General features: G+C 58.2%; 61 protein-coding genes (1 of these 61 only partly in view). 19 read left to right on the top strand and 42 right to left on the bottom strand.

Annotated features, from left to right (window positions below):
- From PSJ8397_RS15125 to PSJ8397_RS15015, 23 genes are all read right to left on the bottom strand, one after another.
- Positions 1-86 carry the beginning of a biotin--[acetyl-CoA-carboxylase] ligase gene (locus tag PSJ8397_RS15125; protein WP_268794672.1) on the bottom strand. Its footprint begins 700 nt before the window's first position, so the window shows 86 of its 786 coding nt (coding positions 1-86); it begins with the start codon at positions 84-86; its stop codon lies off the left edge, out of view.
- Complete coding sequence (nuoN, locus tag PSJ8397_RS15120) at positions 76-1,515, bottom strand: NADH-quinone oxidoreductase subunit NuoN (protein ID WP_085865475.1); 1,440 nt, start codon at positions 1,513-1,515, stop codon at positions 76-78. Before nuoN ends, PSJ8397_RS15125 begins: the two co-directional genes overlap by 11 nt.
- Positions 1,516-1,527: 12 nt before the next feature.
- Positions 1,528-3,069 (bottom strand): NADH-quinone oxidoreductase subunit M, encoded by a 1,542-nt coding sequence (locus tag PSJ8397_RS15115; protein WP_085865474.1) that lies wholly within the window; start codon positions 3,067-3,069, stop codon positions 1,528-1,530.
- Positions 3,070-3,071: 2 nt separating this feature from the next.
- Positions 3,072-5,159 carry an NADH-quinone oxidoreductase subunit L gene (nuoL, locus tag PSJ8397_RS15110; protein WP_085865473.1) on the bottom strand — a complete coding sequence of 696 codons (2,088 nt, stop codon included), beginning with the start codon at positions 5,157-5,159 and terminating at the stop codon, positions 3,072-3,074.
- A gap of 5 nt (positions 5,160-5,164) precedes the next feature.
- Entirely contained in the window at positions 5,165-5,473 is a 309-nt protein-coding gene (gene nuoK, locus PSJ8397_RS15105; RefSeq protein WP_085865472.1) for an NADH-quinone oxidoreductase subunit NuoK, read from the bottom strand.
- A 73-nt stretch (positions 5,474-5,546) separates the two neighbouring features.
- Positions 5,547-6,152, bottom strand: coding sequence for an NADH-quinone oxidoreductase subunit J (locus PSJ8397_RS15100; protein WP_085865471.1), 606 nt, complete (start codon positions 6,150-6,152; stop codon positions 5,547-5,549).
- Complete coding sequence (locus tag PSJ8397_RS15095) at positions 6,149-6,559, bottom strand: carboxymuconolactone decarboxylase family protein (protein ID WP_085865470.1); 411 nt, start codon at positions 6,557-6,559, stop codon at positions 6,149-6,151. Before PSJ8397_RS15095 ends, PSJ8397_RS15100 begins: the two co-directional genes overlap by 4 nt.
- Positions 6,556-7,050, bottom strand: coding sequence for an NADH-quinone oxidoreductase subunit NuoI (gene nuoI / locus PSJ8397_RS15090; protein ID WP_085865469.1), 495 nt, complete (start codon positions 7,048-7,050; stop codon positions 6,556-6,558). The genes PSJ8397_RS15095 and nuoI overlap by 4 nt, the downstream gene beginning before the upstream one ends.
- A 1-nt stretch (position 7,051) precedes the next feature.
- Complete coding sequence (nuoH, locus tag PSJ8397_RS15085; RefSeq protein ID WP_085865468.1) at positions 7,052-8,092, bottom strand: NADH-quinone oxidoreductase subunit NuoH; 1,041 nt, start codon at positions 8,090-8,092, stop codon at positions 7,052-7,054.
- Positions 8,093-8,115: 23 nt separating this feature from the next.
- Positions 8,116-8,490, bottom strand: a complete 375-nt coding sequence (locus tag PSJ8397_RS15080) for a hypothetical protein (RefSeq protein WP_085865467.1) — start codon at positions 8,488-8,490, stop codon at positions 8,116-8,118.
- Positions 8,491-8,496: 6 nt separating this feature from the next.
- Complete coding sequence (gene nuoG / locus PSJ8397_RS15075; protein ID WP_085865466.1) at positions 8,497-10,524, bottom strand: NADH-quinone oxidoreductase subunit NuoG; 2,028 nt, start codon at positions 10,522-10,524, stop codon at positions 8,497-8,499.
- A gap of 190 nt (positions 10,525-10,714) precedes the next feature.
- Positions 10,715-11,137 (bottom strand): DUF5333 domain-containing protein, encoded by a 423-nt coding sequence (locus tag PSJ8397_RS15070; protein ID WP_085865465.1) that lies wholly within the window; start codon positions 11,135-11,137, stop codon positions 10,715-10,717.
- A 113-nt stretch (positions 11,138-11,250) separates the two neighbouring features.
- Complete coding sequence (locus PSJ8397_RS15065; protein WP_085865464.1) at positions 11,251-11,715, bottom strand: DUF3291 domain-containing protein; 465 nt, start codon at positions 11,713-11,715, stop codon at positions 11,251-11,253.
- The gene (locus PSJ8397_RS15060) at positions 11,715-11,987 is read right to left on the bottom strand and encodes a hypothetical protein (protein WP_085865463.1); all 273 of its coding nucleotides are present in this window, start codon (positions 11,985-11,987) and stop codon (positions 11,715-11,717) included. The genes PSJ8397_RS15065 and PSJ8397_RS15060 overlap by 1 nt, the downstream gene beginning before the upstream one ends.
- Positions 11,988-12,067: 80 nt before the next feature.
- Positions 12,068-12,298, bottom strand: coding sequence for a hypothetical protein (locus tag PSJ8397_RS15055; protein WP_085865462.1), 231 nt, complete (start codon positions 12,296-12,298; stop codon positions 12,068-12,070).
- Positions 12,299-12,359: 61 nt separating this feature from the next.
- On the bottom strand, positions 12,360-13,637 hold the full coding sequence (gene nuoF, locus PSJ8397_RS15050; protein ID WP_085865461.1) for an NADH-quinone oxidoreductase subunit NuoF: 1,278 nt from the start codon (positions 13,635-13,637) through the stop codon (positions 12,360-12,362).
- A 54-nt stretch (positions 13,638-13,691) separates the two neighbouring features.
- Positions 13,692-13,910: a DUF5337 family protein gene (locus PSJ8397_RS15045; RefSeq protein ID WP_085865460.1), complete on the bottom strand. Its 219-nt coding sequence runs from the start codon at positions 13,908-13,910 to the stop codon at positions 13,692-13,694.
- 85 nt (positions 13,911-13,995) lie between these two features.
- The gene (locus PSJ8397_RS15040; RefSeq protein ID WP_085865459.1) at positions 13,996-14,844 is read right to left on the bottom strand and encodes a hypothetical protein; all 849 of its coding nucleotides are present in this window, start codon (positions 14,842-14,844) and stop codon (positions 13,996-13,998) included.
- A 171-nt stretch (positions 14,845-15,015) separates the two neighbouring features.
- Positions 15,016-16,200 carry an NADH-quinone oxidoreductase subunit E gene (locus PSJ8397_RS15035; protein WP_085865458.1) on the bottom strand — a complete coding sequence of 395 codons (1,185 nt, stop codon included), beginning with the start codon at positions 16,198-16,200 and terminating at the stop codon, positions 15,016-15,018.
- Between the two features lie 171 nt (positions 16,201-16,371).
- Positions 16,372-16,629, bottom strand: a complete 258-nt coding sequence (locus PSJ8397_RS15030) for a hypothetical protein (protein WP_085865457.1) — start codon at positions 16,627-16,629, stop codon at positions 16,372-16,374.
- Between the two features lie 119 nt (positions 16,630-16,748).
- Complete coding sequence (locus PSJ8397_RS15025) at positions 16,749-17,963, bottom strand: NADH-quinone oxidoreductase subunit D (RefSeq protein WP_085865629.1); 1,215 nt, start codon at positions 17,961-17,963, stop codon at positions 16,749-16,751.
- Positions 17,963-18,574 carry an NADH-quinone oxidoreductase subunit C gene (locus tag PSJ8397_RS15020; RefSeq protein WP_085865456.1) on the bottom strand — a complete coding sequence of 204 codons (612 nt, stop codon included), beginning with the start codon at positions 18,572-18,574 and terminating at the stop codon, positions 17,963-17,965. Before PSJ8397_RS15020 ends, PSJ8397_RS15025 begins: the two co-directional genes overlap by 1 nt.
- A 5-nt stretch (positions 18,575-18,579) precedes the next feature.
- Positions 18,580-19,113 (bottom strand): NuoB/complex I 20 kDa subunit family protein, encoded by a 534-nt coding sequence (locus PSJ8397_RS15015; RefSeq protein WP_085865455.1) that lies wholly within the window; start codon positions 19,111-19,113, stop codon positions 18,580-18,582.
- A 207-nt stretch (positions 19,114-19,320) separates the two neighbouring features.
- Here PSJ8397_RS15015 and PSJ8397_RS15010 point away from each other — a divergent pair, with 207 nt between their 5' ends.
- Positions 19,321-20,673, top strand: coding sequence for a GGDEF domain-containing protein (locus PSJ8397_RS15010; RefSeq protein ID WP_085865454.1), 1,353 nt, complete (start codon positions 19,321-19,323; stop codon positions 20,671-20,673).
- A 230-nt stretch (positions 20,674-20,903) separates the two neighbouring features.
- Here PSJ8397_RS15010 and PSJ8397_RS15005 read toward each other — a convergent pair whose 3' ends face one another.
- From PSJ8397_RS15005 to PSJ8397_RS14975, 7 genes are all read right to left on the bottom strand, one after another.
- Positions 20,904-21,269 (bottom strand): NADH-quinone oxidoreductase subunit A, encoded by a 366-nt coding sequence (locus tag PSJ8397_RS15005; RefSeq protein WP_085865453.1) that lies wholly within the window; start codon positions 21,267-21,269, stop codon positions 20,904-20,906.
- Positions 21,270-21,375: 106 nt separating this feature from the next.
- On the bottom strand, positions 21,376-21,780 hold the full coding sequence (locus PSJ8397_RS15000; RefSeq protein WP_085865452.1) for an ASCH domain-containing protein: 405 nt from the start codon (positions 21,778-21,780) through the stop codon (positions 21,376-21,378).
- Positions 21,770-22,318 (bottom strand): hypothetical protein, encoded by a 549-nt coding sequence (locus PSJ8397_RS14995; protein WP_085865451.1) that lies wholly within the window; start codon positions 22,316-22,318, stop codon positions 21,770-21,772. The genes PSJ8397_RS15000 and PSJ8397_RS14995 overlap by 11 nt, the downstream gene beginning before the upstream one ends.
- A gap of 84 nt (positions 22,319-22,402) precedes the next feature.
- The gene (locus PSJ8397_RS14990) at positions 22,403-22,924 is read right to left on the bottom strand and encodes a lysozyme inhibitor LprI family protein (protein WP_235000794.1); all 522 of its coding nucleotides are present in this window, start codon (positions 22,922-22,924) and stop codon (positions 22,403-22,405) included.
- Entirely contained in the window at positions 22,921-23,172 is a 252-nt protein-coding gene (locus PSJ8397_RS14985) for a hypothetical protein (RefSeq protein WP_085865450.1), read from the bottom strand. Before PSJ8397_RS14985 ends, PSJ8397_RS14990 begins: the two co-directional genes overlap by 4 nt.
- Positions 23,173-23,351: 179 nt before the next feature.
- On the bottom strand, positions 23,352-24,542 hold the full coding sequence (locus PSJ8397_RS14980) for a DegT/DnrJ/EryC1/StrS family aminotransferase (protein WP_085865449.1): 1,191 nt from the start codon (positions 24,540-24,542) through the stop codon (positions 23,352-23,354).
- A 47-nt stretch (positions 24,543-24,589) separates the two neighbouring features.
- The gene (locus tag PSJ8397_RS14975) at positions 24,590-25,252 is read right to left on the bottom strand and encodes an HAD-IA family hydrolase (RefSeq protein WP_085865448.1); all 663 of its coding nucleotides are present in this window, start codon (positions 25,250-25,252) and stop codon (positions 24,590-24,592) included.
- A gap of 118 nt (positions 25,253-25,370) precedes the next feature.
- On the opposite strand from PSJ8397_RS14975, the gene glmU reads away from it, so the two are divergent.
- From glmU to PSJ8397_RS14950, 5 genes are all read left to right on the top strand, one after another.
- Positions 25,371-26,732, top strand: a complete 1,362-nt coding sequence (gene glmU, locus PSJ8397_RS14970; RefSeq protein WP_085865447.1) for a bifunctional UDP-N-acetylglucosamine diphosphorylase/glucosamine-1-phosphate N-acetyltransferase GlmU — start codon at positions 25,371-25,373, stop codon at positions 26,730-26,732.
- On the top strand, positions 26,732-28,549 hold the full coding sequence (glmS, locus tag PSJ8397_RS14965) for a glutamine--fructose-6-phosphate transaminase (isomerizing) (RefSeq protein WP_085865446.1): 1,818 nt from the start codon (positions 26,732-26,734) through the stop codon (positions 28,547-28,549). The genes glmU and glmS overlap by 1 nt, the downstream gene beginning before the upstream one ends.
- Entirely contained in the window at positions 28,546-29,232 is a 687-nt protein-coding gene (locus PSJ8397_RS14960) for a DNA alkylation repair protein (protein WP_085865445.1), read from the top strand. The genes glmS and PSJ8397_RS14960 overlap by 4 nt, the downstream gene beginning before the upstream one ends.
- A gap of 55 nt (positions 29,233-29,287) precedes the next feature.
- Positions 29,288-29,932 (top strand): nucleoside/nucleotide kinase family protein, encoded by a 645-nt coding sequence (locus PSJ8397_RS14955; protein ID WP_085865444.1) that lies wholly within the window; start codon positions 29,288-29,290, stop codon positions 29,930-29,932.
- A gap of 81 nt (positions 29,933-30,013) precedes the next feature.
- Positions 30,014-30,889, top strand: a complete 876-nt coding sequence (locus PSJ8397_RS14950) for an MBL fold metallo-hydrolase (RefSeq protein WP_085865443.1) — start codon at positions 30,014-30,016, stop codon at positions 30,887-30,889.
- Between the two features lie 100 nt (positions 30,890-30,989).
- Here PSJ8397_RS14950 and ade read toward each other — a convergent pair whose 3' ends face one another.
- Complete coding sequence (ade, locus tag PSJ8397_RS14945) at positions 30,990-32,684, bottom strand: adenine deaminase (protein ID WP_085865442.1); 1,695 nt, start codon at positions 32,682-32,684, stop codon at positions 30,990-30,992.
- Positions 32,685-32,749: 65 nt separating this feature from the next.
- Positions 32,750-33,427: a hypothetical protein gene (locus tag PSJ8397_RS14940; RefSeq protein WP_085865441.1), complete on the bottom strand. Its 678-nt coding sequence runs from the start codon at positions 33,425-33,427 to the stop codon at positions 32,750-32,752.
- Between the two features lie 294 nt (positions 33,428-33,721).
- On the opposite strand from PSJ8397_RS14940, the gene PSJ8397_RS14935 reads away from it, so the two are divergent.
- Positions 33,722-36,961 (top strand): chemotaxis protein CheB, encoded by a 3,240-nt coding sequence (locus PSJ8397_RS14935; protein WP_085865440.1) that lies wholly within the window; start codon positions 33,722-33,724, stop codon positions 36,959-36,961.
- Positions 36,962-37,080: 119 nt separating this feature from the next.
- Here PSJ8397_RS14935 and PSJ8397_RS14930 read toward each other — a convergent pair whose 3' ends face one another.
- Positions 37,081-38,910 carry a putative bifunctional diguanylate cyclase/phosphodiesterase gene (locus tag PSJ8397_RS14930; protein ID WP_235000792.1) on the bottom strand — a complete coding sequence of 610 codons (1,830 nt, stop codon included), beginning with the start codon at positions 38,908-38,910 and terminating at the stop codon, positions 37,081-37,083.
- Positions 38,911-39,469: 559 nt separating this feature from the next.
- Here PSJ8397_RS14930 and PSJ8397_RS14925 point away from each other — a divergent pair.
- Positions 39,470-41,194, top strand: coding sequence for an adenosylcobalamin-dependent ribonucleoside-diphosphate reductase (locus PSJ8397_RS14925; RefSeq protein ID WP_085865438.1), 1,725 nt, complete (start codon positions 39,470-39,472; stop codon positions 41,192-41,194).
- Positions 41,191-41,487 carry a hypothetical protein gene (locus tag PSJ8397_RS14920; protein WP_085865437.1) on the top strand — a complete coding sequence of 99 codons (297 nt, stop codon included), beginning with the start codon at positions 41,191-41,193 and terminating at the stop codon, positions 41,485-41,487. Before PSJ8397_RS14925 ends, PSJ8397_RS14920 begins: the two co-directional genes overlap by 4 nt.
- A gap of 64 nt (positions 41,488-41,551) precedes the next feature.
- Here PSJ8397_RS14920 and PSJ8397_RS14915 read toward each other — a convergent pair whose 3' ends face one another.
- Positions 41,552-42,469: a mechanosensitive ion channel family protein gene (locus tag PSJ8397_RS14915; protein WP_085865436.1), complete on the bottom strand. Its 918-nt coding sequence runs from the start codon at positions 42,467-42,469 to the stop codon at positions 41,552-41,554.
- A 124-nt stretch (positions 42,470-42,593) separates the two neighbouring features.
- Between PSJ8397_RS14915 and PSJ8397_RS14910 the strand changes: the two genes are divergently transcribed.
- Both PSJ8397_RS14910 and PSJ8397_RS14905 read left to right on the top strand, forming a co-directional pair.
- On the top strand, positions 42,594-43,454 hold the full coding sequence (locus PSJ8397_RS14910) for a formate/nitrite transporter family protein (RefSeq protein WP_085865435.1): 861 nt from the start codon (positions 42,594-42,596) through the stop codon (positions 43,452-43,454).
- A 54-nt stretch (positions 43,455-43,508) separates the two neighbouring features.
- Complete coding sequence (locus PSJ8397_RS14905; protein WP_085865627.1) at positions 43,509-43,724, top strand: hypervirulence associated TUDOR domain-containing protein; 216 nt, start codon at positions 43,509-43,511, stop codon at positions 43,722-43,724.
- 51 nt (positions 43,725-43,775) lie between these two features.
- Here the strand turns inward: PSJ8397_RS14905 and PSJ8397_RS14900 are convergent, their stop codons facing one another.
- Positions 43,776-44,495, bottom strand: coding sequence for a Crp/Fnr family transcriptional regulator (locus PSJ8397_RS14900; RefSeq protein ID WP_085865434.1), 720 nt, complete (start codon positions 44,493-44,495; stop codon positions 43,776-43,778).
- Positions 44,496-44,600: 105 nt separating this feature from the next.
- Here PSJ8397_RS14900 and PSJ8397_RS14895 point away from each other — a divergent pair, with 105 nt between their 5' ends.
- Positions 44,601-44,936, top strand: a complete 336-nt coding sequence (locus tag PSJ8397_RS14895; RefSeq protein WP_085865433.1) for a DNA-binding transcriptional response regulator — start codon at positions 44,601-44,603, stop codon at positions 44,934-44,936.
- 56 nt (positions 44,937-44,992) lie between these two features.
- Positions 44,993-45,490, top strand: coding sequence for a Dps family protein (locus PSJ8397_RS14890; RefSeq protein WP_085865432.1), 498 nt, complete (start codon positions 44,993-44,995; stop codon positions 45,488-45,490).
- Between the two features lie 77 nt (positions 45,491-45,567).
- On the opposite strand, the gene PSJ8397_RS14885 is transcribed toward PSJ8397_RS14890, so the two are convergent.
- Complete coding sequence (locus PSJ8397_RS14885; protein WP_085865431.1) at positions 45,568-46,371, bottom strand: response regulator; 804 nt, start codon at positions 46,369-46,371, stop codon at positions 45,568-45,570.
- 105 nt (positions 46,372-46,476) lie between these two features.
- On the opposite strand from PSJ8397_RS14885, the gene PSJ8397_RS17065 reads away from it, so the two are divergent.
- The 6 genes from PSJ8397_RS17065 (at position 46,477) to PSJ8397_RS14860 (ending at position 50,315) form a co-directional block, all read left to right on the top strand.
- Positions 46,477-46,650 (top strand): NepR family anti-sigma factor, encoded by a 174-nt coding sequence (locus PSJ8397_RS17065; RefSeq protein ID WP_159453158.1) that lies wholly within the window; start codon positions 46,477-46,479, stop codon positions 46,648-46,650.
- Positions 46,647-47,207, top strand: a complete 561-nt coding sequence (locus tag PSJ8397_RS14880; RefSeq protein WP_085865430.1) for an RNA polymerase sigma factor — start codon at positions 46,647-46,649, stop codon at positions 47,205-47,207. The genes PSJ8397_RS17065 and PSJ8397_RS14880 overlap by 4 nt, the downstream gene beginning before the upstream one ends.
- Positions 47,204-48,919, top strand: a complete 1,716-nt coding sequence (locus tag PSJ8397_RS14875; RefSeq protein ID WP_085865429.1) for a sensor histidine kinase — start codon at positions 47,204-47,206, stop codon at positions 48,917-48,919. The genes PSJ8397_RS14880 and PSJ8397_RS14875 overlap by 4 nt, the downstream gene beginning before the upstream one ends.
- Positions 48,920-48,922: 3 nt before the next feature.
- On the top strand, positions 48,923-49,549 hold the full coding sequence (locus tag PSJ8397_RS14870; RefSeq protein ID WP_085865428.1) for an exopolysaccharide biosynthesis protein: 627 nt from the start codon (positions 48,923-48,925) through the stop codon (positions 49,547-49,549).
- 95 nt (positions 49,550-49,644) lie between these two features.
- Positions 49,645-49,977, top strand: a complete 333-nt coding sequence (locus PSJ8397_RS14865) for a DUF883 family protein (RefSeq protein WP_159453157.1) — start codon at positions 49,645-49,647, stop codon at positions 49,975-49,977.
- Entirely contained in the window at positions 49,977-50,315 is a 339-nt protein-coding gene (locus PSJ8397_RS14860) for a phage holin family protein (protein ID WP_085865426.1), read from the top strand. Before PSJ8397_RS14865 ends, PSJ8397_RS14860 begins: the two co-directional genes overlap by 1 nt.
- 299 nt (positions 50,316-50,614) lie before the next feature.
- Here the strand turns inward: PSJ8397_RS14860 and PSJ8397_RS14855 are convergent, their stop codons facing one another.
- The 6 genes from PSJ8397_RS14855 to PSJ8397_RS14830 all read right to left on the bottom strand — a co-directional run.
- Entirely contained in the window at positions 50,615-51,712 is a 1,098-nt protein-coding gene (locus PSJ8397_RS14855; RefSeq protein ID WP_085865425.1) for an alpha-hydroxy acid oxidase, read from the bottom strand.
- The gene (comE, locus tag PSJ8397_RS14850; protein WP_085865424.1) at positions 51,713-52,267 is read right to left on the bottom strand and encodes a sulfopyruvate decarboxylase subunit beta; all 555 of its coding nucleotides are present in this window, start codon (positions 52,265-52,267) and stop codon (positions 51,713-51,715) included. It abuts the gene before it with no gap.
- Complete coding sequence (locus PSJ8397_RS14845) at positions 52,264-52,770, bottom strand: decarboxylase (RefSeq protein ID WP_085865423.1); 507 nt, start codon at positions 52,768-52,770, stop codon at positions 52,264-52,266. The genes comE and PSJ8397_RS14845 overlap by 4 nt, the downstream gene beginning before the upstream one ends.
- A gap of 57 nt (positions 52,771-52,827) precedes the next feature.
- Positions 52,828-53,808, bottom strand: a complete 981-nt coding sequence (locus tag PSJ8397_RS14840; protein WP_085865422.1) for an alcohol dehydrogenase catalytic domain-containing protein — start codon at positions 53,806-53,808, stop codon at positions 52,828-52,830.
- Complete coding sequence (locus tag PSJ8397_RS14835; RefSeq protein ID WP_085865421.1) at positions 53,805-54,566, bottom strand: SDR family NAD(P)-dependent oxidoreductase; 762 nt, start codon at positions 54,564-54,566, stop codon at positions 53,805-53,807. The genes PSJ8397_RS14840 and PSJ8397_RS14835 overlap by 4 nt, the downstream gene beginning before the upstream one ends.
- A gap of 8 nt (positions 54,567-54,574) precedes the next feature.
- The coding region (locus PSJ8397_RS14830) for a histidinol dehydrogenase (RefSeq protein WP_200811328.1) at positions 54,575-54,774 on the bottom strand (200 nt) is incomplete at its 5' end.

Here is a 54,774-nt window from a genome sequence, read left to right as displayed (position 1 = left end):
TGCGCAAGCAGTGTCCGCTGGTAGTCCTGCGGCCAGAATTCTGCCGTGGCAGGCGCGTCCCAAAGCGGGGTCAGATCAGTTGACAAGGGCGAGGGACGCTGCTTCGGCCAAGGGTTCAATCCCGAAAAGGTTGACCACGCCCACGACCATCACGGCAGCAGAGCCGACCAAGAACGCCCAGAGCACCGGCGAGCTGCCCGTATCCAGCGCCTCATCCCGTTCCTCTCCGAAGTACATGAAGTAGACGATGCGCAGGTAGTAGAACGCACCGATCACGGAGGCGATCACACCGGCCACGGCCAACCACGCCAGACCCGCGCCATAAGCGGCCTGCAACACGTAAAGCTTGCCGAAAAAGCCCAGCATGGGCGGCACACCGGCCAGGCTGAACAGCAGGACCAGCATCGCGACAGCCTTCAGCGGTTCACGTTTGGAATACATCTGCAGGGCGTGGATATCAGTGACGGGCATGCCGTCCTTTTCCATCGACAGGATGAACGCAAATGTGCCGATGTTCATGGCCACATAGATGCCCAGGTAGACCAACATCGCCTGCACACCAAACGCCGTGCCCGCCGCCAGACCCATCAGGGCAAAGCCCATGTGGGCGATGGACGAATAAGCCATCAGACGTTTGATGTCGCGCTGGCCGATGGCGGCAATCGCGCCAAGGAACATGGACACAACCGACAAGAAGGCCACGATCTGTTGCCAATCGCTGATGGAATTTCCGAAGGCGTCATGCACAACACGTGCGAACAAGGCCATCGCGGCAATTTTGGGCGCGGTGGCAAAGAAGGCGGTGACCGGAGTGGGCGAGCCTTCGTAAACGTCAGGCGTCCACATGTGGAACGGTGCGGCAGAGACCTTGAACGCGAAGCCCGCACTCAGGAACACCAGACCGAACAGCAGGCCAAGGGACACGCCGTCCTCGGTGGCCTCAATAATACCGGCGAAGGTTGTGGTGCCCGCGAAGCCGTATGTCAGGGACGCACCATAAAGCAGCAGACCCGAAGACAGCGCGCCCAAGACGAAGTATTTCAGGCCCGCCTCGGTGGATTTCACGCTGTCACGGCGCAGGGAGGCGACAACATAAAGCGCCAGCGACTGCAATTCGAGGCCCATATAAAGCGCCATCAGATCCCCGGCGGAGACCATCATCATCATGCCGACCACGGCCAATGCAATCAGCAGGGGGTATTCAAACCGCAGCAAATCCCGCTTTTGCATGTACTCCTGGCTCATCAACAGCACGGCTGCGGCGGACAGCAGGATGGCGACCTTGGCAAAGCGGCTGAAGGCGTCGTCCTGGAACATGCCGGAGAACGCCTCTGTCGCGCCCTCTCCCGTAGTGCCGATCCAGAAGGCCACGGCCACAAACAGGCCAGAGGTGAGCCAGACCAGCAGCGGGCCTGCCTTGTCTTTCACGGTGTAGACCGCCGCCAAAAGCGCGCCCATCGCATAAAGCGAGATGACGATTTCGGGCAGGATGGTGTTCAGGTCTTGGGACAACATCGCAAGAATTCCTTAGTTTTGGGCCAGCATGGAGGACGCTTCATAAGCGGCCTGCGCTGTTTCGACCTGGCCGACCAAAGCGGCGACCGATGGCCCGATAATATCGGTGACAAGGCTGGGGTAGACGCCCAGCAGAAGGGTCATGACAACAAGCGGGGCAAAGATCACCCGTTCGCGGGTCGTCATATCGGTTATGGATTTCAGGCTTTCCTTGATCAAATCGCCCATGACCACGCGGCGATAAAGCCACAGCGCATAAGCGGCGGAGAAGATCACGCCAGTTGTGGCGACGACGGCCACCCAAGTGTTGACTTTGAACACCGCCATCAATGTCAGGAATTCACCAACGAAGCCCGACGTGCCCGGCAGGCCGACGTTTGCCATGGTGAAGAACATGAAAATCAGCGCATAGGCGGGCATCCGGTTCACAAGACCGCCATAGGCGTCAATCTCTCGGGTGTGCATACGGTCATAGATCACGCCGACACACAGGAACAACGCCCCCGAGATGAAGCCGTGCGACAACATCTGGAAAATCGCGCCGTCCAAACCCTGTTGGTTCATCGCAAAGATCCCCATGGTCACAAAGCCCATGTGTGCGACCGAGGAGTAGGCGATGAGCTTTTTCATGTCCTTTTGCACCAACGCCACAAGCGATGTGTAGACGATGGCGATGGCGGACATCCACAACACCAGTGGGGCCATGACCTCGGACCCGACAGGGAACATCGGCAGCGAAAAGCGCAAGAAGCCATAACCGCCCATCTTCAGCAGGATCGCGGCCAGCACGACGGAGCCTGCCGTCGGCGCCTGAACGTGCGCATCAGGCAGCCACGTGTGGACCGGCCACATGGGCATTTTCACCGCGAAGGAGGCAAAGAAGGCCAGCCACAGGAGGGTCTGCATGCCGCCGATGATCTGGACGCCGAGGATGCTGAAGGTGTCCGTCCCAAACGAGAACGTCATCAACGTCGGAATGTCCGTGGTGCCCGCCGCGCTATACATCGCGACCATGGCGACCAACATCAAGACTGAGCCGAGGAAGGTATATAGGAAGAACTTGAACGACGCGTAGATGCGTTCCTTTCCGCCCCAAATGCCGATGATCAGGAACATCGGGATCAGACCGGCCTCAAAGAACAGATAGAAGAGCACCAGATCAAGGGCGAGGAACACACCCAACATCAGCGTTTCCAACAGCAGGAACGCGATCATGTATTCCTTCACGCGAGTCGTGACCGACCAGCAGGACGCAATCACCAGCGGCATCAGGAACGTGGTGAGCATCACAAACAGGATCGAAATGCCATCGACACCCATCTTGTAGGTCAGGCCCATGATCCATTCGCGCTCTTCCACGAATTGGAAGTCCGTGTTGTTGGCATCAAAACCTGCGAGGATGAACAGCGACACAACAAAGGTCATCACCGTGGCGGCCATGGCCAGCCACTTGGCGTTGCGCTGTGCGGCCTCGTCCTCTCCACGAAGGAACAGGGCAAGGATCGCTGCAGCAATCGCAGGAATGAACGTGGTGATCGAAAGGAGGTTGTCCATTCTTAGTAGTCCCCGAAGATCGTGAAGAAGGTCAGGATCACGGCGATCCCGATGACCATGGCAAAGGCGTAGGTAAAGACGTAGCCGGACTGCGCGCGCCCTGCGAGACGGGTCAACATCGGAATGATCCCCATCGCCAACCCGTTGATGCCACCGTCGATGACCGCGCCATCGCCGCGCTTCCAAAAGAACTTACCGATCTGCTTGGCAGGCTTGACGAAGACCGCGTCATACAGCTCATCGAAGTACCATTTGTTCAGCAAGAAGTTGTACAGTGGCGCCTGTTGGGTGGCCAGCTGCTTGGGCAACTCAGGCTTACGGATGTAGAAGATCCACGCGGTGACAAAGCCCAGAAGCATGGCAAAGAACGGTGCCAGTTTCACCCAGACGGGCACGGAATGCGCATCATCCAAGGTGGTGTTTTCTGGGGCCACATAAATGGCACCCTGCCCTGGTTCACCGGCGAAGGCGTAGTGGGTCTTAGCCTTGTCGTCGCCGCCATGATCGTCGCCATGATCCTCACCGTGTTCTTGCGCGGCGTAGGGCACACCGAAATACTGGCCAACGTATTTTGCCGACCCGAAAAACGGCTTGTAAAAGACCATGCCCGCAAAAATTGCACCAACCGCCAGAATGGCCAGCGGGGCCAACATGACCTTGGGGGATTCGTGGGCGTGCTCGTGTGTGTGTTTGTCGCCGCGCGGCTCCCCGTAGAAGGTCAGGAAGATCAGACGCCAGCTGTAGAAACTGGTGAACAGGGCGGAGATGACAAGCATCCAGAAGGCGTACCCCTGCCCCGCGGCAAAGGCGCTTTCGATGATCGCGTCCTTGGACACAAAGCCCGCAAAGCCCACAGGAAACCCGATATACAGCAGCGGGATACCCACGCCGGTGATCGCCAGCGTGCCGATCATCATCGCCCAGAAGGTATAGGGCAGTTTGTGCCGCAACCCGCCGTAGTTCCGCATGTCCTGTTCGTGGTGCATCCCGTGAATGACAGACCCCGCCCCAAGGAACAACATCGCCTTAAAGAACGCGTGAGTCAGCAGGTGGAACATCGCGACGGAGTACACACCGATACCCGCGGCCACGAACATATATCCCAGCTGCGAACAGGTCGAATAGGCGATCACACGTTTGATGTCGTTTTGAACCAAACCAACCGTCGCCGCGAAGAAGGCCGTGGTCGCTCCGAGGAACACAACAAAGGCAGTCGCAGTGGGCGCAAATTCCATAATGGGCGACATGCGGCACACCAGGAACACGCCCGCCGTCACCATGGTTGCGGCGTGGATCAGTGCGGACACTGGCGTCGGCCCTTCCATGGCATCAGGCAGCCATGTGTGCAGCAACAGCTGTGCGGATTTGCCCATGGCGCCGATGAACAGCAGGAACGCCACCACTTCCAATGCCGGCCAATCGCGCCACAGGAAGGTGATTGTCTGTGTGCTCAGGTCGCCGGCTTCCGAAAATATCACATCGAAGTTGATGGAGCCCGTCAGATAGAACAGCGCAAAGATGCCAAGCGCGAAGCCAAAGTCGCCCACGCGGTTGACCACAAAGGCCTTGATCGCCGCGGCATTGGCCGACGGTTTCTTATAGTAGAACCCGATCAACAGGTAAGACGCGACACCCACGCCTTCCCAGCCAAAGAACATCTGCACAAGGTTGTCCGCTGTCACCAGCATCAACATCGCAAAGGTGAAAAAGCTCAGATACGCGAAGAACCGAGCCTTATAGGCCGTGTCGGGGAAGTTGTCGTCGTGGGCCATGTAGCCGAACGAATAGAGGTGGACGAGGGCCGAAACCGTCGTGATCACGATCAACATCGTGGCGGTCAGACGGTCCATTCGGATGGCCCAAGATGTGTCCAACGTGCCCGACTGGATGAACGTCAGGATGTCGATGGTGTACGTCCCGTTGTCATAGGCGCTGGCATCGAATGTCAGGAACACAACCCAAGACAAGATCGCGGCCAGAAACAGAAGCGACGTCGTCAGCCATTGCGCGCCTGTTTCTCCGATGATTTTCCAGCCAAAGCCGCCCAGAATGGCGCCGACCAATGGGGCAAAAAGGATGATTTGTTCCATGGGTCTTAGCCTTTCATGACGTTGACATCTTCAACGTCGATCGTACCGCGGTTGCGGAAGAAGCAAACAAGGATCGCAAGGCCAATCGCGGCCTCGGCGGCGGCGACTGTCAGCACAAACAGGGTGAAAACCTGCCCGACGAGATCGCCAAGGAAGCTGGAAAACGCGACCAGATTGATGTTCACCGCCAAAAGCATCAATTCGATGCTCATCAGCAGAATGATGACGTTCTTGCGGTTCAGGAACAGCCCGAAGATGCCGATCACAAACAGGGCCGCGGCCACTGTGAGATAATGTTCAAGTCCGATTGTCATAGCTTCGTTCCTTCTTGCCGGGTCCAAACTCTCAACGAGAGTTTGTCAGCAAATTTTCCTTGAAAATTTGGCATCACAGCCCCTGCCCCGGTTTCACGTCTTTCAATTCCATCGCCGCCGCAGGATCGCGCATCATCTGGGCCACCACGTTCTGGCGTTTCACGTCTGAGCGGTGGCGCAGGGTCAGTACAATCGCGCCAATCATTGCCACCAACAGGATCAGGCCAGCCAGTTGGAACAGCAGGAAGTACTGATCATACAGAACCAGCCCCAGCGCCTTCGTGTTCTCCACGTCGCCAATGGGCTGCGCGATGCGCGTGTCGACCCCTTCAGAGAAGCCCCAAACCCCAAAGGCCAACGCCAGCTGCATCAACAAAACAACGCCGATCAACAACGCCAACGGCATGTATTTCGCCATTTCGGCCTTCAACTCGGCAAAGTCGACGTCAAGCATCATCACAACAAACAGGAACAACACCGCAACGGCGCCGACGTAGACGATCATCAGCAACATCGCCAAAAGTTCCGCACCCAGCATCACAAACAGACCTGCCGAGGACAGGAACGCAAGGATCAGCCACAAGACCGAATGCACGGGGTTGCGGCTGATGACGGTCATCAGCCCGCCGCTGATGGTTGTCACGGCAAAGGCATAAAATGCGATGACTGTTGGTGTCATGTGTCGGTGTCCTTCTTGAAGACTTCGCCCGCCAGCTCTAGCGCCTTAGGCATTCCCGCCGCCCCGCCGAACATGCCGGCCAGTGCGATGGTTTCTGTTATTTCAATCTGCGTGGCGCCCGCTTCTATGGCGTGGCGCACTGTCAACTTGATCTGCGGCTCCGCCACGGCGCCCTGAATTACCAGCCCTTGCAACGTCAGCAACAGCCTTGTTTTCGCGTCCAGACCTTCGGCGTTGATCCCCTTGCCCATGAATGTGTCCATCACGTCCTTGGGCATCGTTGGCATCAAATCCTCAACCCCCTTCATGGATTTCGCCATGACGTCAGCAAACTCTGGGCTGAGGCTTTTCGCCCAGTCCTGACCGGCCTTCATCCAGGCGTCAAATGGGGTGCCTTGGTCGCTCATCGGTAGGGTGCGTCAATCTCAAGGTTGCGGGCGATTTCGGCTTCCCAACGGTCGCCGTTGTCGAGGAGTTTTTCCTTGTCGTAGAACAGCTCTTCCCGCGTCTCGGTGGAGAATTCAAAGTTGGGGCCTTCGACGATGGCATCCACGGGGCAGGCCTCTTGGCAGAACCCGCAGTAAATGCATTTCGTCATGTCGATGTCATAGCGCGTGGTGCGGCGGGAGCCGTCATCGCGCGGTTCGGCGTCGATGGTGATCGCTTGGGCGGGGCACACAGCCTCACACAATTTGCATGCGATGCAGCGTTCTTCACCATTTGGATAACGGCGCAGAGCATGTTCGCCGCGGAATCGCGGGCTAAGCGGCCCCTTTTCATGGGGGTAGTTCACCGTGGCCTTGGGGCTGAAGAAGTATTTGAATCCCAGCTTGAAGCCTTTGAAGATGTCTTGCAGCAGGAAATACTTCGCCGCGCGGGTGTAGTCGATCTGCGTCATATCAGCCTCCAATCGCCCAGCGGGCCCAGAAGCCGCCAGCGACTTCGAATTTTGCAAGGAATGCCACCAGCACGACCCAGAACAAGGACAGTGGCAGGAACACTTTCCAACCGATGCGCATCAGCTGGTCGTAGCGGAAACGGGGTACGATGGCTTTGACCATGGCGAAGATGAAGAAACAGAGCACCATCTTCAGAATGAACCAGCCGATCCCGTCAGGCAGGAAGCCCACCGGCGACAGCCAGCCGCCCAGGAACAACAGCGACACCAGCGCACACATCAGCACCACGGCCATCAACTCGCCAATCATGAACAACAGGAACGGCGTGGACGAATATTCAACCTGATAGCCGGCAACCAGTTCGGATTCAGCCTCCGGCAAGTCAAACGGCGGACGGTTGGTTTCCGCCAATGCGCTGATGAAGAACAAGAACAACATCGGAAAGTGCGGGATGAAGTACCAGTGCAGCATACCGTAATCGCCATCTTGCGCGGCCACGATATCGCCAAAGTTCATCGACCCTGTAGAGATGATCACACCGATGATGATGAGGCCCAGCGAGACTTCATAAGAAATCATCTGCGCGGCAGACCGCAGCGAGCCCAGAAAGGGGTATTTGGAGTTCGACGCCCAGCCGCCCATGATCACGCCATAGACCTCAAGGGAGGAAACCGCGAAGACATAGAGGATGGCCACGTTGATGTCGGACATCACCCAGCCTTCGTTGAACGGGATCACCGCCCAGGCGATGACCGCCAAAACAAAGGAAATAAGTGGGGCGAGGAAGAAAACGCCCTTGTCGGCACCCGCAGGCACAACGACTTCCTTGACGATGTATTTGATGAAATCCGCAAAGGATTGCAGCAGGCCAAAGGCGCCGACCACGTTGGGGCCCTTGCGCATCTGCACCGCCGCCCAGACCTTCCGGTCGGCATACATCAAGAATGCCAAGGCGACCAAGAGCGGGATCAAGATCAGCAGGCATTGCCCAAGGATCGTCAGCACAATCCCAAGATTGGTGTTGGTGAAAAATTCAACCATATCTGTTCCCTCAGCCCTTCGGCTTAGACGGTTGGAATGTCACGGGCGGCACAATCCGCCACCGTCACTTCCGCGTCTATCGTTCTTAGCCCACGTGGCAAGGCAGGCGAGATGGTGTAAACAGCATCCCCCGTCCAAATGCCACCCTCTTCGTTCACAATCGTCCGCACATTGCGCGCAAATCCGTATCCACGGATCAACGCATATTGTGCAGCCGCACAGGCCGCGTAGTCCGCGACCTCCTCTTCGTCGGCAACATTGGCCATCTTCACACGGAAGTTGACCAGATCCCCGTCCAGCAGACGGGTTTCAATGCCGTCGTATCGCGCCGCGCCCTCCGCCACGGGGGCGGCCTCACAGGCGGCAAGTGCCGTGAGTGCTATGAGGGGCAGGCGCATTCTCCGTTACTCCGCCGCGATGGGCGCTTCCGCGCGCTTTTTGGCGTTGGCGCTCAGTTCGGCCATCAGCTGGCTGGCACGTGCAATCGGGTTGGACAGATAGAAATCCTTGATCGCCGTGCGGAAGCTGGCCTTGCCCAGAGTGCCCGTCGACACAGGCTGCCAGGCGTTTTCGGCAACCTCATCAATCTTGGCCAGATGCGGATGGGCGGCGACCATGGCTTGACGCAACCCAGCCAGGCTGTCCCAGGGCTGTTGCGCGTCAAGTTCAGCAGACAATGCCCGTAGGATCGCCCAGTTTTCCTTGGCCTCACCGGGTGCGAAGCTTGCGCGCATGGCCAGCTGTGGGCGGCCTTCGGTGTTCACGAACAGGCCGTTTTCTTCGGTATACGCGGCAGAGGGCAGGATGATGTCGGCGCGGTGCGCCCCACGATCCCCGTGGCTGCCTTGGTAAATCACGAATGGCCCCTCGGCGATTTCGATCTCATCCGCGCCAAGGTTGTAGACAACCTCCGCCGTCTCGACCGCTTTCATGCCAGCCGCGTTGGTGGCATCCACGTCCATCGCACCCACGCGGCCCGCCGCAGTGTGCAGAACCATGAACTTGGACGACCCAGCCTCAGCCGTCTGCATCGCCAGCCCCAGAACCGCATCGCCATCTGCCTCGGTCAGGGCGCCTTGGCCCACAATCATGACACCGCGCACGCCGTCTTTGTCGGAATGGTCCATTTTCGACAGCGCCTCAAGGGCTGCGCGGTCATCACCAAGATGCGTATAGTCGTAAGAGACGTCGATCGCCTGCCCAACGACAGCAACTTTCGCCCCGGCCAGCCAGGCCTTGCGGATTCGGGCGTTCAGAACCGGCGCTTCCAATTCGGGGTTGGTGCCGATCAGCAGGATCATCTGGGCATCATCGATGTCTTCGACCGTCGCCGTGCCCACATAGCCAGAGCGGTTACCGCTCGGCAGTTTGGCATTGTCCACACGACATTCGACGACACCGCCCGTGCCTTCGATCAGGTTTTTGAGGGAAAACGCCGCCTCGGTTGACGCCAGATCACCGACCAAACCAACGGTTTTCTTACCCTTCATGGCAGCAGCAGCGGCGGTCAGGGCTTCGTCCCAACCCGCTTTGCGTAGCTTGCCGTTTTCACGGATATAGGGCGTGTCCAGACGCTGACGGCGCAGGCCATCCCAGACAAAGCGCGTCTTGTCGGAGATCCATTCCTCATTCACGCCGTCGTGGTTGCGCGGCAAAAAGCGCATGACTTCGCGGCCCTTGGTGTCCACGCGAATGTTGGACCCCAGCGCATCCATCACGTCGATGGATTCAGTCTTCGTCAGCTCCCACGGACGGGCGGTGAAGGCGTAGGGTTTGGACACCAGCGCGCCGACGGGGCACAGATCAATGATGTTGCCCTGCATATTCGAATCGAGGGTTTCGCCCAGATAGCTGGTGATCTCGCTGTCTTCCCCACGGCCCGTCTGACCCATCTGGGAAATGCCCGCGACTTCGGTCGTGAACCGGACACACCGGGTGCAGGAAATGCAGCGCGTCATATGGGTTTCAACCAGCGGGCCAAGATCCAGATCCGTCGCCGCGCGCTTTGGTTCGCGGTAACGCGAGAAATCGACGCCGTAGGCCATCGCCTGATCCTGCAAGTCACATTCGCCGCCCTGATCGCAGATCGGGCAATCCAGCGGGTGGTTGATCAGCAGGAATTCCATGACGCCCTCGCGGGCTTTTTTGACCATGGGGGAATTGGTTTTCACCACAGGGGGCTGGCCTTCGGGGCCAGGGCGCAAGTCACGCACCTGCATCGCACAAGAGGCCGCAGGCTTGGGCGGGCCGCCCACAACCTCAACCAGACACATGCGGCAATTGCCTGCGATGGACAGCCGTTCATGGTAACAGAACCGAGGAATTTCGATCCCGGCCTCTTCGCAGGCCTGGATGAGCGTCATCGCGCCCGGAACTTCAACTTCATTGTCGTCGATGATGATCTTGCGCAGATCCGCCGGTGCGTCTGACATGGGCGCTATCCCTGTTCCCGTGTGGCTCTTTCTGGGCGGTCCCGTGGCGCGGGCCGCAGATGGGCGCCTTCTAACGTGGGATGGTGGGCAATGCCAGCACGAAAGCCATTTTTTGGCCGTGGAAAATCGACGCGGGCGGCGCAGGGGTGTTCCCCTTGCGCCGCCCTAAATTCTGATTGTTTTTGTCAGATTAGCGGAGCAATCGGCCCACTTGGGTGTCTTGTGCGATTTGCGCATTGGCGACCGTGCAATGGCTGGCCTCATTGCCCTCGATCACGCCAAGATCTGCCAGACGGCCTCGGGCTATCGCCTCCAGGCGGTCTTTTTCCTCATCATTGTCGATATAGGCGTCGATTTCGGCATTGCTGAAGCCTTCGTCCTGCAACGCGCGCTTCAGGCTTTGCAGGAAATTGATGCCACGCAGATAGCGCACGCTGACGTCATCACATTTGTCGCCCAACTCAATCGCCATACCGGCGGCGATCAGACCTTCGGTGACACGTTCCACATCACCAGGAAAGGATTGCGCCTGGACGGGGCTGGCCAAAACAACCAGCCCAAGGGCGACGCCGCGCAGGGTCTGTGCCGCATGGGCGGGGACGGAAAAAATCATCTGCTCACTCCAATAGTAACGCGCACCTTTTGCCGCGCTGTTGGGACAGATGTGCGCAAAGGGCGCCTGCTATTCAATAGCAGGCCTGCGAAGCCATGTTATGTCGGCAGATTTCAGGCGGTGGGATCTGGGGCGTGGCCTGCACGCATAAAGTCCCAATCGAAGGCGTCGGGTGTGGGCCCCAAGGTGCGCAGCTGATCCAGTTTCGCCAAAGCCTCATCCCGCGACGGACGGTGGCCCTCGGGGATCCACCACATGACGAAATGCCGTTGATCCAACGCTTCAAACCACTCTGCTTTGCGGTCCATGAACTTGGCGTGCAACGTCTTGTAAACGAATGATTCCAACGACTTCAGGTCTTCCCAAACCGTCAGATTGAACACCAACTGAGGGTCGTCGCCGATGTTGTTTTCTGTGTTGCCTGTCCCCGGCTCTCCCGAACCTTCGGACATCCAGACAAAGCCGGGCATCCGTTTGCCCATGCCATTGATCCGATCAAGGTTGTCCATAAAGTCTGCGACCTTGGGATCATCCGTGGGGGCCAAAAGCCGACCAATGTTGAGTTCTGCCAGATGCATCACGTGCCCCCGAAATAGACGGTCCATCCAACATAAAGCCCCGCGACCAACACCGCCAACAGCCCCAAAAGGACCCAAAAAGAAAACACGGCACCAAAAAAACCGCCCACAAGGGCGCCCATCACGCCCCACGTGAGGGCGGTTTCCTGCAGGACCGATGCAGCAAACACACCCAATCCCCCGCCCAGCACCGCAGACACCGCGCCGGTCAGGATACGGGTCCATCGTGTGCCCTCTGTCCCCGTGGGACCGAATAAATCATCAAAGTCCATGCCCGCGCCTCTCCCGATTTTTTTCAACCGTACCGAGGGGGGCACACCCTGTCCACACCGCCCAATTTTCCATGTGCCGTCTAGCGGCGGCGGCGGTCCCGCGATGGGGCGATGCCTTTGACGGCTTTGCCAAGGAAAGCGACCGTCATCAACAGCCCGACCCCGGCAAGGGCCGCAATGGCGCCCCATGCCCATGTGGGGGCGGCACCTGCCTCAATAGCGCGGTAGGTGAAATAACAGGGCAGACCGCAGATCAGGGCTGTGGCGAGGGCCGCAAAAAAGGATGCAACCCCGTCTAAAACCTGTCTCATCTGCGCCTCCCTGCTCTAAAATTCTAGAATTTTAGACACGCAACAAAATTCCGGAATTTTGTTACTCCGCAGCGATACGCGCGGTTTTGATTCGATCTTCGATCTCGTCGCGGAAATTCTTGATCAAACCCTGGATCGGCCAGGCTGCGGCATCCCCCAACGCACAAATCGTGTGGCCTTCGACTTGTTTGGTCACATCTAGCAACATGTCGATTTCCTCAACGGTCGCGTTGCCTTTGACCAGACGGTCCATGACGCGCATCATCCAGCCTGTGCCTTCGCGGCAGGGCGTACACTGGCCACAGCTTTCGTGTTTGTAGAACTTCGACAGACGCCAGATGGCTTTGATGATGTCAGTGGACTGGTCCATGACGATGACAGCAGCCGTGCCCAAGGACGATCCCTTTTCCTTCAACGCATCAAAATCCATGATCGCATCGCGCATGTTTTCACCGCGCACACAAGGAACGGACGACCCGCCAGGGATCACGGCCTTCAGGTTGTCCCATCCGCCGCGGATCCCGCCGCAATGTTTGTCGATCAACTCCTCAAAGGAAATCGACATCGCCTCTTCGACGACACACGGGTTGTTCACATGGCCCGAGATCGCAAACAGCTTTGTGCCCGCATTGTTCGGCCGCCCAAAGCTCGAGAACCATTCCGGTCCACGACGCAGAATGGTCGGGACAACGGCGATGGATTCGACGTTGTTCACCGTCGTCGGGCAGCCATAGAGGCCCGCGCCCGCCGGAAAGGGCGGCTTCATGCGCGGCATACCCTTTTTGCCCTCAAGGGACTCGATCAATGCGGTTTCTTCACCGCAGATGTAGGCCCCTGCCCCGTGGTGCAGGTAGATGTCGAAATCCCATCCGGATTTGGCCGCGTTTTTGCCCACCAGACCGGCGTCATAAGCCTCATCAATGGCCGCCTGCAGCGCCTCTTTTTCGCGGATGTATTCACCACGAATGTAGATGTAGCAGGCGTTCGCGTTCATCGCGAAGCTGGCGATCAGGCAGCCTTCGATCAACGTGTGGGGATCGTGGCGCATGATTTCGCGGTCTTTGCAGGTCCCGGGCTCAGATTCGTCGGCATTCACCACCAGATAGGCAGGACGTCCATCCGATTCCTTGGGCATAAACGACCATTTCAAACCGGTCGGAAAGCCCGCCCCCCCGCGCCCACGCAGGCCGGAGGCTTTCATCTGGTCCACGATCCAATCGCGTCCATTCTTGATAATCTTGGCTGTACCGTCCCAGTGGCCGCGCTTTTTGGCGCCCGCCAGCGTTCGGTCATGCATCCCGTAAAGGTTCGTAAAAATGCGGTCCTGATCAGCAAGCATCGCGTGTTCCCTTAATCTTTGGCCCCGTGGTTGGCACACACAAGGCACGGCAGGTCATTTGTCTCGGCCCTTTTGCCACAGGTTCCAAGTCACGACCAGTGACCAAATGAACGCAGCCAAGGATATCAGATAGAAGAGCATTTCAAGGCGCACCCCGCCCCCGAACATCCGTGACAGTTGCGGCGCAAAAATGGCCAGTAGACCGCCAGCAGCAATCACCAGTGCGGCCATACGCCCCTGACGGGCTGTCGTCTCATCGGATTTGTTGCTCATGTTCGATCTTTTGCCTGCCCTTGCTCCAAAAGAAAAGGCCCGCGCGCTGTGCGGCGGGCCTTTTCGTTCCCCTGACGGGGGGGGGTTATTTCTTGCTGCGCTTCGAGAACTCTGTCTCGCCGCCCTTCGCCAAGATCTTGGCCTGCTTAATCCATTCGTCGCGTTCGATGCGGCCTTTGAATTTCAGACGGCTGTCGACCCAGGCCACTTCCTTTTTGCGCCAGGCGGCGATCTGGTCGAAATGGTAAAAGCCCAAATCGTTCAGTGTCTTTTCGAGGCCAGGCCCCACACCCTTGAGCAATTTCAGATCATCCGCCGTCGATCCAGCGCGCGGGCCGGTCAGCGTTTCTGGCTTGCCGTCGGCGGCCACGGGCGCGCGCGCAGGTTTTGCAGCCGCAGCGGCCTTCGGAGCGCTTGCCGATTTTGACGACGCTTTCGATGCGGCTGGTTTTGCTTTTGCGCTGGCAGCCGGCTTTGCCTTTGGTTTCGCGGCAGGTTTAGCCGCCGCAGGAGCGGGAGCAGCAGCAGCCGGAGCTGCAGCCGCAGATCCCGACGCCGCCGAAGCAGCAGCCGGTGCCGCTGTGGCTGACGACGTTGATGCCGCGGCAGGCGCAGCTGTCGCTGCAGTGGCAGCCGAAGCCGGTGCAGCCGACGCAGCGGCGGTGGGTGCTGAGGCGGATGCGGACGCACCACCCGATGCTGCAGCATTCGCGTCCGCATTTGGTGACAAATCACGCGGCCCCGTCGGGCCAGCGGCCGGTTCACGCCATCCCAACCACAGCACAATCGCTGTGATGATGGCCACGATCGCGCCAATCAACAAGGACGCAAAGGCTGCAAAATCCAAAACCAAGTAGGACACGGCTGCGGCAATCAAACCGAACAACGCGGCAACCACCAAAACGCCAAGGCCCTTGGGTGCTGTATCTTTCATAATCTTTTCCCTTTTTCGTTTCCCCCCAACGCAAGGCTTTCGCCTGCGGCAGAATTACGCAGACCTTAACAGCCGCTTTGAGTTTGATAAGGGGGAGAAATGCAAAACGGCGCCCAATTTTAGCATTTGGACACCGTTTGACGCCGAAATAGCGCAGTTTTGGGCAGAAACTTAGCCTTCTGCGGCAAGTTTCGCCGCTTGATCAATCCAGTTGTCGCGTTCGATCCGGCCTTTGAACTTCAACCGGCTGTCGACCCAAGCGACCTCTGCATCGGTCCATTTGGCGATTTGATCGAAATGCCAGAAGCCCAATTCGTTCAGCACACCCTCAAGTTTCGGGCCCACGCCGCTGATCCGTTTCAGGTCATCGGCGCCCGCTTTGCGCGGCGCGGACAGGGTGCGCGGCTTCTTTTCAGCGGAGGCGGAGGCGGAGGCGGGCGGGTTCGACTTACCGCGAGGTTTCGCGGCACTGTCGGCATTCGCCTCTTGCTTGGTGATGCCGTCTTTGCTGGCAGGTTTGTTTTTGGACGGTGTCGCGCCCGGTGTCTTGTCGCCAACGGCCTTTTTGACGGCAGGACGTTTGGCAACCGGCTTTTGCTGGTTGGCAGGTGCGCCTGTCACCTGCACGGGGGCGTTTGTTGTCGGCGCAGCCTGCCCCCATGGGGCCAGCAGCGGCACTTCGGTGCCATCGATCCGTTTTACGGTGTCGCCGATGTCGGAGGCCAGCTGCACGGATGCATTGTACTGATGCTTGCCTGCGTCAAATTCTGTCAACGTTGTCAGACCCTTGAGGGGTTCGGACGCGTAACGGCCATTTTGTGGACCAGGTGTGGGCACCTGCCCTGCGGCTAATTCGTCGATGATTTCACCCATACGGACGGCGGTCAGATCTTCGTAATAATCCTTGCCGATTTGGGCCATGGGCGCATTGGCGCAAGAGCCCAGACACTCAACCTCTTCCCACGAAAACTTGCCATCCGAGGACAGCTCATGTGGGTTTTGGGCGATCTTTTCCTGACAGACAGCGACCAGATCTTCGGCCCCGCAGATCATGCACGACGTGGTGCCACAGACCTGAATATGCGCCACTGAGCCCACGGGCTGGAGCTGGAACATGAAGTAGAACGACGCCACCTCAAGTGCGCGCATGTAGGCCAGGTTCAACATGCTGGCCACGGTTTCGATGGCGGGGCGTGTCAGCCAGCCTTCTTGTTCCTGCGCGCGCCACAGCAATGGAATGATCGCCGATGCCTCACGGCCCTCGGGATATTTCGTGAGCTGTTTTTCCGCCCACGCCTGATTTTCAGGGGTAAACGCAAAGCTGTCAGGCTGTTCAAGGTGAAGGCGTCGTAGCATGGATCTTGATCCTGTCGTCGGTCTGGCAGATCGGGCCGGACGAGGTGTCGGGCCCGAAAGTTAATGTCTTGTCTGTCCATCTCCCCGTCATTTGGGGCGTATGGTTTGCGTATGGCTCGCGTATGGCAAACGTATGGCACCTTGGCTGGCAGACGCTTGCGGCACGAAAGGTTAAGGGCAGGCCTCACTCGTCAGTTTCATGTTGCCGTCTTCGGTCAGCGCCACCATGCCGTCGCCGTACATCTTGGTGATCACGGCCACGGTCTGATCCGCATCAAGGCCAGAGGCCTGTTGCACCTCGTCGCCGTTGTCGGCGGTCACAAAGCAGCCGGCCTCTTCGATGGCGGCGGTCATGGCGGCGACCTCATCCGCGGTTTGCGCAAAGGCAGGCGCGGCGATCAGCGCGATGAGGGAAAGACAGATGCGCATGGGCTACATCCCCCCTGCTGCGGCAAGACCGGTGAGGGTGATGAACATCCCCATTGGCAGCGCCTGAACACCAAGACCGGAGGCCAGAAGAAGGGCGGGAAAGGCGCCGACCATCGTGATCATCGGTCAATCTCCCCGAACACAACATCGAGGGAGCCGATGATCGCAGCGACGTCGGCCAGCTGGTGTTTGGTCGCCACGTGGTCCATCGCCTGCAGGTGCAGATACCCCGGCGCGCGCAGTTTGGCGCGGTAGGGTTTGTTGGTGCCATCGGCCACAAGGAAGACGCCGAATTCGCCTTTGGGCGCTTCGACGCAGGCATAGACTTCACCCGCGGGCACGTGGAACCCTTCGGTGTAGAGTTTGAAGTGGTGGATCAGCGCCTCCATCGAGGTTTTCATCTCACCACGGGTCGGCGGAGTCATCTTGCCCCGCGCCATCACGTCGCCCTTTTCATGGCGCAGCTTTTCGCAGGCCTGACGGATGATCGACGTGGACTGGCGCATTTCTTCCATGCGGCAGAGATAGCGGTCATAACAGTCGCCGTTCTTGCCGACTGGAATTTGGAAGTCGAATTCGTCGTAGCATTCGTAGGGCTGCGCACGACGCAGATCCCATGCGAGGCCGGAGCCGCGCACCATGACGCCGCTAAAGCCCCACTCCTGAATTTCTTCTTCGGACACGATGCCGATGTCGACGTTGCGCTGTTTGAAGATGCGGTTTTCAGTCAGAAGGCCATCAAGGTCATCGACCACGGGCAGGAATTCCTGCGCCCATGTGTCGATGTCTTCGACCAGTTGATCGGGCAAGTCCTGATGGACCCCGCCGGGGCGGAAATAGGCGGCGTGCAGACGCGCACCACAGGCGCGTTCATAGAACACCATTAGCTTTTCGCGTTCCTCAAAGCCCCAGGAAATCGGGGTGAGCGCGCCGACGTCCATCGCTTGGGTGCAGATGTTCATCAGGTGGTTCAGAACGCGGCCAATCTCGGAGTACAGCACACGGATCAGGGAGGCACGACGAGGCACCTCTGTGCCCGTCAGCTTTTCGATCGCCAGACACCATGCGTGTTCCTGGTTCATGGGCGACACGTAATCGAGACGGTCGAAATACGGCAGGTTTTGCAGATAGGTGCGCGATTCCATCAGTTTTTCGGTGCCACGGTGCAGCAGGCCGATGTGCGGGTCGCAGCGTTCGACAATCTCACCGTCGAGTTCCAGCACCAGCCGCAACACGCCGTGCGCCGCAGGGTGCTGCGGGCCGAAGTTGATGTTGAAATTGCGGATCTGCTGTTCGCCTGTGAGGGCGTCGTCGAAGTTTTTCGTGCCGTCCATCATTTCGCGTCCTCTTTGGCTTTGTCATCCCCGGGCAGGATGTAATCTGCCCCTTCCCACGGCGACATAAAGTCGAACTGGCGGTATTCTTGGGTCAGCTTTACGGGCTCATAGACGACGCGCTTTTGCACTTCGTCGTATCGGACCTCGGTGTAGCCGGTTGTCGGGAAATCCTTGCGCAGCGGATAGCCGCGAAAGCCGTAATCGGTGAGGATGCGGCGCAGGTCGGGGTGGCCTTTGAAGATGATCCCGAACATGTCGAAGACCTCGCGTTCGAACCAATTGGCGGAAGGGTGCACGTCCATGATGGACTGCACCATCTCATCCTCACGCGCCTTTACCCGCAGGCGAATGCGGTGGTTTTGATACATGCTGAGGAAGTGATAAATCACATCAAACCGCTGGGCGCGGCCCGGATAATCCACCGCCGTGATGTCCACCAGCGACGAGAATTTACAGCTGTTGTCGGCCTTGAGGAATTCGACAAACCCCACAAGGTTGGCCGGTGCGACGTTGACCGTCAGCTCTCCGCCTGTGACGTCCCATGACAGGACGCAATCGGGACGTTTGAGTTCGATGTGCTGGCCAAGTTCGTTCATTGCTTGCGACATCTGGTCTACCTCACGATGGTGCCGGTGCGGCGCATTTTGCGTTGCAGTTGCAGGATGCCGTAAAGCAGCGCCTCTGCCGTTGGGGGGCAGCCGGGCACGTAGATGTCCACGGGCACGATGCGGTCACAGCCGCGCACAACCGAATAGCTGTAGTGATAGTAGCCACCGCCGTTGGCACACGACCCCATCGAAATGACATACCGTGGCTCTGGCATCTGGTCGTAGACCTTGCGCAGCGCGGGCGCCATCTTGTTGGTCAGCGTGCCGGCCACGATCATCACGTCGGACTGGCGTGGGGAGGCGCGCGGCGCGATCCCGAAGCGTTCGGCGTCATAGCGCGGCATGGACGTGTGCATCATCTCAACCGCGCAACAGGCCAGACCAAAGGTCATCCAGTGCAGCGATCCCGTGCGCGCCCAGTTGATCAGATCCGCAGAGGAGGTCACAAGGAAACCCTTGTCCGTCAACTCACGGTTCAGCTCTTGTGTTGCGAAGTCTTTGTCTGCGTCGGCGATGTTCGCCCCAGTCGCGATGCCCATGATTGGCGGCTCCGTCCTGTGATGTATGTGCGGTTGTGGTGCACGTTCCCTAGCTGACTGACGGGTTACGGCGTGGGACCCATGAGGTCAAGCGCAGGCATGGTCGCTGGGCCCTTATGCGACCATTTTTCCCCATTTCATGCGCGCCTTTAACATTTGTAAAGACTGAGCCGTTAATCGGCCAGACATGTTGCTGAAGGTCGGACAATGAAACTGAAGCGGAACGATGCGCGCTGGATTATCCTGATGGATGTCCTGACGTCCTTTGTGGCGATTGCTGCCCTTTGGGGGGCTGTCGTTTGGTTGACCACAGTGGCGAACAATATGGCGCAGAACCAATCGCGCGCCCTGATGCAAAGCAAACTTGAAACCGTTTCGACAGATTTGTCCGCGGTTGTTCGGTTTATCGGCTTTTGGGATGCGGCCGCTGATTGGGCCAGTCTGCGCGATGATCAGGCGGTGGCCGCCAATATCGGCAGCACAGCGTCTGAACGGGGCCCCTTCGATTTCGTCTATATCCTCGATTCGCTGGGGACGCCCATTTACGCGTTTGAAAGCGGAGAACGGGTGGTTGGGGAATTTTATACCAACTACGAACTGGTGAACGTCGCCCGCGCCGCCGTGCGAACCACCCCGATTGAGCCTTACACGACCGTTTCAGGGTTTGTGATGTCTGAAGACCGCCTTGCCATGATGAGCGCGGGACGCATTCAGGCCATGGATCCGGCTGCAACGGAACGTGAACTGGCCCCCGTCCTTATCGGGGCACGTTGGTTCACTGAACAAGATATCATCAAAATCGGAGAGGCGATTGGGGTGGACGGCCTGCAGGTGGAATACTGGAATTCGGTTCGGCGGCCGGGCACAATCAGAACCCCCCTTCTTGATATCAGCGATCGTGCAATTGCCTATGTTTCTTGGATTGCGCCCCGACCGGGCGATGTGTTGTTTGATGCGGCAAAGCCTGTTTTGCTGCTGCTGTCCCTGATTATCTTTGCCGCAAGTTTCTTTGTCGGACGGACGGCCGCCCGCCAGACCTCGGCGATTGTGAAGCAGATGACACTGGCGCGCACCGACAGCATGACAGGGCTGATGAACCGCAATGGGTTGGAACGCCGGCTGTCTGACCCGGACGTGATGGACGCAATCCGGCTGGGCCATGCTGCGGTGATTTATTTTGACCTCAATTCCTTCAAACCTCTCAACGATAAGTTTGGGCACGCAGCCGGTGATGTTGCCTTGACGATGGTCGGCAAGCGGCTGGTCCAGTCAACACGCAGGGGCGATCTGGTAGCCCGCGTGGGGGGAGATGAATTTCTTGCAGTGGTGTTTGACGAAAATGCGACATCCGCGGCGGAGGCCTATGTTCAGCGGATCGACCAAAAGATGTTGGATCCAATTCGGTATGACGGCGAAGACATCCGGTTGAGCCTGTCGCACGGGATTTCTGTTGCGCATCCCAACAGCACCTGGGAGGAAATTGTACGTGAGGCGGATGTGCGCATGTATGAACACAAAAGCACGTTGAAAGCAGCGCGCATGCCGTCCGCAGTTGCATGACGCGACACGCCGGTGCGCTGGACGCACGCGGAGCCAAGAGCACACGCACGTAAAGCCATAGCACCTGCAACGCGCCCAGAATTGACGCCGGCGTATCACCCTATTCGCAAGCATTCCCCAATGGCGGAGAGGCGACACCCCCAGTCTCTCCTGAGCTGAGGCCAGAAAAACAAAGGGCCCGTCACAGATGTGCAGGCCCTTTCAAACGAGTGATCAGATGCGGTTGGGGATCATTCCCAATCCAACGCACCCTTTTTCCATTCATAGGCGAAGCCGACAGTCAGAACTGCAAGGAAAATCATCATTGACCAGAACCCTGTCATCGACAAATCCCCGAAAGCCACCGCCCAAGGGAACAGGAATGCGATCTCAAGATCGAAGATGATGAACAGGATCGACACCAGATAGAACCGCACATCAAACTTCATCCGCGCATCGTCGAAGGCGTTGAACCCGCATTCATAGGCAGAGACTTTTTCCGGATCAGGGTTGCGCACCGCCAAAACCACAGCGGCAAGGATCAACACCACGCCCAACACGATGGCCAAGCCAAGGAAAATGACGATTGGCAGGTATTCTCTGAGAAAGTCTTCCACGGTTCGGCTCCCTAAAGCTGGCGGGGACATCCCCTGATCGTGCGGCTGCTTTGCGTTTAGCCTTGACGGATCAGGGCGTCAACGGGCGCAATGCCACAGATCCGGTTTACAAAACTTCAATCAGTTTGAACCGCTGACACACCAACATCAAATCCGGCGACCAGCCGCCCGTGCGCTCAAAATAGGCGCGGTGCCCTGTGGCCCAGCCCGCGTGGCTGTCGTTTTCCCCCTCGGCCAAGGCGAAGTCTTCGGTGACGGCGTGAAAGGGTTGCACCGTCACATCCGTCATTTCGACCACCGCGGCGGGCGTGTCGTCCCAATGCAGCACAATTTCGATGTCACCTGGCGCCGGGATCGCGCTGCCCTCGGCCTCATAGTCGCGAAGGGCGCCGCAGGTCGCTGTTTTGGTGCCCGCACAGATCAAATCAACCAGATGTTCACATAAGGCTTCGCTGTCGCCATATTCGCCTCGGATCGCGTGAGGATAGCGCGCCCAGACGTCACCCGTCATCGGGCCGCGCCCCATCCTTAACCGAATATTGGCGGTAGCGATGGCGGTAGATCAGGTTCGGGCGGTCGCCGTCCATCAGGTAAAACAAAATGCCAACATGGATCAGCAATTCGACCAGCAAAATCACGAAAAACCCGTCACCGTAAGTGTCCACACCAAAAAGGGCATGGATGAACCCAATCTGGGTGGCCGCCTCGACCGAATTATAAAGCTCCGCCGTTGCGCGACTGCCGCGAAACAGGGCCCACACCGTCAAACCAGCCGAGACGATGGCCATAAAGATCGACCACGGCACCCGAAGAAGAAGCCCGACCCCGGCCAGAAACGGCCAGATGCCCGACAGAATGATCAGCCAGACTGCGAGGCCAAAATCCCACGCGGCATAGAATTTCCACAACCCCGTCACGATGAAATACAGCGCAATCGCCCAAAGCACCGCACCCGGTTTGCCTTTGGGATGGGCGCGGGCCTGCTGGGGGGTGACGTTCACCCACGGCACACCTGCGTAGAATTCCATACGTTTTTTGTCTTTGCTCATTTTGGCGATCCGGATGGCCTGCGATGCACGTCATGTAGGGCAGATGCTGGCCCGCGTCGACCAACAGGCACAAAGCGGGTCAGATCACCGCATCACATCGCCCAGAAACCGCAATTCGACCGTGCGCGTGGCGGTCATATCAAGAAGGCAGGACGCGCCCGCGATCTGGCGCATCGATCCTGCCCCCCACAACGCATAGGCCAGCGCACATTCAGCGTCACGAAACGTGATCCACGCCCGTTGTGCGGTGCGCAGGCTGTCCGCTCGGGTTGCGAATTCCGCGAACAGCTCTTGCTCTTGGGCGTCGAGCTGCGCCATGTCGGCACGGGCCGCTTGGTATGCCGCGTTCAGTTCGGCGTCCCATGCGTGATATTCGGCAAGGGTGCAAAACATCATGCCAACGGTCGAAAATCCGTCGTCTTCGGTCTCCATACACGCGGTGGAGGCCGCCCCGACACAGGCGGCGGCTGTCTGCGGATCAGGTGCCGCCGACAGACAATTGGGCAAATCACTGGCATAGTGCATCAGGTCTGCCACGGCTGGCTGGGGGTCCGCATGCACGGGCGACACAAGCACCAACATCGCGGCAACAGCGCGCGCGATCAATGCATTCCACCCGCCTTGGACTGGGAAAAATCGCTGTGATCTTCGAGCAACCGCAGAACTTCTTCTTCGTAGCCCATGTCAGCGAAATCCTGAACCGCACGCACCAGTTCTTCGGCCAGTTTCGCGACACGAACGATACCGTCGTCCCGACGCGACCCGATTGGCAAACCCTCGAGTTCACCTTGGGCGATATCCACCTTCCTGCGGATCAGGCGGATGTTATCGTATGCTGCGGCCAGCGGGCTCATTGTGGTTCCCTTAAAGTGCTAGGGCTTACGCTAAGGTAAAACGCCCGCTTCTCCTAACAGAATCTACAAACCTTGGGCTTGGCAGGGTCAAACGGAGGGATTCAGGCGATTTTTCGCGCGGCTTGCACACCCCAGACGTCCTTTGCTGGGTCTGCCCCCAAACTGCGCGCGGGCTTTGGCTAGACGGGGGCGCGGGCCTCAACCTCGGCGCGGATAATGCGGGCAATTTGGGCGCAATCCCCTGGCGTAAAGGTCAACGGCAGGCGCATGTCGATGATGCCCGCCAGAATGCGATCGCTTTGGGGCAACGGGTCTGACGACGTATAGCGCCAACTGTCGTAGCGAGAGGTGAACCCGCTGGGTTCTGCCCCGCCAAACCACTTCAGTTCAACCCCGCGGGCCGCGCAGCCCTTGATCACGTCCTGCACCGCATCAGGGGGCCAATCCAGCAAGAGGAACTGGAAGGATGAGGCAACAAACCCCTCCGCTTCGGGGCGATGTGTCAGTGACAGGCCACGGGTGCCCCGCAATCCATCTTCCATCACACGGTAAAGCGCGTTCCAACGGTCACATTGGCGCGGAAGGTCCGCCAGTTGGGGGCGCAGAATGGCCGCGCGCAGGTTGTCCATCCGTCCCGAAATGTTGGGCGTTTCGTATTTGATTTGGGCGAAGGTTTCGGGGGGCGGTGCTGCGCGGTGTCGTTCAAACAGCATGTAGCTGCCCGACAGCATGATGGCGCGGGCCATCGCCTGCGCGTCGTCGCCAATCAACAGCCCACCTTCGCCAGAATTGACGTGTTTATAGGTCTGGGTCGAATAGCATCCAAATTTGCCCCAGCGCCCCGATGGCGTGCCATTCCAATGGGCGCCCATGGTGTGGGCGCAATCCTCGATCACTGTGACGCCTGCGCGATCGCACAGGGCCATCAGCGCGTCCATGTCGCAGATGTGGCCGCGCATGTGGGACAACAACAACACGCGGGCCTGGGGCAGTTTTGCCGCCAGATCATCCAGATCAATCAACAGGTTTTCGGTCACGCCCACAAAGATCGGCGTGGCCCCGACGGCGGCGATGGCCCCTGGCACGGGGGCCAGGGTAAAGGCGTTCGTGAGCACTGTGTCGCCGTGCCCTACGCCACAGGCGCGCAGCGCCGTTGTCATGGCATACCCGCCCGAGGCCACGGCCAAGCAGTATGTCGCACCGGTCTGGGCGGCGAAGTCTTCCTCAAGCAGCGCGGCTTCGGCGATTTCGTCGCCAACGGTGTTGTAGCGATGCAAACGGCCATGGGTCAGAACGGCCATGGCAGCGTCGATCCCCGCTTGCGGGATCGGTTCTTGTTGCGTGAACTGGCCTGTGAAAATCTCTGTCATTGCGGGATTTTGAGCGGCGCCCCCTGCCCCGTCAATGACAATTTCGATCAGCTAAAAAGGCGATCCACAAGATCTGGAAGATCCGCGTAATTGTCCAGCAAGGCGTCCGGTTTCAGCGCGGCCATGTCGCCGCCTGCCGGCCCGAATGTGACCAGAACGCTTGGCACATTTGCGTTTTGCGCTGTTTTGCGGTCCGTGAGGGTATCGCCGATCAGGCAGGTTTGGGCGGGCGTGCCACCGGCGCGACGCGCGGCCTCAAACAGATGTTCGGGGTCGGGCTTTCTGACCGCCAGCGTGTCCGCCCCCACCAAAGACCCGAACGCCGCGCGCACGCCAAGGCGTGTCATCAGGGTTTCGGCCAGGCCTTCGGGTTTGTTGGTGCAGATGCCCACCGGATAGCCGCGCGATTTGAGCGTTTCAACCGCGTCCATCGCGCCGGGATAGAGCGTTGTGTGGGTGTCGATGTCTTGGGCGTAGGCCTCAAGCAGGGGTTGATATTGGGCGTCGATATCCGCCTCACCGAACCCATCGACCCGACTGAACCCCAGTTTCAGCATCGCACGTCCGCCCCGCAGCGCGGTGGCCTGATCGTGCGCCCGATCCAACAGATCGCCCAAGCCCAACTTGCGAAAACAGGCATTGGCGGCTGCGATCAGATCGCCGGAGGTGTCGGCAAGAGTGCCATCAAGATCAAACATAACGGAGTGCATGGGCGGGCCTTTCTGCTTTGAGGTGCTTGTAACCGGCTGACATGGGATGTGAAGGCCGCGCGTCTTGTGTTACGCCATGTGGCGCGTATGAAGACAAAAACAACAAGATAGGGCAGCTATGTCAGTCGCATTGATCATTTTGGCCGCAGGCAAAGGCACGCGGATGCAGTCGGACCTGCCCAAAGTCCTGCATGAGGTCGCCGGCGCGCCCATGTTGGTGCATGCGATGAAGGCAGGCGCCGCAGTTGATCCCGCGCGCACGATCGTTGTCGCAGGCCACGGGGCGGAGGCGGTGGCCAAGGCCGCGCAGGGCTGGGATGCGGACGCCGAAGTTGTCTTGCAGACCGAACAATTGGGCACCGGCCACGCGGTGGCACAGGCGCGTGAGGCCTTGGCTGGGTTTGAGGGGGACGCCCTTGTTTTGTACGGCGACACGCCCTTTATCCGCCCCGAAACGTTGGAGGCGATGGTGGCAGCGCGGGCCAGCCATGATGTGGTTGTGCTGGGCTTTGAGGTCGCGGACGTCACCGCGCGCTATGGACGGCTGATCGAAGATGCGGACGGTGCGTTGACCGAGATCGTCGAGTTCAAAGACGCAACCGACGCACAACGCGCTATACCGTTGTGCAATTCCGGTGTCATTGCCGCCGATGCGGCGCTGTTGATGGACTTGGTCGCGCAAGTGGGCAACGAAAATGCCTCTGGCGAATATTATTTGACTGACATCGTGGCTTTGGCCCGCGCGGCAGGCAAATCCGCAGGCGTTGTGCGCTGCAATGAGGCAGAGACCTTGGGCGTGAATTCCAAAGTTGAACTGGCCCGCGCCGACGCGCTGTTTCAGGCGGCCAAACGGGCGGAGATGGTCGCGGACGGCGTCACGTTGCAGATGTCGGACAGCGTCTATTTCGCCCATGACACGCATATTGGGCCCGATACGGTGGTGGAACCGCATGTGGTGTTTGGCCCCGGTGTGACCGTTGAAAACGGCGCGCGCATTCGCGCGTTCAGCCATCTTGAGGGCTGCCATGTGTCGCGCGGGGCCGTTGTGGGCCCCTATGCGCGGCTGCGTCCGGGGGCGGAGCTGGCCGAGGACACGAAAATCGGCAATTTCGTCGAGGTGAAGAACGCGGTGATTGATGAAGGCGCCAAGGTCAACCACCTGAGTTATATCGGGGACGCCCATGTGGGCGCGCGCACAAATATCGGTGCGGGCACGATCACCTGCAACTACGACGGCGTGTTCAAACATCGCACGACGATTGGACAGGATGTGTTCATCGGGTCCAACACCATGCTGGTGGCCCCCGTCACCTTGGGCGATGAAAGCATGACAGCGACCGGAACGGTGGTGACACGGGACGTGCCTGAGGGCGATATGGCCGTGGCGCGGGCGCGTCAGGACAACAAACCAGGGTTTGCACGGCGGATGTTCGAAAAGTTAAAGAAAAAGAAGGCCGCACAGGCCAAGGAGAGCAAGTAATGTGTGGAATTGTAGGTGTCCTTGGCAACAATCAGGTGGCCCCGTTGCTGGTCGAAAGCCTCAAACGGCTTGAGTATCGCGGCTATGACAGTGCGGGCATTGCGACGGTCAATGACGGGGCGCTGGACCGGCGGCGGGCCGTCGGCAAACTGGTGAATTTGCAGGACCTTCTGGTGCATGACCCGCTGGCAGGCAAATCGGGCATCGGACACACGCGCTGGGCCACCCATGGGGAGCCCAACGTCAAAAACGCCCACCCCCATGCGACAGCCCGCGTGGCTGTCGTGCACAACGGCATCGTCGAGAATTTTCGGGAGTTGCGCGAGGACTTGGCCGCCAAAGGCATCGGCTATGAAACCGACACGGACACCGAAACCGTTGCGTTGCTGACGCAGAGTTTTCTGGACGACGGGATGACGCCTGTCGACGCCGCAGAGGCGGTGATCGCGCGTCTTGAAGGGGCCTATGCGCTGTGTTTTCTGTTTCAGGGCGAAGACGACCTGATGATCGCCGCCCGTAAGGGATCGCCGCTTGCGATTGGGCATGGTGAGGGCGAGATGTTCGTGGGGTCAGACGCCATTGCGCTGGCGCCGATGACCGACAAGATCACGTATCTGGAAGAAGGCGATTGGGCCGTTCTGACCCGCACCAGCGTCGAAATCCGCGATGCCCAAGGCGCGCTTGCCAACCGTGAAATCCGGACAATTCAGATAGATACGACCTCTGTCGATAAGGGCGGCCACAAACATTACATGGCCAAGGAAATCGCAGAACAGCCGACCGTTTTGACCAATGCGCTGGGCTATTACATCAAGGACGGACGGATTGAGCTGCCCGATCCGGGCCTCGATTTCACACAGATCGACCGGCTGACGATGGTGGCCTGTGGCACGGCCTTTTACGCCTGTTTGACAGCAAAATACTGGTTCGAACAGATCGCCCGCCTGCCCGTTGAGATCGATGTGGCGTCCGAGTTCCGTTACCGTGAGCCGCCCATCGCAAAAGGCACTGCGGCGCTTTTTGTCAGCCAGTCGGGGGAGACGGCGGACACCCTTGCTGCGCTGCGGTACTGCGAGGGCAAGGCCGACAAGATCGTGTCGGTGGTCAATGTCCCCGAAAGCTCCATCGCGCGCGAAAGTGACCTTCCATTGCCGATTTTGGCCGGACGCGAGATTGGCGTGGCCTCAACCAAGGCGTTCACCTGTCAGCTGACCGTGCTGGCGATATTGGCGGTCAAAGCGGCACAGGACCGTGGCGAATTGGACGCGGACGGCGTGGCACGAGCCCTCGACGCGATCAAATCTGTCCCCGCGATGATGAGCCAGGCGCTGGCCCTGGGGGAGCAGAGCAACGCCGTGTCTCGCAAGTTGGCGGAGGCAAGAGACATTCTATTTTTGGGCCGTGGCCCCATGTATGCGCTGGCCCATGAAGGCGCGTTAAAGCTGAAAGAAATCAGCTACATCCACGCCGAAGCTTATGCATCGGGTGAGCTGAAACACGGCCCCATCGCGCTGGTCGATGAACATGTGCCCGTGATCGTGATGGCCCCCCGCGACGCCCTGTTCGACAAGACGATTTCCAACATGCAAGAGGTCATGGCCCGCGGCGGGCGGGTGTTGTTGATCACCGACGCCCAAGGCGCAAAAGAAGCTGGACCCGGGGTGTGGGACACCATTCTGATGCCCGAGATTGACCCGTTTGTGGCGCCGATCCTGTATGCCATTCCCGCGCAGCTGTTGGCCTATCACACCGCTGTCGCCAAGGGGACAGACGTCGACCAGCCGCGCAATCTGGCCAAATCGGTGACGGTAGAATGACACCGGACGCTGCATTGGACGAACTGGCCGCCCTTGGAGACACCTACAAGGCGGGCGAAATGGCGGCCTATCACAAGGTCGATTGTCTATTCTTCGGGATCTCAAACCCTGATGTCTACGAGTGCGTGGCCCGCTGGCGCGAGGATGCTTCGGTCGAGGATCGCGTGGCCTTGGCCCAAGGTCTGTGGAACAGCAACGTGCATGAGGCGCGGATCGCGGCGGCCAAGTTGTTGGTGCAGGCGCGCATGCGCCCCGACGACGCGGCTTGGGCGCTGATCGCGTCTTGGGTGCCCACGTTTGAGGGCTGGGCGGTGGCCGATCACGCCTGCAGCGCGGGATCCCGGCGGCTGATCGCGGACCCTGCGCGGCTGGACGAGGTCGAGACCTGGACAACATCGGATCATCTGTGGACCAAACGCGCCGCTTTGGTCATGACACTGCCCTGGACGAAGCAGAAGCACCCCAAGCCAGACGAGGTTGACGCCCGAGAGCGTATTTTGGGCTGGGCTGCGGGCTATGTGACGGACCCGCAGTGGTTTATCCAGAAGGCTGTGTCGTGGTGGCTGCGGGATTTAGGGCGCCGTGACCCCGACCGTGTTTGGGCCTTTCTGGACGCCCATGGCGATTCGATGAAACCCTTTGCCCGCAAAGACGCGAGCCGGAAATTGCCGCCGCGGTCTTAACGTCTTGCACAGGCGCACCGCGCGATGCGATGAAGACGAAAAAGAGGTGAGCCCCATGTTGGACCTGACACGCCAAGTTAATCTGCTGTCCGATCGCATAACCCCGCTGCGGGATGCGCCGGGGCGTGTGATCGTGGCGATTTCTGGCCCTCCGGCAAGCGGGAAATCGACCCTTGCGGAGGAATTGGCGCGTCGGTTGAACGCGCAGAAATGTCAGACTGTCATTGTCCCGCAGGACGGATTTCACTTGGACAATCAAGTGCTTGAAGCCCGTGGAGATCTGGCCCGCAAAGGCGCGCCACACACCTTTGACGGGGCGGGGTTTGTGCATCTTGTGCGCCGTCTGAAAGAACGCGCCGACGTGGTGGTGCCTGTGTTTGACCGCGCGCGGGATCTGGCCGTGGCGGGCGCGCGCGTCGTTCCGGCGGAGGCTGAGGTGGTTGTGGTTGAAGGCAATTACCTGCTGTTTGATGAGGCGCCCTGGTTCAACCTTGCGCCCCTATGGAGCTTGTCTGTCCAACTTCATGTCCCCCTGCCCGAGTTGCGCGCGCGGCTGATCCAACGCTGGCTGCACCACGGGTTCAGCTCAGCCGCGGCGAAACGGCGCGCGGAAAGCAACGATGTTCCGAACGCACAGGCCGTGATGGAAAAGGCGCTGCCGGCGACGCTGACCCTTGGGGTGGATGGCGCGACGCTTTAGCGCGTGGGGCGTCTTTGATTTTGCACCTGCCCTGTGGTGGGATATCATCCCCAAAGACAGCGCAATCACGGAGGGCACGGCATGACACGTCACATGGACATCGCACCTGAAGTGACAGGTTTTTTCGACGAGGGCACGAACACGATCACCTATATCGTGAAGGACCCGGCGAGTGATCATTGTGCGATCATCGACAGCGTGATGGACATTGATTACGCCGCAGGACGGATCACCTCGCAGGCTGCCGATCAGTTGATTGCGGAGATTAAGCGGCGCGGACTGACGCTAGACTGGATCATCGAAACCCACGTCCATGCCGACCATCTGAGCGCCGCGCCCTACCTGCAAGAGACGCTGGGCGGCAAGATTGGTGTGGGTGCGCGCATCATGGAGGTGCAGGACACCTTTGGCAAAGTGTTCAACGAAGGCACGGAATTCCAGCGCGACGGGTCGCAGTTTGACGCGCTGTTTGAAGATGGCGACAGCTACAGCGTGGGCACCATGACCTGTCAGGCGCTGTCCACGCCGGGCCACACGCCTGCGTGTATGGTGCACATCATGGGCGACGCCTGTTTTGTGGGCGACACCCTGTTCATGCCCGACGGCGGATCGGCGCGTGCGGATTTTCCGGGCGGCGATGCGGGGGAGCTTTATGACAGTATCCAGCGGGTGCTGGCCCTGCCGGGCGAGATGCGCCTGTTTATGTGCCACGACTACGGGCCAAACGGCCGCGCCATCGCGTGGGAGACCACCGTGGCAGAGCAGCGGGCGCAAAACATCCACGTGGGCGGCGGCAAGACCCGCGAAGAGTTCATTGCGTTCAGGACAGAACGGGACGCGCAACTGGCGGTGCCGAAACTGATCATTCCGGCGCTGCAGGTGAACATGCGGGCCGGTCATGTGCCCACGGATGAGGCGGGCAATCCGGTGCTGAAGGTGCCTGTCAACGGGCTTTAGGCGCAGGCGGCGAAGCGGCCCTCCGGGGGGAGTTGTATGGGCCAAGATGAAGGGGACGCGGCGCTCTCTTGCTTAGGGCGCGTTACCCTTAACGGAACGTTCAGCTTATGATTTCGAATTTCAGGACGTCGACCATGCCGCGGTCGGTGATTTTCAGCATGGGGATCACCGGAAGGGCGAGGAAGGCCAGTTGCAAAAACGGCTCATCCAGTGTCACGCCGAGGCTGTGGGCCGCATCGCGGAGGTCTTCGAGCGCGGTGCGCACGTCCTCAAACGGATCAAGCGACATGAGGCCCGCCACGGGAAGGGCCAGTTCGGCAAGGATTTGGCCGCCTTCGGCCACGACCAGCCCGCCTTCGAGGTCGGTCATACGGTTACAGGCCAGCGCCATATCGTCGTAATCCACGCCCACGCAGGCGATGTTGTGGTGGTCGTGGCAGACCGTCGAGGCAATGGCGCCTTTTTGCAGACCGAAGCCTTTGACGAAGCCCGTGGCGATGTTGCCGTTTTTGCCGTGCCGTTCGATCACGGCAATTTTCGTGAGGTCGCGGGCCGGATCGGGCCGTTTGTCGCCGGATGTGGGCGTGATGGTTTCAGACAGATGTTCGGTTATGATTTTGCCTTCGATGACGCCGATGACATCCGTTTCTGCCCGATTTGAGGAGGTGCGAAAATCCTGCGCCGTGACATGCGGCGCTTTGACAGACGCCCGACCGATGGGCGGGGTGATTTTGCGGGCGGCGAAGGCTGTCGCGCCGATCTGGGTGCCTGCACAAAGCGTGAGGTGCGCATCGCAGGCCTCAAGCGAGCCGAGACAGGCGATATCGGCGCGCAGACCGGGGGCGATGAGGCCGCGATCCTTCAGACCGAACGCCTCAGCCGCGGACAGGGACGCCGCGCGGTAGACCGCTGTGGGCGACGTGCCGCGGGCGATGGCGGTGCGGATCAGATAATCAAGGTGCCCGTGTTCCCCGATATCAAGCGGGTTTCGGTCATCGGTACACAGGCACATATAGGCCGACGTGCGGTCCGTCAGCAGGGGCAGCAGCGCGTCCAGGTCTTTGGACACGGACCCTTCGCGGATCAGCACGCGCAGGCCTTTTTGCAGCTTTTCGCGGGCCTCTTGGGCAGTTGTGGCCTCATGCTCTGTGCGGATGCCGGCGGCGATATAGGCGTTGAGATCTTTGCCCGACAAGAGGGGGGCATGGCCGTCGATGTGGTCGCCCTCAAACGCGCGCAGTTTGGCGATGATCCCGGGATCCTGGTGGATGACGCCGGGGTAGTTCATCACTTCGGCCAGGCCGATGACTTGGGGGTGGGTGCGCAGGGGGATCAGATCCTCGGCCTCGATCACGGCGCCTGTGGTTTCCATGTGGCTGGAGGGCACGCAGGAGCTGAGGTTGACGCGGATATCGAGGAGGGTTTCAAGCGCGGCATCAAGGAAATACTGGATGCCCGGAACGCCCAAAACATTTGCAATTTCATGGGGATCGCAGATGGCGGTGGTCACACCCAAGGGGGTCACGAGGCGGTCAAATTCATGGGGGGTGACAAGGCTGCTTTCGATATGCAGATGCGTGTCGATAAAGCCGGGCACCAGGGTCAGGCCCGTCACATCGATCACTTGTTTTGCATCATAGACCGCGCAGGTGCCGACGATCGTATCGCCGCAAATTGCGACATCCCCCGATAGCATTTCGCCGGTGATCACATCGAAGACCTGCCCGCCGCGCAACACAATATCGGCGGGTGCATCCCCCCGACCCTGCGCAATCCGTTCTGATAAATCTGCCATTTGATCTGCCCACAGGGTTCACCATGAAGGGGCACCATGACGTTTCGGCAAAGACAGGTCCAGCCTTAGCGACGAGAGACCAGTTCTATTTTGGGACGTTTTGCCAACCGTTTCGTATCGGGCGACGTCACATCTGCCGCCGATGCAACAAAGCGTTTGATCAATTCAGACTGAAACCGCACGTCTTGCGACCGTTCCATCAACATCTCAACAAAGGTGTCCAAACCTTCTGCCGTCTCAAGAACGCCATTTTCGGCGGCGGTGCACAGATCAAGAAACGGCATCACGATGTCTGTGAGGACAAGGGCGGACATATGTGAGGAATAATCGGCGACCGAGCTTTCGATCCCCAATTCAGGCCGGAACGCATGATTGACGGACCCCAAAACCACCTTGAATCGCAAGATGATGCCAAGACTGCCATCATCGGCCAAAGTGGTGATCAGATGGGCCTTGGCCAAGGACAGGCCGGGGATTTCAATGGTGACGGTCGGCAGCGACACGACCTCGGTGGTGTTCGACAAGGACGCAAGACAATGAAGCACGCCGTGTGCGACCTGATCGATAAACACATCCGAGACCGCAACCTTAGATGGAAAGGAGAAGCGGTTGCGGTGATGCGTTCCGATGACTTCACACGAGCGGACTTCTGCTGGCTGATCGCCCTCAGCGATCATGTTGACCACGAAGCGATGCCCCCCTTCGAGGGCAGACGTGAGGTCAGACTGAGACACCAGCTTCATCAGCAGAATCCTAAAATTGGAAACAATCTACTTACAGATAAGTAACAAGACCTAAGAAAATGTAAACTGTGCTTAACTTATTTTCATTTAATAACATGTTGTTAACCTTTTCAAAAAACGGTGCGATCCGCCTATGACGCCCCCTTGCGCACCTTTGCCCGCAGTCCCCAGCCCCAGATTGCGACGGTGTCAGGCCCGAATTTATGCAGGAATATTAACAGGTTCTTTTAGCATAGCTATCGGTGGTCTTTATGCGGTATGCTAACGCCATGGGGATGAAACGGGATACATCTTATGCGCGATGACGGATCCGAAACGTTAACGATTATCGGGATCGGGTCTTCGGCCGGCGGGCTTGAGGCGATCAGAGAGCTGGTGGCCACGCTGCCCGCGAATCTACCGGTGTCCTACGTGGTTGTGCAGCATATGTCGCCGCACCACAAAAGCCTGATGACCGAGCTTGTCGCGCGGCAAACCGAACTGCGTGTCGAAGACGTCAGTGACGGCACCGCGCCTGAGGCCAATGTGATTTACATCACGCCCCCCAAGACCGATGTGGTCCTTAAAGACGGTCAACTTCGTCTGATTGATCCAAGTGATCTGCCCTCTGCCCCGAAACCATCGGTGGACAGGTTTCTGGTGAGCCTTGCGGAGGATCACGGATCAAACGCGGTTGCGATGATCCTGTCGGGGACCGGATCGGACGGCGCTTACGGTGTGCAGGCCATTCGCGAAGCCGGCGGCATTACGATTGCCCAAGACAGCAATTCGGCAAAGTACGACGGCATGCCACAAGCTGCGGTGCAAACGGGCTGCGTTGATCTTGTGCTGCGGCCCGTTGAAATCGGCACGCACCTTCAGAAAATTCTGACCTCTGCGCGTGATTTCTCTGCCTTCCGCAAGGAAGAGCTGCAGGAAACGCCGATCTCTGATTTGTTGCAGATCCTGTTGGCGCGGACCCGTGTGGACTTTCGCGATTACAAACAGACGACCATCACCCGCCGGATTGAACGCAGGATGACCGCGCTTGGGATCGATAACCAAGACGAATACACACATTTCCTGCGCAACAATCCGCAGGCTGTCGATGCCCTGTTCAAGGATCTTCTGATCTCCGTCACACGGTTTTTCCGGGACAAGGAAGAATTCCGCAAACTGAACGAACTGCTGCCAGAGCTTTTGTCCAAACGGCAAAACGGCCCCGTGCGGGTCTGGATTGCGGGCTGTGCCACGGGCGAAGAGGCCTATTCGATTGCTATGCTGATCTCTGAGGCCTTGGGCGGACCCAACGTGCCGCTGAAGGAAAAGGTACAGATTTTTGCGACCGACATCGACAAGGAAGCCTTGCAGGTTGCGCGCGCGGGGATCTACAGCAATGCGGCGCTGAATGACATTCCGCCTGATCTGGCGAAGAAATATCTCATCCAGCATGGCGACGGCATCCGCATCACGGACCGGTTGCGCGGGGCGGTTCTGTTTTCGGATCACAACGTCTGTCAGGATCCGCCGTTCCAGAAGGTTCACCTGTTGTGCTGTCGCAACCTTTTGATTTATTTCGGAAATTCCCTGCAGAAGAAGGTGATGGCGCGGTTCCATTACTCGATGGCGTCGGACGCGCTGTTGTTCTTGGGCACCGCTGAAAGCGTCGCGGGGTCCGATGAATTGTTCTTGCAGGACGACAACAATTCCCACGTCTATCGCAAGCGGATCTTGGGCAAAGGCAAGACGATCACCAACTACGCCATGCCCAGCATGCCGCTTTATACGGGCCGCCAGACACGGCGGACCGATCAAGACATCGACACCAGTGCGGACCGGCACCTGTTTGAGGCTTTGGTCAAATCGCTGGGCGAAAAATCGGTGCTTGTGACCGAAGACGGAACGATCATGTCCGTGAACGGATCGATCAGTGAATATATTGAGGTAAATCAAAGCAGTAAGCTGAAGATGCACCTTGAATTGCTGAAAAGCCCGCTGCGCGAAGAGGCGCGCAGTTTGGTTTCTGTCGCTTTGCGGCACGGGGCACAACGCACCGGCGTGCGTCACCGGATGGATGAAAAGGATGAGTTCGATATCCGGCTGAACGTCTATCCGATTGTGGCCAAATCGCTGGCCGAACGGGTGGCTGTGGTGGCCTTCACACCGGTTGCCAAGTCGCCCGACCCGCTGGCCGCCAAGGCCGAAACGCTTGAGTTGGACGAAAGCGTGTCTGAGCGGATCAAAGACCTTGAAAACGAGGTCGCCGTCACCCGTGAAGCCTTGCAGCAGACCATTGAACAGCTGGAAACGTCGAACGAAGAGCTGCAGGCGCTGAATGAAGAGCTGCAATCCACCAATGAGGAATTGCAGGCCACGAACGAAGAGCTCGAAACCTCGAACGAGGAATTGCAGTCCACCAATGAAGAACTGATCACGGTGAACGAGGAATTGCAGATCACCGCCACAGAATTGAGCGGACGGACAGGTGAGCTGACATCGGTTCTGCAAAGCACGCCGCTTGCCATCATGGTGACCGACAGCGCGCTGCAGATCACGCAGGCCACCACGGCCGCCGCTGAATTGTTCCAATTGAAACAACCGATTACGACGCCGCATATCTCTCAGGCGGTTCTGCCGGAGGGCTACCCTGCCCTGTCGCCGATTTGCAGCGAAACACTGAAGCTGGGCACGACATCCACGCAGGAGTTTTCATCCGAAGGCAACCGCGTCATCCTCAGCTGTACGCCTTATTTTGACGTGCACGGGAAGATTTTGGGCCTGACGATGGTGATCACGCAGTTCCCCGGCCTTGCCCGTGAGATGGAGATGATCCTTGGGTCGTCGCAAATTCAACTGATGAACCGGACGCCAGACGGGACAATCCTTCGCATGTCCAAAAGGCTGGCTGAAACCTTTGGTCTGGACGCGGAAAAGGCATTGGGCCGCAACATCAAGGACCTTCTTCCCGCGTCGTGGTGTGACGCGCTTGTGGGTAAGGACGAACGTTTGCTGGCCTCGGCCGAAGACACGGACGGCAGAGCCCAGATCGTCGAATTCGGCGGTGAAGATGGCAAAGACACCACCTATCTGTCGATGGAAAGCCGACTGTTTGACGCCCCACACAGAGACGGCCAATCAATTTACAACATTGCACTGGACGTGACCAACATCTTGAAGGCGGCCAGTCACACGAATGCGCTGATCGAACGGTTCCGTCATCTGCAGGAGTTGGCCGGATTTGGATATTGGGAAATCAACCCGCTGACCCGGCAGATTTACTGGTCCAGCCGCGTGTTTGAATTGCATGGCTTTCCCGAAAGTGAGGGGACTCCGGACTTGGATCGGGCGATTGAGTTTTTCCATAAAGACGACCGCGACAAGGTGCGCCGTCACGTGGAAGAGGTGTCGACCCAAGGGGGTGAGTTTGAATTCACGGCCCGACTTATCCGGGCGGATGGGACCGAAATTCGCGTACAAAGCAATGGCATCGCCATTCTGGACGGCACCGGTCATCTTCAGCAGATTGTCGGCGCTTTTGAGGAAATGGACGACTGACACACCCGTGAAAGGGCGCGCAGGCCATGAAGGGTACGGCGACCACTCAAGTGGCCGCTGTCATCGTCGCTGTCATTACGGTGCGCCCAGTTTTGCGGCACCTTAGGCACCGTTGCACGTCAGGCGAGTGCGTCTACAGAGAACCCTGCCGCAAAGGCCTCAAACTCGGGCAGAGGAAGGGGCTTGGTGATTAAGAATCCCTGCACCTCATCACAGTCTCGTTCAGACAACCAATCCAGATGGTCGACTGTCTCCACCCCCTCGGACACGACTGTCGCGCCAATCTGACGCCCCAACGTCAGGATCAACTGCACAATTGGTCCCGAAGAGGGAAGCTGTTGGATAAATGACCGATCGATCTTGATGCAGGTCAGCGGGAACTGCGTGATGTAGGACAGGTTCGAGTATCCGGTCCCGAAATCATCAATCGCAATTTTGTAGCCCATCGTCGTGATCTGGCGCAGTTTCTTTGCCAGTTTCTTGGGATCCCCGATTAGCGCGTTTTCCGTCAGTTCCAGTTCAATCTTGCCTTTGGGAAAATCATGCTGTGCCGCGAGAGCCGCCAAAGCCTCAATAAAGCCGTTGTCGGCAAATTGGCGGGGCGACACGTTCAAAGACAATTCCAGATCCACCCCCTGTTTGTGCCAAGCAATGGCCTGCGCACAGCCCATTTCAAACACCTGGGCCCCGATTTCATCGATCAATCCGTTTTCTTCGCAAACCTCAATAAATTCAGCGGGGTAGACCAAGCCACGCCCGGGACGATCCCACCGGACAAGACCCTCAGCACCGATGATTTTGCCAGATTTCAAATCTAGCCGCGGCTGATAATGAAGCGTAAATTCGCGCTGATTGATGGCCGTTCGCAATGCACGGTCCAGACATTCGCGGGCGGCAATCTCAATTCCCATTTGCGCGTCAAACACAGTCACACAATCGCGACCTGTGTTCTTTGACCGATAAAGCGCAATGTCCGCTTCGCGCATGACATTTTTAAAGTCAGGTGGGCCTTCGACGAAGGAAATGCCGACGCTGATGGTCGCATCGAGGCGCGTTTTGCCGTGATGCATCGGAAGGCAGACGGCGCGGCGAACCCTTTCTACCGCCTCACGGGTCGCTTGTCTGGTTTGACCGCTGTGCATGACGATCACAAATTCATCGCCACCCAACCGCGCAACGAGGTCGGTCGGCAACATCAGCCCAGCCGTGCGTTGGGCGATTTCGCGCAAGACCGTATCGCCGGCTTCATGCCCATAGCGGTCGTTGATCTGTTTGAAATTATCGACGTCGAACACGACGATCGCCGTCCCTTCGGCAGAGCCCTGCCCTTCGAGCCAAGCAAAGTGTCGCTGCAGATAGGTGCGGTTGTGCAGCCCTGTCAGCTGATCACGATTGGCCAGGTGCCGTGCCGTATCCCGCGCCTCTTTCAATTCGCTGACATCAATCGCGGTCATCATGAAGGCCGGTTTGCCAGAAACGGCATCGAGACAGCTTTTGACACGCAAATCGAACCACCGCACCCCATCTACGGTGGCCAGCTGTGTCAGACGCCGCAATTCGCCGTCTTGCAGTGTGTTGTCGGCGATGCTGAAGAATTCATCCTGATCCACAAAGATGCTGTTCACCTTGTCGATCATGCCGCCGAACGCGTGTCTTGCGACCGGGTTCAGATAAAGGGACGGACCTTCCTGGCTGAACAGCATGATCAAAACGTCGGTGTGCAGCAAAGCTTCGGTGCTGCGAACGTTTTCAGGCTCATCACCGCTTTGCCCGACAACCTCACATTGCATGGCCATGCGGCCATCCTCAAGCCGAAGGCCGCGGAACACCACCAGCACGTTTTGCGGCTTTCCTTCGGGATAAAGCGTCCACAATTCAGTGAACGACATGTCGTGATTTTCAAAATCCGCCTGGTACTGATTCAGCCGTTTGGCCACGGTTTTTGACATGTCTTTTGACAAGTCACGCGCAAGAAGGTCCTCTTCCGAAGCTGCGGACCACAATTGGCAAGCGGCACGGTTGGCGCGCAGGATACGCATGTGATCAATGTCGTAGAGCCATATGGCCGCTTCGAGACGATATGCCAGATCAAAGGACCCGGCTGAGAGACCGTCAGCCGGATTTGTCTTCGAAGATACGTTATTCAAATGCACAATCGTCATGGGGTCATTCTACCATAAGGTGAGTGATTTGATAGTCCACTTTCATACAGTCTGCCTGAGCTCAGCATAAGAACGTTAGCCCATTGATTTGCGTAGTAAAAGATATGGATACATGGCCGCATTCCCTGAAAATTAACTATTTATTAACGCAATCACGCGCCATCACAGGTGGCTTTATGGATACTGCGGACCTCTTAATTTCAGGCTAACGGGTCAAATTTGAGGCAAATTCTAAAGTCTTTATTCTTTGTTATGTCATCCATCTCGTTCAACTTGGGGATTAACACTTTCTTAACCTCAAAACGGACATATCTGAGAGCTTATACAAACCTGGGTGGATACAAAAATGAAGGACACACATCGTGTGAACAGTGGCCCTGTGGGCCTTTCGCAGCCAATCTCAGAGCAGATTTGGGCTGCAAAATATCAGCACAAAACCGATGGTCACTGCCATGATCATACAATCCAAAACACATGGTCGCGTGTTGCGGCCGGACTGGCGGCCTGTGAAGACGGCACCCAACGTGCAAAAATCGAAGGGCAGTTCTTTGCAGCGATGCAGAATTTCCAGCTGATCCCGGCGGGCCGCATTCTCGCAGGCTCTGGCACGGACCGGCATGTGACCCTTTCGAACACATTCGTCATGCGCACGCTGCCCGACAGCGTTGAAGGCATCATGGATACCCTCAAAGATGCAGCCCTGACCATGAAAATGGGCGGCGGAATCGGGTTCGATTTCTCAACCCTGCGGCCTTCAGGCTTTCGTGTCGAAGGCCTTGATTGTCCGGCCGCTGGCCCCCTTGCGGCCATGGATATTTTCGACGCGACGTGCCGCATGTTGGTCACAGGCATGGGACGCGGGGCGATGATGGCCACGATGCGCTGCGATCACCCGGATATCGAAGCCTTTGTCATGGCCAAATCGGACCGCACCCGCCTGCGCAATTTCAACCTGTCTGTCATGGTCACCGACGATTTCATGGAAGCTGTGGAAGAAGACCGGACTTGGTCCTTGAAATGGGAGGGTGAGGTCACACGCACCGTGCGGGCCCGCGATCTGTGGAATGTCATCATGAAACAGACCCACAGCGCGGCGGAGCCAGGTGTTCTGTTTATCGACCGGATCAACGCGCAGAACCCCATGCACTACCGCGAAACGATTGCGGCGACCAATTCGTGTGCGGAACAACCATTGCCGCCGTTCGGAACCTGCCCCTTGGCGTCGATCAACCTGGCACAATTGGTGTCCAATCCATTTACCAAGGAGGCGCGGCTGGATGTGGGGCGGCTTCGGTCTCTGACGTCGACGGCTGTGCGGATGCTCGACAATGTGCTTGAAGTGTCGCGGTTTCCTTTGGCGCAGCAGGCTGCACTGGCGAAACGTCAACGCCGTATTGGGATCGGCGTCACGGGTGTGGCAGATGCAATTGCGATGCTGGGTGCAAAATATGGCTCCGCCAAGGCGGTGTTCTTGTTGGGCAGCTGGATGCAGACGCTACAGAATGCGGCCTACGCGGCATCGGCGGATTTGGCGCGCGAACGCGGCGCCTTTCCCGATTTCGATGCAGCCCATCACATGCAAACCGCGCAAGTTCAGTCGTTGGACCCAGAGGTGCGCGCCCTTGTGGCAGAGCACGGGCTGCGCAATGCGACGCTGACCTCGATCGCACCCACAGGCACGATTTCCATGCTGGCGGGCAATGTGTCTTCGGGGATTGAACCTATCTTTGCGACCTCGTTCAATCGTGTCGTCACACGTCCCGATGGCACGAAAGAAACGGAACGGGTCATGGACTATGCCGCGATGGTCTTTGGCCGCCTTTATGGGGAAGACACGCCCCTGCCCGAGAGTTTTGTGTCTGTCGCGGACCTCAGCCCCGCCGATCATGTGGCGATGCAAGCGGCGGCACAAAAATGGGTGGACAGCGGCATTTCAAAAACCGTCAACTGTCCTGAAGACATCTCATTCGAGGCGTTCAAATCCGTCTACCGCGATGCGTTTGACAGCGGCTGCAAAGGCTGCACAACCTTTCGTCCAAATGACGTGACAGGATCGGTTTTGTCGACATGAGCTGGCTGAAAACTTGGTTGGGGCGGGATATCTCGCCCCCCACACCGCACGCGCAACCGCCCGCACCACCCTTTGGACAAACGCCGTGGCACCCGACGCACCGGCACAAAAAGGGCGGCGGTTACCGTTTGTTGGGTTATGGCGTGTTGGAAGCGGATCGGTCGCGGGTTGCGATTTATGACGATGCGGACGGCACGGTTTGGGTCCGGTCAGCGGACGAATTCGAAGACGGTCGCTTTTCCCCGATCACGCTGGTTGCTGTCGATGAGGCGGCGCAGCCTTCGGACGACTGAATCAAAGGCGGGCGCGACGGGGGGACGTCGCGCCCGCTAAAATGCTGCACAATGTGCGGGAGAGTTATTGTGCAGCGATACTCGCCTGCTCGTCCTCTGAATTTTCATAGACAAGCGTGCGAGTGGGGAAGGGAATGTTGATATTGGCGTCGTCCAACGCCTCTTTGACTTTGCGTTTCATGTCGGCCTGATACTGAAAATAGACATCCGACGCGCACCAGACGCGGACCAGAAAATCGACGCTGCTGCCGCCAAGATTGTTCACCTGAATGAACGGCTCAGGGTCTGTCATGGACCTTTCATCCGACATGATCGTGTCGATGATAACCTTTTCGGCCTGCGCAAGGTTCACACCATAGCCCACACCAAATTCCCATTCGGCGCGGCGGGTGTCGTAAACGGAATAGTTGTAGATGGTGTTGCCCCACACCTCGGAGTTGGGGACGACGACCATGACGTTCCCGAGGCTGGCGATTTCGGTGTAGTTCAACGTCACATCCTGCACCGTGCCCATGACGCCATTTACCGAGACGAAATCACCGATCTTCAGCGGGCGGAAAAAGATGATCATCACGCCTGCCGCAACATTGGACAACGTACCTTGCAGGGCCAGACCAATAGCGAGGCCCGCAGCACCGATGACCGCCACGACGGACGTTGTCTGGATGCCAAAGGTGTTGAGAATGAAAAGCGCTGCAAACCCCAAGATGACATAGCGCGCGATATTGCCCAAAAAGGTGAACAGCGTGTTGTCCAGCTTTTTGTGTTTCTTGCCGATGTTGCGAATGCGGCGCGACACGAAACCGGCGACGATGAAGCCCAAAACAAGGATCGCGGCCGCACCAAGCAGGGAGCCTGCAAGACCGAGGATGGCCTCAAGCGTCAACAAATCAGCCAAGGACTGTCCGTTAAACAGCTCGGTCTGCATCAAGCTGTCGAACCAGCCTGTCACGTCATTTGTCAAAGTGTCGATGGTTTCCATTGGTCTTTTCTTTGCCTGTGACGGTGCCGAACGCAGGGGGCCGCAGTTTGGTTCCCCCGCAAGTGAAAAAAATTGCAACCATCGGCTGGATGCGGGCGTTGGGGCGGAAATGTAAGGAAAACCAATGACGCGTCCCCACAGCGGCACTCAGTCCAAAACACCAATAAAGCAAGAGGTTGAGGAGGCGTCGGTTGAAGATGCGGCCAAACTTGCGCCTAAGCTGATTTATGAAGTGATCCGCCGTGACGGCGAAGAAGAATTGGACCGCACAACGCGGTCTTTAATGTGGTCTGGGATCGCGGCGGGGGTGATGATCAGCTTTTCGGTGGTCGGTGAGGCGATCTTCAGAACACATCTGCCCGACACGCCTTCACGTTATCTGATCGAAAATCTGGGGTATTCCCTTGGGTTCTTGATTGTCATTCTCAGCCGGATGCAGCTGTTCACAGAAAACACGATTACGACAGTTCTACCGGTTCTTCACGATTTTTGTTGGGCAAATGTCGCCCGTGCTGCGCGGGTTTGGGGTGTGGTTCTTGGGGCAAACATCATCGGGGCCTTTGCAATTGCGGCCCTTTATGTGTTTACCCCCGCCCTGCCCGACGACCTGACCCCCGCCCTGATGGAGCTGTCCCGTCACGCCATGGGCTTCACCCCGTCTGAAGCGTTTTTTCGTGCAATCCCCGCAGGCATCCTGATCGCCGCGATCGTGTGGATGGTGCCCCAGGCGGAGGCCGTGGGCTTTTTCGTCATCATTGTGTTCACGTGGTTGATCGCCGCAGGGGATTTCACACACATTGTCGCTGGGTCCGTCGAGATGGCCTACCTGATGATCCAAGGCCAGCTTGGCCTATGGCCGGCGGTGTCGACCTTTTTCATCCCCGTCTTTTTCGGAAATGTGGTTGGCGGCACGGTGGTCTTTTCCATCATGGCCTACGGGCAAGTCAGAGACGAGATGGAGAGCACCCCGCATCTGGACGGATGACGGAACTGCCCCCTGTCCGTCATCGTTAGGACACGTAACTTGATGGAGACGGACATGACAAAATTCAACGAGGGCGACACAGTCGAATGGAACTGGGGCAATGGCACCGGATCAGGCGAGATCGTAAAGATCTACACCCAGAAAATCACGCTGAAGATTGAGGGAACGGAGGTGACCCGCAACGCGTCAGATGACGAACCTGCGTTCAAAATAAAACAAGACGATGGCGGAGAGGTTTTGAAATCAGTGACAGAGGTCGAGAAGGCCTAAATTTTTGGTAAACCGGTGGAGGCTGGCCGATTGCCAGCCTTTGCACCGATGTTACAAAAAGGGTCTTGGTTTCAGCGGCTCATGCTCAACCAAGGCGGCCTCGGCCAAAGCCTCACAATCGTTCACCTGCAATTTGCCATCCGACCAAGACGCAAGTTGTTTGGACCGCAGTTTGGCCAGCGTTTTGTTGGTGTGGACGAGGGACAGGCCAAGCGCATCGGCCAAATCCTGTTGGCGAAAGGGCAATGGCATCTGGGCGGCATTTACCATCCCCAAAGCGTCGCCTTTCTGGAACAGCTTATAAAGGGCCCATGACACAGCTTCATATGCCGACCGTTGACCAACCGTTGCCAAGCTGTCGCCCAAGAAATGTTCTTCGGTCGCGGCCATCCACGTGATGTCGTACCCGCGGTATGGGTTTGATTTGAAAAAATTGAAAAATTCGGACCGATCAAACACACACAGGGTCATGGACGTCGTCGCTTCGACCGAATGGTGCATTTCACCCATCACGCCCGCTTGAAGACCGATAAAATCGCCTGGAAAAATAAAATTAATCACCTGACGATTGCCATTTGGCAGTGTCGTATAACGCAGGCCCATTCCCCGCAGAGCGGTGTAAAGTTGAGGCGCGTTCGATCCCTCCATCATCAGCGGTGTACCGGGTTCAACCCGCAATTCCCCAGATTTATAGCGCTGAGTGATCTGCCTTTGGTCATCTGGAACATCCTGAAACAACTCACTTTTATGCAGCGGGCATGTTTCACACATTGTCGACAAAACTTGTTCCTTCCTCTGTTTGCTATGTCCTAGTTTAATGCGTGGCAGGCCAGACAGTTCCATAAGGGGGAGGGAATTTCAGAACTGAGCAGCTAAATGATCATCGTAATCGTTGAGAACGATCCCTTTGTGCGGATCGACATAGTAGAAACCCTGCGCGCCAATTTTGCGCAGAGCAAAATCAGTTCGGTTGCGACGCTTCATCAGGTGCAAAAGGTCGCGGCAGACATCCTGATCGCCGACGCTGAATTAAACCAGAAGGCCCTTGTTTCGTGGCTGTCCCAGGGGGCTACGATTATTTTTACGGGGCCGGGCAAGACCGACACGGCTGACGCAGAATTTGACGGCATCGTCCGGCTGCAGCGCCCATTTTCACAAGACATGTTGTTGCACGCGGTGCGCCGCGCAATGGCGCGTCAAGGCAGCGGCTGACGGAACATAAAAGACGGATGTGCGTTGACGGGGCGAACACAAAAAAGGAGTTCCCTATGACAGACGCATTGAAAGTCGTGCCCGAAACAACACCCGTGAAATCCGGCGTGCGTGACGTCAAGGCTGTCGCTGATGGCTTGGCGGATGTTTTGGCCGACACGTACCGTTTGCTCTTCAAGACGCATACATATCATTGGAACGTCGAAGGCCCCCTCTTCTATTCGATCCACAACCTGACCGAGACCCAGTACGAAGACATGTTCAAAGCCGCCGACGAATTGGCGGAACGCAGTCGCGCCTTGGGCCAGTTTGCGCCCCATGCAATGGCGGACATCATGAAACGGTCGGTTATTGAAGACGCGGACACCCTGCCCAGCGCGGGCGAGATGTGCGAACAATTGGCCTCTGATCATGAACGCGTTGCACATCGTTTGCACGCCTTGGTCGAATTGGCCGGTGATCACAAGGATCCTGTGACCGAAGATCTGGCAACGGAGCGATCCGCCTTCCACGAACAGGCCGCGTGGATGTTGCGCGCAATTGCCAAAGGTTGAAACGCGTCGCAATAGACGAAAAAGTCCCGCCGAAATGGCGGGGCTTTTGTATCAAGGGTTTGCGTCGGTTCGTCGCCTCAGCTCGACAGAGTTTCGGTCGACGAAAAGAACATGGCCTGACTGACAGCCGACCGGACCTGATGTTCCGTATATGGTTTTGAGATCAGGAAGGCGGGCTCTTTGCATTCGCCTGTCAGCAAACGTTCCGGGAATGCAGTGATAAAGATGACAGGGAGACCGGGATGGGCGGAGAGGATGTCGTTCGTTGCATCAATCCCGGACGAATTGTCTGCGAGCTGGATGTCACTGAGGATCAGATCGGGGCGGTCTGCATTGGCAAGCGCCACAGCCTCTGATTGGGTGCGTGCAATTCCGGTCACGCGGTGCCCCATGTCTGCCACGACGGATTCCAGATCCATGGCGATAATCGCTTCGTCTTCGATGATCATGACGCTGCCCGAAATCGCGTCTTCCATCTCAACCCGTGCCAAATTGACCAGATGTTCGGCCTCGGACACCTCGACCTGCATGATCTCGGCCACTTCGCCCAACTTGAACTCTTCGATGGTGGACAACAAAAGGGCCTCGCGGGTGTTTTCGGTCAGCCGCGAAAGATGGCGCTGTGCTGTGGCGCGCAGACCGCTTTCGCCGTCATCGACCGGAGAGCCGGAACTTTTCCAGAGGGTATGGAATACTTTAAACAGGCCCACTTTCACGGAGCTTGAGCCCGTGGCGGTCGACCGGTCCGTCAAAAGCGCTTCAAGTGCTGCGGCAGCGTAAGTATCGCCTGTGGTTTGATCACCCGTCAAAGCGCGCCCATAGCGCCGCAGAAAGGGCAACGCATTTCCGACCGCTGCTGTGAAGTCTTCCGAACTCGTCATTTTTTGACATCCCTTGAATATTTTTATGGAACCAAACGCAAAGAGCGACGTTTGGTTCCCGACGCGTACGATTATTTTCGACCTGATTGAGGGGTCCTAGCATATATGGCACACAACGATGACACGGCGAATGGCGAAGATGACGCCATTAACGCGAATTTGAAACGCGTCTATGATGACGTTTTGAACCAAGAAATTCCGGATCGTTTCAAGGACCTTCTTGCACAGTTGAAACAGCAAGAGCCGTCTGACGGCGGCAACACGGGGGAGGCCAAATGAGTTCCGTTGATCCGCGGGACGAATTGGTCGACCACCTGCCCGCCATGCGGGCCTTTGCCATGTCCCTTACCCGCAATTCCGCGATCGCAGACGATATGGTGCAAGACACCCTCGTCAAAGCTTGGACCAAAATTGACATGTTCCAACCCGGAACAAACCTGCGCGCTTGGCTGTTCACCATCCTGCGCAACACATATTATTCAAACCGGCGCAAAGCCAAACGGGAGGTCGCTGATGTTGACGGTGTATTTACGGAGAGCCTCTCGCAGAAGCCTGATCATGATGGCCGGCTACAAATGGCAGACTTCCAACGTGCGTTCAGTAAGTTACCGGATGAACAACGCGAGGCGCTGATCCTTGTCGGGGCGTCTGGTTTTTCGTACGAAGAAGCGGCAGCCACCTGCGAGGTGGCTGTTGGAACGATCAAAAGCCGCGTGAACCGTGGCCGTGCGAAATTGGCTGAACTGATGCACCTTTCCTCTGACGACGCTATGGAATTGACCGACAGTGCTACGTTGGCGGTTGTTGCGGCACGGGCCAACGGGGCAATGCGGTGACGCAAAAGGTCGGCCTCCATCAGCGCCTGACCGCACGTGTTCTGATCTTTCTGACGATCGCCTTGGTGCCATTGGGCATTATCAGCGTCGTGCAGAACCATAGGTTGGATGCTGAGATTGACCGACGCACCGCCCTTTCGCTACAGGCTCTTACAGAACAGGCCGCGTCGGGTGAGCGGCTTGCCATACAGCGTTCTTTTGGCAACGCCGAATTGTTGGCGGCCAACTTTGATGGGCGCATGGGGCAAACTGACAACTGCCCCCAATTCGTGCAGGATCGAACAGGGCCCCTGTCGGAATTTGCCTACGTCGGGTTGATCAGCGCCGAAGGCTGGTCTGTTTGTTCCAGCGATCCGCAGGTTCTGGACTTTTCGGACTCACAAGAATTTCAGGACTATGCGGCCAACCCGCGCCCCTATTTGTCCGTGGCGCGGCAAGGGGCGGCCTCGGGTCAGGCGGTTTTGATTTTCAGCCATCCGCTTTTCGATGACGAAGGGTTCGCAGGGTTCGTTTCTTTGTCGACACCGATCGAAACGATCATGTCCCAACCGGATTTCCTGGGAGAAGCTGAACCCATCACGTTGATAACGTTCAATGCTGATGGCCTATTGATGACATCTGACGTCGATTTGCAGATGACTGAGGCATTGTTGCCAAACGATGTGGCCTTGGCCGATTTGACCGGGGGCTATGCGCGCACGTTCAGCGGCACCAGCCGGTCTGGCCGCGATTTGTCCTATTCTGTCGTCCCGATCATTCCCGATGTCGCCTATGCCCTGGGACTGTGGGGACCGGACGCGGATGCGGGCAATGCAAGCCTCACCCCGCTGACCAGCACTTTGCTGCCGTTTTTGATGTGGCTGGCCAGCCTGTTTGTGGCTTGGTTTGTCATCGACCGGTTTGTTGTGAACCGGATCGCCGACCTGAACCGCGACATGGTTCGCTTCGCCAACAACCGCACTTTGCCAAAATCCACACCAATGAACGTGTCGTCTGAACTTGAAGAGTTGAATGCCTCCTTCATGACCATGGCAAGTCGTATCTTGCGCGATGAAGCCAAGCTCGAAGACCAGGTGCGAGAGAAATCGATCCTTCTCAAGGAAATCCACCACAGGGTGAAGAACAACCTGCAGATCATTTCCTCGATCATGAACATGCAAATTCGCAAAGCCGACGAGGCTGAGACGCGATCAACCTTGCGGCAGGTGCAGGACAGAATTCTGGGTTTGTCGAGTGTGCATCAGACCTTGTATCAAACGGAGTCTTTGAGCCGTCTTGATGCCGCTGACCTTATCCGGGAATTGATAACGCAAGGGCCGGAGACTGCGTCAGCACTGTCCGCAGGTATCGACATTCGGTTGGATTTGACATCTGTAACGATCCTTCCGGATCAGGCGGTGCCCTTCACGATGCTTTTGTCTGAATGTGTCAGCAATGCGCGCAAATACGTTGGCGGGGCCAACCCGACAATCGAGGTTGGTCTTAGACAGTTGGCAGCGCAAAATGTCGAAATGATCGTCGAAAATTCGACCGATGGGACTGTCGAACCGCAGCATGAACCGGGCTATATTCCGGGACTGGGGCGCCAGTTGATCCGGGCCTTTTGTGCCCAGTTGAATGGATCGTTGAAGGTCACTGAACCAGAGGGCCTGTATCGGATCGAAGTCGTCTTTGAGGTTGAGACAAGCAAACTGTCGCAACAAGACTTTTGAGCCATGCCACGTCCAAAGGCCTCTCCGCCAGACCAAACTCACAAGGCCCCCGTTGAAGCGATCGTCGAAAATCTTGACGAATTGGCCAAATCCGGGCCGGTCACCGTTGGTGATCTTGCAGCGGAATTCGGGAAGAAGTCCTTTTCAACGCTCATTCTTGTCGTGTCGTTGCTGTTGGTCTCCCCCCTCAGTGGGGTCCCTTTGTTCTCATCTTTTTGCGGTTTGATCATTTGCCTGTTGGCGTCTCAGGCCGCCGCAGGCAGGGCCTATGTCTGGATGCCCCGTCGGATCATGGCAGCGCATCCACCAATGGGTCGGTTTCAGGCAGGCATACACCGAATGCGACGTTTTGCACGGTGGTTGGACAATCGCACGATCACGCGCCTGTCGGTGTTGGTCAGCCCCCCGTTTTCGCGCGCCGTCTATGCCGTTTGCGCGCTAGCCGGGGCTCTTTTGCCTTTGATGGAACTCGTGCCCCTCACATCAAGCATGATCGGCGCCTCTGTCGCCATGATCGCAACGGGCCTTCTGGCCCGCGACGGTCTTTTGTCGCTGATCGGATTGATCATGTTGCCGATTATCTTTTCCATCCCTGTCTTCGCCATCGCCCATCTGACCGCAGAGGGCTGAGCCCGTCCAAGCCAAAGCAAGAGCGTCCAATGCAACGGAACTTTGCACCGGACAGAGACGTTATGATGTCAAACGTTAAACAAACGGAGAGACACATGGCACAGTCACGGACGACCAACGGTAAAACACAGACCTATGACGCGGCCGATCTGTCGGCACAAATCGAAGCCATCAAAGCGGATCTTGCGGGCCTGACCGAAGTGTTGGCCGGTTTGGGCCAGAGCAAAGTTGCACAGGCCCAGGAACACGCCAGCGCCACCTTTGAAAGCGCGCGCGCAGCAGGCGCGGAACACGCAGACAAGGCCCGGGATCAGGCCGAACGTCTGGGCAATGAAGCCCGCGATTTCATCCACCGTCAGCCCGCCACCGCGTTGGGCGTCGCTGCTGGGGTTGGCTTTCTCATCGGGTTTCTGGGACGTCGCACCTAATGTTGCGCCCCATCAAAAAGGCGGCGTCGCGTGCAGGCCAAAAGGCCGCATGGGGCGCGGCTGGCGTGATTTTTGGTCTTGTTGGTCTTGGGTTTTTGACAGCCGCGATGTGGATGATCCTCGTTGTGATCGTAAGCCCGCTTTATACCAGCGCGATCATCGGCCTGTTTTACTTGGGGCTTGGATGTATCAGCTTTGCGGCGGCAGCCTCACGCCACCCTCAAGATGTCCCATATGAACCTCAAACCAGCGCAGCCGCAGCAGACGCCCCCCCTTTGGTTGAGGCATTTTTGTATGGCCTGAAGGCGGGCCACCAAGCCAAATCACACCGCCGCTAACAAAAAACGCCCAACGAACCGTTGGGCGTTTTTGCGTGTACGATGTGTCATACGCTGACCTAATGCGGATTCTTCTTTTTCTTTGATGATCGAATTGGTTGATCATCCTTTTTCCAAGACGTCGTCGCCAAAACGATTAAAACGGTAATAAGCGAGAGCCCAACTAAGCCAGCAATGAAGACGTCTGAGGTCATCGCAGTCTCCTTCTGAAGTGTTCACAAAATCAACCCAAGCTGAATTGAATGGTTCCAGAGACAGTCTGACGTTTTCGTTAAAATGCGTTGAATTGGTTAAGACGCTTAATCTTTGAGCAAAGATGCGCGCCCGGTTTGCGCCATGGCTGACGACAGCTCTTGCGTGATGACATCCCACAGCTGATGCAGGCCTTGTTCGCCCGCAGCGGCGATTGCAAATTGAAGGGTTCGACCAAAGAAGGTGAAATTGGCACCGCAATCAAAGGCTTTCAGGACGTCCTCCCCCGACCGTAAGCCGCTGTCGAAAAACAGCGGCATATCCGGCCCGACGGCCGCACGGATCTTGGGAAGCATTGTAATCGGCGCCGGGGCGCTTTCCAATTGGCGCGATCCGTGGCTGCTGACTTGGATCGCGTCGACACCCGCCTGTTGCAACGCGACGGCGTCGTCAACATTCAGCACACCTTTGACGACCAGTTGACCGGGCCACAAATCACGCAGACGCCGCAGCGTCTCCCAAACGGCCCGCGCACGGCTTTCGGTGCGGTCAAAGTCGTAGCCGTCCATCTCAAAGTTGGCCATCTGGGGTTTACCCGCTGCCAATTGCGACAGCGACCAGCGCGGATGCAGCGCAAAGTCCACAAACTGACGGGGGCCTATGACGAAGGGCATCTTGAAGCCGTGGCGCAACTCACGCGGGCGGCGTCCGACCTCGGGCACGTCGACGGTCATAACAAGGGTCTGGTATCCTGCGTCTTTCGCCCGCTGCGCCAGTTTAAACGTCCCTGCCCCGTCGCCTGAAAAATACAGCTGAAACCAGGCGTGGCCCTCCGCCACCTCCAAAATCTGTTCCATCGGGGTGGAGGCCACGGTGCTGACGCCATGGGGGATTTGGTATTTGGCGGCCAATCGCGCCAGCATCAGATCGGCCCCCGGCGCGCTGAGGTTGCACATGCCCATGGGCGCGATCCCGAACGGACGCTGGGCGGTCGCACCGAACAGATCGACGGCAAGGCTGCGTTGGGACACATCGCGCAGGATGCGGGGGTCCAGCGTTATCGCGTCAAAGGCCGCACGATTGCGTGCGGCCCCTGTCTCTCGTCCTGCGGCCCCGTCGATGTAATCAAACACCATCCAGGGCAAGCGCCGTTTTGCAAGCCGCCGCGCATCGTCCGAGCTGTGGATATGCGCAGCGCCGGCCATTTAGCTGGCAATCGCTTTCATGAAGCGGTCCTTGATGATGACCGGATCCATGGTGATCACCGGCATCTTGGCGTTGCCGCTGTCACATTTGACGATCATCACGGTGCCTTTGCCGCTGTCGATCGCTGCTTGCAGGGCTTTGCCGGTGTCGACGTCCTGCACCTCAACCACGTTGTCACAGCCCGCCGCGCGCGCCATGCCCGCCAGATCGGTCTTGCGGCCCGTATAGGTCGGCTGATCGCCGGTGGATCCATAGGATCCGTTGTCGATGATCATCAGGATGAAGTTGTCGGGGCAGTTGTTGCCAATCGTTGGCAGCGTGCCCAGGTTCGTCAGCACAGACCCGTCGCCATCAATGGAAATGACGGTTTTGTCCTGCGCCAGCGCCACGCCCAAACCAATGGACGACGCCAGCCCCATGGTCCCCAACATGTAGAAATTGCTGGGCTGGTCCATAATCGCGTGCAGCTCTTGGGACGGAATGCCGATGTTGCAGACGATCAGTTGGTCTTTCAGGATCGGCGCGATGTCTTTGAGAATTTCAGAACGGATCATTGGTCGCCGTAGCCTCCCCAGAAGTTGGCGTCGGTCAGGATCGCCACAGGTTTGTTGCTCATGAAGGTGTATTTGAGGATGTTGTCGAACTCTTCCACATCCTTTTGCCAGTGGAAGTGATAGGTGGGGATGTGCATCTGCGCCAAAAGCGCCTTGGTGTGCACGGCCATTTCCACCTGACAAGCCACAGGTTCGCGCAGCTCTCCGCGGTAGGAGATGATCATCGGAAGCGGCATACGGTAGAACTGCGTGAGCGTGGCCAGCGTGTTGATCGTCACGCCAATGGCCGTGTTCTGCATGATGATCGCAGACCGTTTTCCGCCCATGAACGCCCCCGCACACAGGCCCATCCCCTCATCTTCCTTGTTAGACGGGATATGGAAAATCTCTTCGCGCTGATCGATTTCTTCGATCACACCGGCCAGCTGTTTGCACGGCACGGTGGTGACGAAAGAGACATCGTTGGCGACAAGATCATCGGTGATCTTCTTGTCGAGGTTCATGGCTTTGCCTTTCGAGGTTGGGGCGAAAATGCCGCCCGCTGAGGATATGGGCGTGCGTTACGCCCAAGGGTTAAGAATAATCTTCGGGGCGGCAACCGCCCCGCGGCGAATGTCTGCAAACGCAGCCGCGCCGTCTTGCAGTGCGCGTGTTTCTGTCCAGGTCAAAGGGCCAAGACGACCATCAAAAATCGCTTGTGCCGTATCACGGAAATCGGCGGCGGTGTAAGTGTAAGTCCCGATGAATGTGATCTCTTGCAAGGTCAGACGACGCACGTCGATGCCGCCCTCATCCTCGCCCAAACCGACATGGGCAATCACGCCACCTGCCGCAGCAAGGGCCGAGGCCGCAGCACGGGTGGCGGCGTAGCCCACGGCGTCCACCACGAGAGAAAACTGGCCCCGCGCCGCCTCAACCGCGCGTTGGTCGCATTGCTCGGTGAGAAAGGCACGGCGGGCCTCATTGGGTTCGACAATCGTCACCTCATCAACACCCATTGCCGTAAGGGCGAGTGCGGCAGCCAGCCCGATCGCGCCCCCGCCCAAAACCAGGGCGGTCCGATCCATGGAAGGGTGCAGGGCCTCAAGCGCCAGACGGACGGCATGCCAACTGACGGCAAGGGGTTCGGCCAGGGCCGCTTTGGTCAAAGTCACCTCTTGGGGCACTTTAACAAGGTTGTGCATCGGCATGGAAATGTATTGCGCAAAGGCCCCTTCGCGGGGTTGCATTGAGATAATCTGACGTGTGGGGCACAGGTTTTCGCGCCCGATATCACAGGCGGGACAGGTGCCACAGGTCACAAGCGGATTCACCGTCACGCGGGACCCGTCAAAGGGACCGCCCACGATCACCCCTGCGGCCTCATGGCCCAAAATCAGCGGCGCCGGTCTGCGGGCGTCATGGCCCAGATAGGCGTGCATATCGCTCCCGCAGATGCCCACGGCCTCAACCTTGATCAGGTGTTCGCCGTCCTGGGGTGCGGGGTCCGCGACCTCGCGCACGGTGAGCGTTTCAACACCATCATACACCAACGCCTTCATTTTGCTGTGAACCCCCCGTCAACCATCAGAACCTGGCCCGTCACATAGGCAGAGGCATCCGAACTTAGAAACAGAACCGGGCCGTCGATGTCCTCAAGGCGCCCGTTGCGGCCCATGCAGGTGGCGGCGGCATTGCGGGCCGCGCGGTCTTCGTCTTCAAACACGGCCGCCGTCAGTTCCGTTGGAAAGAACCCCGGCCCGATGGCGTTGGCCGTGATGCCGTGGGGTGACCATGCTTCGGCCATGGCGCGTGTCAATTGGGTGATCCCGCCTTTGGTGGCCCCATATGCAATGCCGCCCGGAAAGGCGCGCGTGGATTGAAGCGATGCGAAATTCACAATCCGGCCCCAGCCTTTGGCCTTCATAGCCGGCACCATGGCCTGCGCCATATAAAACGGGGCCGAAAGGTTGAGGGCCAAGGTCTGGTCCCACCCGTCTTGGGTGACGTCATCGGCGGCCTGCCTGGTGTTGACACCTGCGGCCTGCACCAGAATGTCCGGCGGGCCAAAGGGGGCGGCGATGTCGTGGATCATCCTTTCAAAGCCCGCGCGGTCGGTGACATCTGCCACCACACCCGACGCCACGCTGCCCAATTCATCCACCAGCCCTTCGATCGCATCCGCACGGCGCGCCACCCCGACAACCTTGGCCCCGGCTTCAGCCAACACCACCGCCGCACGCCGCCCAAGGCCCGCGCTTGCACCGGTGATGCAAGCCACTTTGCCAGACAGATCGAAAAGGGCGTCGGGGTTCATCATTCGCCCCTTTATTCCGCGGTGAGGTCGAAGTTTTCGCCTGGGAAGTATTTGGCGAGGCGGACGTCGGCGGCGCGGGCGTGACCTTCCATGCCTTCGAGGCGGGAGATGCGGGCTGTGGCGATGGCCACGTCTTTGGACGCCTCGCGCGTGGTGCGCTGCCAGGTGACGATCTTCATGTATTTGTGCACCGACAAGCCGCCCGTGTAGC

It is taken from the genome of Pseudooctadecabacter jejudonensis (genome assembly GCF_900172275.1).
Lineage (GTDB): Bacteria > Pseudomonadota > Alphaproteobacteria > Rhodobacterales > Rhodobacteraceae > Octadecabacter > Octadecabacter jejudonensis.
The sequence above is the reverse complement of the archived record's forward strand: the minus strand, read 5'-3'. Positions and strand labels throughout refer to the sequence as shown.

What these genes read in the sequence shown, in the direction of transcription:
- nuoN (WP_085865475.1), bottom strand. Translation starts at nt 1,515, where the DNA reads ATGTTGTCCCAAGACCTGAACACCATCCTGCCCGAAATCGTCATCTCG.
- PSJ8397_RS15115 (WP_085865474.1), bottom strand. Translation starts at nt 3,069, where the DNA reads ATGGACAACCTCCTTTCGATCACCACGTTCATTCCTGCGATTGCTGCA.
- nuoL (WP_085865473.1), bottom strand. Translation starts at nt 5,159, where the DNA reads ATGGAACAAATCATCCTTTTTGCCCCATTGGTCGGCGCCATTCTGGGC.
- nuoK (WP_085865472.1), bottom strand. Translation starts at nt 5,473, where the DNA reads ATGACAATCGGACTTGAACATTATCTCACAGTGGCCGCGGCCCTGTTT.
- PSJ8397_RS15100 (WP_085865471.1), bottom strand. Translation starts at nt 6,152, where the DNA reads ATGACACCAACAGTCATCGCATTTTATGCCTTTGCCGTGACAACCATC.
- PSJ8397_RS15095 (WP_085865470.1), bottom strand. Translation starts at nt 6,559, where the DNA reads ATGAGCGACCAAGGCACCCCATTTGACGCCTGGATGAAGGCCGGTCAG.
- nuoI (WP_085865469.1), bottom strand. Translation starts at nt 7,050, where the DNA reads ATGACGCAGATCGACTACACCCGCGCGGCGAAGTATTTCCTGCTGCAA.
- nuoH (WP_085865468.1), bottom strand. Translation starts at nt 8,092, where the DNA reads ATGGTTGAATTTTTCACCAACACCAATCTTGGGATTGTGCTGACGATC.
- PSJ8397_RS15080 (WP_085865467.1), bottom strand. Translation starts at nt 8,490, where the DNA reads ATGCGCCTGCCCCTCATAGCACTCACGGCACTTGCCGCCTGTGAGGCC.
- nuoG (WP_085865466.1), bottom strand. Translation starts at nt 10,524, where the DNA reads ATGTCAGACGCACCGGCGGATCTGCGCAAGATCATCATCGACGACAAT.
- PSJ8397_RS15070 (WP_085865465.1), bottom strand. Translation starts at nt 11,137, where the DNA reads ATGATTTTTTCCGTCCCCGCCCATGCGGCACAGACCCTGCGCGGCGTC.
- PSJ8397_RS15065 (WP_085865464.1), bottom strand. Translation starts at nt 11,715, where the DNA reads ATGCATCTGGCAGAACTCAACATTGGTCGGCTTTTGGCCCCCACGGAT.
- PSJ8397_RS15060 (WP_085865463.1), bottom strand. Translation starts at nt 11,987, where the DNA reads ATGGACTTTGATGATTTATTCGGTCCCACGGGGACAGAGGGCACACGA.
- PSJ8397_RS15055 (WP_085865462.1), bottom strand. Translation starts at nt 12,298, where the DNA reads ATGAGACAGGTTTTAGACGGGGTTGCATCCTTTTTTGCGGCCCTCGCC.
- nuoF (WP_085865461.1), bottom strand. Translation starts at nt 13,637, where the DNA reads ATGCTTGCTGATCAGGACCGCATTTTTACGAACCTTTACGGGATGCAT.
- PSJ8397_RS15045 (WP_085865460.1), bottom strand. Translation starts at nt 13,910, where the DNA reads ATGAGCAACAAATCCGATGAGACGACAGCCCGTCAGGGGCGTATGGCC.
- PSJ8397_RS15040 (WP_085865459.1), bottom strand. Translation starts at nt 14,844, where the DNA reads ATGAAAGATACAGCACCCAAGGGCCTTGGCGTTTTGGTGGTTGCCGCG.
- PSJ8397_RS15035 (WP_085865458.1), bottom strand. Translation starts at nt 16,200, where the DNA reads ATGCTACGACGCCTTCACCTTGAACAGCCTGACAGCTTTGCGTTTACC.
- PSJ8397_RS15030 (WP_085865457.1), bottom strand. Translation starts at nt 16,629, where the DNA reads ATGCGCATCTGTCTTTCCCTCATCGCGCTGATCGCCGCGCCTGCCTTT.
- PSJ8397_RS15025 (WP_085865629.1), bottom strand. Translation starts at nt 17,963, where the DNA reads ATGGACGGCACGAAAAACTTCGACGACGCCCTCACAGGCGAACAGCAG.
- PSJ8397_RS15020 (WP_085865456.1), bottom strand. Translation starts at nt 18,574, where the DNA reads ATGTCGCAAGCAATGAACGAACTTGGCCAGCACATCGAACTCAAACGT.
- PSJ8397_RS15015 (WP_085865455.1), bottom strand. Translation starts at nt 19,113, where the DNA reads ATGGGCATCGCGACTGGGGCGAACATCGCCGACGCAGACAAAGACTTC.
- PSJ8397_RS15010 (WP_085865454.1), top strand. Translation starts at nt 19,321, where the DNA reads ATGAAACTGAAGCGGAACGATGCGCGCTGGATTATCCTGATGGATGTC.
- PSJ8397_RS15000 (WP_085865452.1), bottom strand. Translation starts at nt 21,780, where the DNA reads ATGACGGGTGACGTCTGGGCGCGCTATCCTCACGCGATCCGAGGCGAA.
- PSJ8397_RS14995 (WP_085865451.1), bottom strand. Translation starts at nt 22,318, where the DNA reads ATGAGCAAAGACAAAAAACGTATGGAATTCTACGCAGGTGTGCCGTGG.
- PSJ8397_RS14985 (WP_085865450.1), bottom strand. Translation starts at nt 23,172, where the DNA reads ATGAGCCCGCTGGCCGCAGCATACGATAACATCCGCCTGATCCGCAGG.
- PSJ8397_RS14980 (WP_085865449.1), bottom strand. Translation starts at nt 24,542, where the DNA reads ATGACAGAGATTTTCACAGGCCAGTTCACGCAACAAGAACCGATCCCG.
- PSJ8397_RS14975 (WP_085865448.1), bottom strand. Translation starts at nt 25,252, where the DNA reads ATGCACTCCGTTATGTTTGATCTTGATGGCACTCTTGCCGACACCTCC.
- glmU (WP_085865447.1), top strand. Translation starts at nt 25,371, where the DNA reads ATGTCAGTCGCATTGATCATTTTGGCCGCAGGCAAAGGCACGCGGATG.
- glmS (WP_085865446.1), top strand. Translation starts at nt 26,732, where the DNA reads ATGTGTGGAATTGTAGGTGTCCTTGGCAACAATCAGGTGGCCCCGTTG.
- PSJ8397_RS14960 (WP_085865445.1), top strand. Translation starts at nt 28,546, where the DNA reads ATGACACCGGACGCTGCATTGGACGAACTGGCCGCCCTTGGAGACACC.
- PSJ8397_RS14955 (WP_085865444.1), top strand. Translation starts at nt 29,288, where the DNA reads ATGTTGGACCTGACACGCCAAGTTAATCTGCTGTCCGATCGCATAACC.
- PSJ8397_RS14950 (WP_085865443.1), top strand. Translation starts at nt 30,014, where the DNA reads ATGACACGTCACATGGACATCGCACCTGAAGTGACAGGTTTTTTCGAC.
- ade (WP_085865442.1), bottom strand. Translation starts at nt 32,684, where the DNA reads ATGGCAGATTTATCAGAACGGATTGCGCAGGGTCGGGGGGATGCACCC.
- PSJ8397_RS14940 (WP_085865441.1), bottom strand. Translation starts at nt 33,427, where the DNA reads ATGAAGCTGGTGTCTCAGTCTGACCTCACGTCTGCCCTCGAAGGGGGG.
- PSJ8397_RS14935 (WP_085865440.1), top strand. Translation starts at nt 33,722, where the DNA reads ATGCGCGATGACGGATCCGAAACGTTAACGATTATCGGGATCGGGTCT.
- PSJ8397_RS14930 (WP_235000792.1), bottom strand. Translation starts at nt 38,910, where the DNA reads ATGTCAAAAACCGTGGCCAAACGGCTGAATCAGTACCAGGCGGATTTT.
- PSJ8397_RS14925 (WP_085865438.1), top strand. Translation starts at nt 39,470, where the DNA reads ATGAAGGACACACATCGTGTGAACAGTGGCCCTGTGGGCCTTTCGCAG.
- PSJ8397_RS14920 (WP_085865437.1), top strand. Translation starts at nt 41,191, where the DNA reads ATGAGCTGGCTGAAAACTTGGTTGGGGCGGGATATCTCGCCCCCCACA.
- PSJ8397_RS14915 (WP_085865436.1), bottom strand. Translation starts at nt 42,469, where the DNA reads ATGGAAACCATCGACACTTTGACAAATGACGTGACAGGCTGGTTCGAC.
- PSJ8397_RS14910 (WP_085865435.1), top strand. Translation starts at nt 42,594, where the DNA reads ATGACGCGTCCCCACAGCGGCACTCAGTCCAAAACACCAATAAAGCAA.
- PSJ8397_RS14905 (WP_085865627.1), top strand. Translation starts at nt 43,509, where the DNA reads ATGACAAAATTCAACGAGGGCGACACAGTCGAATGGAACTGGGGCAAT.
- PSJ8397_RS14900 (WP_085865434.1), bottom strand. Translation starts at nt 44,495, where the DNA reads ATGTGTGAAACATGCCCGCTGCATAAAAGTGAGTTGTTTCAGGATGTT.
- PSJ8397_RS14895 (WP_085865433.1), top strand. Translation starts at nt 44,601, where the DNA reads ATGATCATCGTAATCGTTGAGAACGATCCCTTTGTGCGGATCGACATA.
- PSJ8397_RS14890 (WP_085865432.1), top strand. Translation starts at nt 44,993, where the DNA reads ATGACAGACGCATTGAAAGTCGTGCCCGAAACAACACCCGTGAAATCC.
- PSJ8397_RS14885 (WP_085865431.1), bottom strand. Translation starts at nt 46,371, where the DNA reads ATGACGAGTTCGGAAGACTTCACAGCAGCGGTCGGAAATGCGTTGCCC.
- PSJ8397_RS17065 (WP_159453158.1), top strand. Translation starts at nt 46,477, where the DNA reads ATGGCACACAACGATGACACGGCGAATGGCGAAGATGACGCCATTAAC.
- PSJ8397_RS14880 (WP_085865430.1), top strand. Translation starts at nt 46,647, where the DNA reads ATGAGTTCCGTTGATCCGCGGGACGAATTGGTCGACCACCTGCCCGCC.
- PSJ8397_RS14870 (WP_085865428.1), top strand. Translation starts at nt 48,923, where the DNA reads ATGCCACGTCCAAAGGCCTCTCCGCCAGACCAAACTCACAAGGCCCCC.
- PSJ8397_RS14865 (WP_159453157.1), top strand. Translation starts at nt 49,645, where the DNA reads ATGGCACAGTCACGGACGACCAACGGTAAAACACAGACCTATGACGCG.
- PSJ8397_RS14860 (WP_085865426.1), top strand. Translation starts at nt 49,977, where the DNA reads ATGTTGCGCCCCATCAAAAAGGCGGCGTCGCGTGCAGGCCAAAAGGCC.
- PSJ8397_RS14855 (WP_085865425.1), bottom strand. Translation starts at nt 51,712, where the DNA reads ATGGCCGGCGCTGCGCATATCCACAGCTCGGACGATGCGCGGCGGCTT.
- comE (WP_085865424.1), bottom strand. Translation starts at nt 52,267, where the DNA reads ATGATCCGTTCTGAAATTCTCAAAGACATCGCGCCGATCCTGAAAGAC.
- PSJ8397_RS14845 (WP_085865423.1), bottom strand. Translation starts at nt 52,770, where the DNA reads ATGAACCTCGACAAGAAGATCACCGATGATCTTGTCGCCAACGATGTC.
- PSJ8397_RS14840 (WP_085865422.1), bottom strand. Translation starts at nt 53,808, where the DNA reads ATGAAGGCGTTGGTGTATGATGGTGTTGAAACGCTCACCGTGCGCGAG.
- PSJ8397_RS14835 (WP_085865421.1), bottom strand. Translation starts at nt 54,566, where the DNA reads ATGATGAACCCCGACGCCCTTTTCGATCTGTCTGGCAAAGTGGCTTGC.